This window comes from Nostoc sp. UIC 10630 (assembly GCF_010747425.1).
Lineage (GTDB): Bacteria > Cyanobacteriota > Cyanobacteriia > Cyanobacteriales > Nostocaceae > Nostoc.
On the sequence record NZ_JAAGOG010000047.1, the window covers coordinates 1 to 44,905 of the forward strand.

At 40.7% G+C, this 44,905-nt stretch carries 39 protein-coding genes and 1 pseudogene; 20 read left to right on the top strand and 20 right to left on the bottom strand.

What is annotated here, in order from left to right; translation table 11 throughout:
• Positions 1 to 340 (bottom strand): annotated as a pseudogene (locus G1O98_RS13815) (hypothetical protein); the annotation flags it as partial.
• Positions 341 to 990: 650 nt separating this feature from the next.
• On the opposite strand from G1O98_RS13815, the gene G1O98_RS13820 reads away from it, so the two are divergent.
• Together G1O98_RS13820 and G1O98_RS13825 are read left to right on the top strand one after the other, a co-directional pair.
• Positions 991 to 2,217 carry a succinate--CoA ligase subunit beta gene (locus tag G1O98_RS13820; RefSeq protein WP_163929332.1) on the top strand — a complete coding sequence of 409 codons (1,227 nt, stop codon included), beginning with the start codon at positions 991 to 993 and terminating at the stop codon, positions 2,215 to 2,217.
• Between the two features lie 171 nt (positions 2,218 to 2,388).
• The gene (locus G1O98_RS13825) at positions 2,389 to 3,276 is read left to right on the top strand and encodes a CoA-binding protein (protein ID WP_163929333.1); all 888 of its coding nucleotides are present in this window, start codon (positions 2,389 to 2,391) and stop codon (positions 3,274 to 3,276) included.
• Here the strand turns inward: G1O98_RS13825 and G1O98_RS13830 are convergent.
• Complete coding sequence (locus G1O98_RS13830) at positions 3,269 to 4,555, bottom strand: phosphotransferase (protein WP_163929334.1); 1,287 nt, start codon at positions 4,553 to 4,555, stop codon at positions 3,269 to 3,271. The two genes, G1O98_RS13825 and G1O98_RS13830, sit on opposite strands and share 8 nt — an antisense overlap.
• A gap of 672 nt (positions 4,556 to 5,227) precedes the next feature.
• Between G1O98_RS13830 and G1O98_RS13835 the strand changes: the two genes are divergently transcribed.
• From G1O98_RS13835 to G1O98_RS13850, 4 genes are all read left to right on the top strand, one after another.
• Complete coding sequence (locus tag G1O98_RS13835) at positions 5,228 to 6,868, top strand: adenylate/guanylate cyclase domain-containing protein (RefSeq protein WP_163929335.1); 1,641 nt, start codon at positions 5,228 to 5,230, stop codon at positions 6,866 to 6,868.
• A 297-nt stretch (positions 6,869 to 7,165) separates the two neighbouring features.
• Complete coding sequence (locus tag G1O98_RS13840; RefSeq protein WP_163929336.1) at positions 7,166 to 8,533, top strand: NAD-dependent succinate-semialdehyde dehydrogenase; 1,368 nt, start codon at positions 7,166 to 7,168, stop codon at positions 8,531 to 8,533.
• A gap of 100 nt (positions 8,534 to 8,633) precedes the next feature.
• Positions 8,634 to 10,277, top strand: a complete 1,644-nt coding sequence (locus tag G1O98_RS13845; RefSeq protein ID WP_163929363.1) for an acetolactate synthase large subunit — start codon at positions 8,634 to 8,636, stop codon at positions 10,275 to 10,277.
• A 360-nt stretch (positions 10,278 to 10,637) separates the two neighbouring features.
• Entirely contained in the window at positions 10,638 to 11,198 is a 561-nt protein-coding gene (locus G1O98_RS13850; RefSeq protein ID WP_163929337.1) for a hypothetical protein, read from the top strand.
• On the opposite strand, the gene G1O98_RS13855 is transcribed toward G1O98_RS13850, so the two are convergent.
• Both G1O98_RS13855 and G1O98_RS13860 read right to left on the bottom strand, forming a co-directional pair.
• Complete coding sequence (locus G1O98_RS13855; RefSeq protein WP_175586667.1) at positions 11,195 to 11,728, bottom strand: hypothetical protein; 534 nt, start codon at positions 11,726 to 11,728, stop codon at positions 11,195 to 11,197. The two genes, G1O98_RS13850 and G1O98_RS13855, sit on opposite strands and share 4 nt — an antisense overlap.
• 61 nt (positions 11,729 to 11,789) lie before the next feature.
• Entirely contained in the window at positions 11,790 to 12,401 is a 612-nt protein-coding gene (locus G1O98_RS13860) for a VTT domain-containing protein (RefSeq protein WP_163929338.1), read from the bottom strand.
• A gap of 150 nt (positions 12,402 to 12,551) precedes the next feature.
• Between G1O98_RS13860 and G1O98_RS13865 the strand changes: the two genes are divergently transcribed.
• From G1O98_RS13865 to G1O98_RS13875, 3 genes are read left to right on the top strand one after another with little or no spacing between them, the layout of a single operon-like run.
• Positions 12,552 to 13,334 (top strand): ABC transporter permease, encoded by a 783-nt coding sequence (locus G1O98_RS13865; protein ID WP_163929339.1) that lies wholly within the window; start codon positions 12,552 to 12,554, stop codon positions 13,332 to 13,334.
• A 6-nt stretch (positions 13,335 to 13,340) separates the two neighbouring features.
• Entirely contained in the window at positions 13,341 to 14,654 is a 1,314-nt protein-coding gene (locus G1O98_RS13870) for a cytochrome P450 (protein ID WP_163929340.1), read from the top strand.
• An 8-nt stretch (positions 14,655 to 14,662) separates the two neighbouring features.
• Positions 14,663 to 15,391: a hypothetical protein gene (locus tag G1O98_RS13875; protein ID WP_163929341.1), complete on the top strand. Its 729-nt coding sequence runs from the start codon at positions 14,663 to 14,665 to the stop codon at positions 15,389 to 15,391.
• Here the strand turns inward: G1O98_RS13875 and urtE are convergent.
• From urtE to G1O98_RS40700, 3 genes are all read right to left on the bottom strand, one after another.
• The gene (urtE, locus tag G1O98_RS13880) at positions 15,354 to 16,052 is read right to left on the bottom strand and encodes an urea ABC transporter ATP-binding subunit UrtE (protein WP_163929342.1); all 699 of its coding nucleotides are present in this window, start codon (positions 16,050 to 16,052) and stop codon (positions 15,354 to 15,356) included. The genes G1O98_RS13875 and urtE overlap by 38 nt on opposite strands.
• Before the next feature lie 31 nt (positions 16,053 to 16,083).
• Positions 16,084 to 16,698, bottom strand: coding sequence for a Uma2 family endonuclease (locus G1O98_RS13885; protein WP_163929343.1), 615 nt, complete (start codon positions 16,696 to 16,698; stop codon positions 16,084 to 16,086).
• Between the two features lie 84 nt (positions 16,699 to 16,782).
• Positions 16,783 to 16,914, bottom strand: coding sequence for a hypothetical protein (locus G1O98_RS40700; RefSeq protein WP_275941776.1), 132 nt, complete (start codon positions 16,912 to 16,914; stop codon positions 16,783 to 16,785).
• Positions 16,915 to 17,178: 264 nt separating this feature from the next.
• On the opposite strand from G1O98_RS40700, the gene G1O98_RS13895 reads away from it, so the two are divergent.
• Both G1O98_RS13895 and G1O98_RS13900 read left to right on the top strand, forming a co-directional pair.
• A complete protein-coding gene (locus G1O98_RS13895; protein WP_163929344.1) occupies positions 17,179 to 17,574 on the top strand; it encodes a hypothetical protein in 396 nt (131 codons plus the stop codon).
• 33 nt (positions 17,575 to 17,607) lie between these two features.
• Positions 17,608 to 17,796 (top strand): hypothetical protein, encoded by a 189-nt coding sequence (locus G1O98_RS13900; protein WP_345940551.1) that lies wholly within the window; start codon positions 17,608 to 17,610, stop codon positions 17,794 to 17,796.
• 130 nt (positions 17,797 to 17,926) lie between these two features.
• On the opposite strand, the gene urtD is transcribed toward G1O98_RS13900, so the two are convergent.
• The 6 genes from urtD to G1O98_RS13930 all read right to left on the bottom strand — a co-directional run bounded on the left by urtD (position 17,927) and on the right by G1O98_RS13930 (position 25,029).
• Entirely contained in the window at positions 17,927 to 18,673 is a 747-nt protein-coding gene (gene urtD, locus G1O98_RS13905; protein ID WP_163929346.1) for an urea ABC transporter ATP-binding protein UrtD, read from the bottom strand.
• Complete coding sequence (urtC, locus tag G1O98_RS13910) at positions 18,648 to 19,766, bottom strand: urea ABC transporter permease subunit UrtC (protein WP_163929347.1); 1,119 nt, start codon at positions 19,764 to 19,766, stop codon at positions 18,648 to 18,650. The genes urtD and urtC overlap by 26 nt, the downstream gene beginning before the upstream one ends.
• Positions 19,767 to 19,796: 30 nt before the next feature.
• The gene (urtB, locus tag G1O98_RS13915) at positions 19,797 to 20,957 is read right to left on the bottom strand and encodes an urea ABC transporter permease subunit UrtB (protein ID WP_163929348.1); all 1,161 of its coding nucleotides are present in this window, start codon (positions 20,955 to 20,957) and stop codon (positions 19,797 to 19,799) included.
• Positions 20,958 to 21,331: 374 nt separating this feature from the next.
• The gene (gene urtA, locus G1O98_RS13920) at positions 21,332 to 22,645 is read right to left on the bottom strand and encodes an urea ABC transporter substrate-binding protein (protein ID WP_163929349.1); all 1,314 of its coding nucleotides are present in this window, start codon (positions 22,643 to 22,645) and stop codon (positions 21,332 to 21,334) included.
• A 422-nt stretch (positions 22,646 to 23,067) separates the two neighbouring features.
• The gene (locus G1O98_RS13925; RefSeq protein ID WP_163929350.1) at positions 23,068 to 24,738 is read right to left on the bottom strand and encodes a sodium:solute symporter family protein; all 1,671 of its coding nucleotides are present in this window, start codon (positions 24,736 to 24,738) and stop codon (positions 23,068 to 23,070) included.
• Positions 24,739 to 24,747: 9 nt separating this feature from the next.
• Entirely contained in the window at positions 24,748 to 25,029 is a 282-nt protein-coding gene (locus G1O98_RS13930; protein ID WP_114083898.1) for a DUF4212 domain-containing protein, read from the bottom strand.
• Between the two features lie 949 nt (positions 25,030 to 25,978).
• Here G1O98_RS13930 and G1O98_RS13935 point away from each other — a divergent pair.
• Positions 25,979 to 26,578, top strand: a complete 600-nt coding sequence (locus G1O98_RS13935; RefSeq protein WP_163929351.1) for a site-2 protease family protein — start codon at positions 25,979 to 25,981, stop codon at positions 26,576 to 26,578.
• A gap of 191 nt (positions 26,579 to 26,769) precedes the next feature.
• Here the strand turns inward: G1O98_RS13935 and G1O98_RS13940 are convergent, their stop codons facing one another.
• The 4 genes from G1O98_RS13940 to G1O98_RS13955 all read right to left on the bottom strand — a co-directional run bounded on the left by G1O98_RS13940 (position 26,770) and on the right by G1O98_RS13955 (position 32,499).
• Positions 26,770 to 28,176: a hypothetical protein gene (locus G1O98_RS13940; protein WP_243458435.1), complete on the bottom strand. Its 1,407-nt coding sequence runs from the start codon at positions 28,174 to 28,176 to the stop codon at positions 26,770 to 26,772.
• A gap of 571 nt (positions 28,177 to 28,747) precedes the next feature.
• Complete coding sequence (locus tag G1O98_RS13945; RefSeq protein ID WP_163929352.1) at positions 28,748 to 30,418, bottom strand: phosphatidylglycerol lysyltransferase domain-containing protein; 1,671 nt, start codon at positions 30,416 to 30,418, stop codon at positions 28,748 to 28,750.
• A 69-nt stretch (positions 30,419 to 30,487) separates the two neighbouring features.
• The gene (locus G1O98_RS13950) at positions 30,488 to 31,396 is read right to left on the bottom strand and encodes an alpha/beta hydrolase-fold protein (protein WP_163929353.1); all 909 of its coding nucleotides are present in this window, start codon (positions 31,394 to 31,396) and stop codon (positions 30,488 to 30,490) included.
• Between the two features lie 137 nt (positions 31,397 to 31,533).
• Positions 31,534 to 32,499: an alpha/beta hydrolase-fold protein gene (locus G1O98_RS13955; RefSeq protein ID WP_163929354.1), complete on the bottom strand. Its 966-nt coding sequence runs from the start codon at positions 32,497 to 32,499 to the stop codon at positions 31,534 to 31,536.
• 137 nt (positions 32,500 to 32,636) lie between these two features.
• Between G1O98_RS13955 and G1O98_RS13960 the strand changes: the two genes are divergently transcribed.
• The 5 genes from G1O98_RS13960 to G1O98_RS40705 all read left to right on the top strand — a co-directional run bounded on the left by G1O98_RS13960 (position 32,637) and on the right by G1O98_RS40705 (position 37,996).
• Positions 32,637 to 33,590, top strand: a complete 954-nt coding sequence (locus G1O98_RS13960) for a lysylphosphatidylglycerol synthase domain-containing protein (protein ID WP_163929355.1) — start codon at positions 32,637 to 32,639, stop codon at positions 33,588 to 33,590.
• 427 nt (positions 33,591 to 34,017) lie between these two features.
• Entirely contained in the window at positions 34,018 to 34,407 is a 390-nt protein-coding gene (locus tag G1O98_RS13965; protein WP_163929356.1) for an agenet domain-containing protein, read from the top strand.
• Positions 34,408 to 34,735: 328 nt separating this feature from the next.
• Entirely contained in the window at positions 34,736 to 35,113 is a 378-nt protein-coding gene (locus tag G1O98_RS13970; RefSeq protein WP_163929357.1) for a hypothetical protein, read from the top strand.
• A 66-nt stretch (positions 35,114 to 35,179) separates the two neighbouring features.
• On the top strand, positions 35,180 to 37,510 hold the full coding sequence (gene fxsT, locus G1O98_RS13975) for an FxSxx-COOH system tetratricopeptide repeat protein (RefSeq protein WP_163929367.1): 2,331 nt from the start codon (positions 35,180 to 35,182) through the stop codon (positions 37,508 to 37,510).
• A 360-nt stretch (positions 37,511 to 37,870) separates the two neighbouring features.
• Positions 37,871 to 37,996: a hypothetical protein gene (locus G1O98_RS40705; RefSeq protein ID WP_275941777.1), complete on the top strand. Its 126-nt coding sequence runs from the start codon at positions 37,871 to 37,873 to the stop codon at positions 37,994 to 37,996.
• A gap of 17 nt (positions 37,997 to 38,013) precedes the next feature.
• Here G1O98_RS40705 and G1O98_RS13980 read toward each other — a convergent pair whose 3' ends face one another.
• Positions 38,014 to 38,403 carry a type II toxin-antitoxin system VapC family toxin gene (locus G1O98_RS13980; protein WP_163929358.1) on the bottom strand — a complete coding sequence of 130 codons (390 nt, stop codon included), beginning with the start codon at positions 38,401 to 38,403 and terminating at the stop codon, positions 38,014 to 38,016.
• On the bottom strand, positions 38,390 to 38,635 hold the full coding sequence (locus G1O98_RS13985; RefSeq protein ID WP_114083907.1) for an AbrB/MazE/SpoVT family DNA-binding domain-containing protein: 246 nt from the start codon (positions 38,633 to 38,635) through the stop codon (positions 38,390 to 38,392). Before G1O98_RS13985 ends, G1O98_RS13980 begins: the two co-directional genes overlap by 14 nt.
• 97 nt (positions 38,636 to 38,732) lie before the next feature.
• On the opposite strand from G1O98_RS13985, the gene G1O98_RS13990 reads away from it, so the two are divergent.
• Together G1O98_RS13990 and G1O98_RS13995 are read left to right on the top strand one after the other, a co-directional pair.
• Positions 38,733 to 39,302, top strand: a complete 570-nt coding sequence (locus tag G1O98_RS13990; protein WP_163929359.1) for a Uma2 family endonuclease — start codon at positions 38,733 to 38,735, stop codon at positions 39,300 to 39,302.
• Between the two features lie 122 nt (positions 39,303 to 39,424).
• Complete coding sequence (locus G1O98_RS13995; RefSeq protein ID WP_163929360.1) at positions 39,425 to 41,257, top strand: aspartate kinase; 1,833 nt, start codon at positions 39,425 to 39,427, stop codon at positions 41,255 to 41,257.
• Between the two features lie 28 nt (positions 41,258 to 41,285).
• On the opposite strand, the gene G1O98_RS14000 is transcribed toward G1O98_RS13995, so the two are convergent.
• On the bottom strand, positions 41,286 to 42,158 hold the full coding sequence (locus G1O98_RS14000; RefSeq protein WP_163929361.1) for a hypothetical protein: 873 nt from the start codon (positions 42,156 to 42,158) through the stop codon (positions 41,286 to 41,288).
• Between the two features lie 377 nt (positions 42,159 to 42,535).
• Between G1O98_RS14000 and G1O98_RS14005 the strand changes: the two genes are divergently transcribed.
• Positions 42,536 to 44,593 (top strand): serine/threonine-protein kinase, encoded by a 2,058-nt coding sequence (locus G1O98_RS14005; RefSeq protein WP_163929362.1) that lies wholly within the window; start codon positions 42,536 to 42,538, stop codon positions 44,591 to 44,593.
• Positions 44,594 to 44,905 lie beyond the last annotated feature (312 nt).

A 44,905-nucleotide genomic window follows, 5' to 3' on the forward strand; every position in this document is an offset into this window, starting at 1 on the left:
CCCCTGCTCCCCCTACTTCCTCATCTCCCCATCCCCTCGTCTGCTTCAGGGGTAGAAAACATTTGGCATAAGGGAGTTGTTCACCAGAAACTCTGAGGAAACATTGCACTCGCTGCTCTCTGTGGGGTGCTAGAGACTGAAGTACTTCCTCGATGACTGCAAAGATTATCTGAGCGTCAGCTATTACATCTGATTCATGTTGCGTTAAAATCATTAACCCGTCTTTATTGACGGCACACTTAACCTCGAAGACTTCAGCCGATGAGACTTCTACAAGCAATTGTTCCTGCAAAGTCTTGGCTAAAAGCTGTAAATCTTCGTGCTGGACTGCTACTTTCATAGAGCTTTCCCGCTTAACTTCTATATTGTTTTGATTATTTTTAAGAGGATGAAATGAACTTTTTAGTTTTGTTGAATGCAAATGCACAGTTTAACCAACCACAGCCTGAAAATCTGAACGACCAACTTTCTAACACAAATTCTGACTTTTCACCAAAAATTAAAAAAAGCAATTATTGTTCGCGGCGCTACATTTTCACGCTACTAGATGCAAAATTAAATGATCTGTCTTCAGATATAAATTACAAATAAAAAATGGGAATAATAGGATTTTTGAGTGTTTTCACTGCATTATTTTGCGACAGTTAAATTTAAAGTAGCTACTACTCTGTACAATTTTCATTGCAGAGCAGTTGTGAAAATTTTATCCAAAGGTTAAGGAAACAGTTCTAGGTCAGAGGGTTTTGACAGAAATGCTAGTTATCTTCTATGCTGGGAAACTTACTGAGGAAATTAATTACATGTTGTGGCTCTAGCACAAACAGGTTAGCTATCAAAATTAATGTGCCTCATTTGCTGGGTTCGATAAAATTGATACGTGAAAAAGAAATTTTTATAGCTGCCAAAAGCTTAATTTTTAAATAAAAGTGCTGCAAAATATTAAAACAGCATTCACTAAAAGCTTGGAAAGTGTCAATACAAGGTGTATCAATGGATTTATTAGAGTATCAAGTTAAAGAATGGTTTGGGAAGATAGGCATTCCGGTCTTGCCCTCCCAACGGATTGACCATCCTACAGATTTGAAACGTTTAAAAATTCGCTTTCCGATTGTACTGAAATCTCAAGTACATGGAGCAGAGCGGGCAAAAGCGGGTGGAGTCAGGTTTGCCGAAACGACAATTGATGCGATCGCAGCTGCTCAAAATATTTTTAGTCTACCAATATGGGGCGAATTGCCAGAAGTGGTGCTGGCAGAATCCCAATACGACGCGAACCAAGAATTTTATCTAGCGGTAGTTTTAGATACTGCTGTCTGCCGACCAGTACTTTTAGGTTGTAAAGAAGCAGACATCGATTGGGAATCTGCTGGGGAAAAAATGCACCATGTTGTCGTGGAACAGGAATTTTCGCCATTTTATGCCCGAAGACTAGCTTTGAAAATGGGTTTACAAGGGACGCTGATGCAGTCGGTAAGCAGCGTTTTGGAGAAGATGTACCATTTATTTGTGCAAAAAGACCTGGATTTAGTCGAAATAAATCCCTTGGCAGTCAGTGCTAATGGTCAAGTTATGGCTCTCAATGGTAAAGTCAGGATCAATGAACGGGCAATCAAGCGTCATCCAGACCTGGCTGAGATGGCTGCAAAAATTATCAGCCGTCATACCAGTACTGAAATTAATGGTATTTTAGGTGACTGGGATGGCGTAAAAATGCACGGTAAAATCGGTATTTTAGGTAATGGGACTGGTTCAGTAATGGCAACTTTGGATTTAGTCGCCAATGCTGGTGGCAATCCAGGTGTTTGTTTAAATCTACGTCATGCTTTCCTCACAGATACGACACCAACTACCTTCCGCGATCGCCTAGAGACAGGTCTGAAAATCCTGGAAGCTGACAAAAGCATTCAAGTAATACTAATAAACTTTCTGGGTAGCATTCCTCAAACAGAGGAAGTGGTTGAAGTTATAGCCAGAGTTGTACAGCAAGACAACAGCGAACTTGAATCACAAGTTGTACGTTCTAATGGTAGTAAAAGTCGTCAAGTACAGAATTTTACACCCTTAGTTATCCGTCTTGCTGGTTCTGAATTTAATGCTGCTAGAAAATATCTAGCAACACTAAAAACCCACAGCGATGCGCTACTTGTGGTAGAAAATTTAGATGAGGCTGTAGCGGCAGCAGTCCGTCTTGCTAAACCAACTGCTAATAAAAAGTAGTGACTATGATTTTGTTCCAAATCAAACATTATTAATTTTTACCACGTAAATATATTGTTGGGAATTGAGAATTGGGAATTGGGCATTGGGAATTGGGCATTAGTTATTCTCCCCCTGCTCCCTTACTTAGTGGCTTAACTCACTGGGTTGTCAAACTTACGGTAATTTTTTATGAACCTAACGCCAGAAAGTAAAGTATTAATTCAAGGCTTTTGTGAATTTATATCAGGCACTCATGTTGCTCAAATGCAAGCTTATGGTACGAATTTGGTAGCAGGTGTCAATCCGGGATGTGGCGGACAGGAACTGCATGGACTGCCAGTATTTGACTTAGTAGAGGAGGTAATAGAACAATTTGGGGTAATTGACACAACAATTATCTGTGTAGATCCTTACGACGTGCTAGATGCTGCATTAGAAGCGATCGCATCTCATATTAGCCAGATCATTATTATCACTGCTGGCGTGCCACCTTTGGATATGGTGCAATTACTCCGCAAAGCCGAAGCATGTGAAACTTTGGTAATCGGGCCTAACAGTCCGGGGATCATTGTGCCGGGAAAAATTCTTTTAGGCACTCAACCTAGTGAGTTTTATACTCCTGGGGCAGTGGGAATCGTTAGTCGTAGCAGCACTCTCACCTACGAAGTTGCTTACGAATTAACAAAAGCAGGTTTGGGACAGTCGATTAGTGTCAGTATTGGTAGTGATGCGATCGTTGGTTCCTCCTTTCTCCAATGGTTGCAAATTCTAGATGAGGATGAAACTACAGAGGCGATCGTTTTAGTCGGTCAACCAGGTGGTGGTAGTGAAGAAGCAGCAGCTCGGTATATTGCTGAGGCAATTGATAAACCAGTAATTGCCTACATTGCAGGTAGACAAGCGCCACCAGGAAAAAGTTGGCGGCAAACTGGGACTTTAGCAACGGTTATCGGACGCGATCCTAACTTTGGGACAGCCCAAAGTAAATTAGCCGCTTTAAAAGAAGCAGAAGTTCCAGTAGCTGAACGCCCTTCTCAGATTCCAGAATTATTGAGAAAGGAAATTAAAATCAATTAATTACAAAAAGCGAAGGAAGCAATAATCTGGCTTCGTCTGCCAGTTTTAATCCATGAGTAATAGCGATCGCTCTTGATGTGATAATCTCGTCAAAAGTTCGCCCAAAGCGTTGCTCTAGCCAACTGCGACGAGATTCATTTTGCACTAGCTTTAACAGCCTCCCTGCGATTAGACCAAAATGAAGTGCCGCTAAAGCAGCATAAGTAAAGCGCACAAAACGTTCATCCCCATTCCACCCAGCAGAACGCAACCCCGTTAAGTAACCCTCAAGTACAAGTTTTTCCAAGGGTATCAGTGATGAACCATCGACGAACAATAAGAAAACGCTGTCCAGCACCAAATTTATGATGTCTTCTCCCAAGACACCATAGCCAACAAAAGACCAATCGATGAGAACAGTCTGGTCATTGCCATCTGCGTTACGTCGAGAAAACAAGTTGTTAGGCGTAATATCAAAGTGGCAGAGTGTATGGGGTGCTTTGTCCACAGCGTCGAGAAGGATATGGCGATCGCTCCACAAGTCCATCACGCGATCGCCGATATCTGGGGAAAATATCTCTTTTATTAGTGGGTGCTGCCATACAGTGGGTTCTTGCAACGCTTCTAAAGCTGTACTATCGATATTAGATACCCATGCTCGATGCCAGTCACGACTTAGCCAAGGCTCAGAAGGCAATGATTGCGCCATTACATAGCTTCCTTGTAAATAGCCAAGGTGACGAGCCGCTACACCAAAGCGCTCCATAGTCCAAGTGCTGCCAGGACTACCCTGAATATCCTCCAGCCACAGCCAGACGACATTAGGAGACGGTTCTGTAACCGCGAAACAACGGGGGGCTACTAAGTCGTTAGTCAGATTATCGAGCATTCCTGATGTATATATCAACGCCTCACGCTGCCAGTAATTCCAGTGTGTGGGGTCTTGAGAGGAATTGAAAATAGAGCCAGCATTTTCTGGTTGTAGGTGCAAAATCTTTAGAATTACCGACCAAGATAATTCTTCGCTGCCATTGTTAGCAATACCAGTAATGCGCTGCAAACCGGCTGTAACGTTATTAATAATATGGTGAGCGATCGCTTCGGCGTGCCATTCGCCCAGAGTGGCGATTTTACTGTCGAGTATACGACGGATAACAGTCGTTAATGTCACTTCATCAATTAGCGGATGCGTGAAAGGTGAATTCATTGGATCAATGCTTTCTAAAATTTCATCGACTACTTGATGAGGATTTACGCAAACAATAGCCAAAACTCTGATTTTCAGGTATGGGCAATTCATAAATTGTCCCTACAGCGTTTAGTGTAAGTCCACCTTTCATCATCACCAAAAGTTTCCAAAAACCATACAAACACCAAACTTAAAATTAAGATAAGTACAATTGCAGATATGTGTTTGCGTTTGGGCATGACAGTCTCTTAGGGGTAAAACAATGACTCTTGCTAGACTCTTGTGTAGAGGATTGAGGTGCGGCATTGCGAAATTCCCTTTTCGTCACATTATATTTAGTCCACATGGGCACTAATGAATGAGTAGCATTTGATTAGGGCGATGGTTGCTTGCGATCGCGAAAAATGTGGTTAAAGATGGTGCTTTTGAGTAGCGATTGAGTAGTATGATTGAAACCCAAGCCTGAAAGTACTGTCTAGCTAGGGGAGAAGCACATTAGTTTAGAATTACCGCCCAATAAAATCAATCGCTCATAGGGGAAATCCTTTTGACGCTAGCCTCTGCGTTGTAGCAACTAGCACGACACGGAGAAACGAGAGTTTGACAGATATTTTGCGGAAGTCCTACAAACCTCCAGCAAAATAGCCTAATTCAATGTAATATCTCTCACATACAGTTGTCGGAATGCAGTTAACAGTGTCATAAAGAAAAGGCGAAGGTTAACCTATAGGGTAGAACTTACCTGAGAGTTGCTTGCACCTCTAGCTTTGATGGATCACACTCATGACTGAACTCACGCTACGCCTAAAAGAGGGAGATACGGAGACAACGATCGCAGTCGATCAAGGTATATTCACAATTGGTCGTTTGCCGGAATGTAACTTGTACTTACCTTTTGCTGGAGTCTCCCGCAACCATGCTCGCCTGGTGAAAACAGCAGACGGTGTGTGGACTATTGAGGATCTGGGCAGCAAAAACGGGACGCAAGTCAATAAATATCTGATTAACTGTCCCCAAGAGTTGCATCATGGTGATATCGTTTGGTTGGGCAATGTTAGCCTGGTAATAATGCTCACAAGCGCTGTTCGTCAATCGATACCTGAGTATCAGGCAAGTTCGGAAAATAATGAGCAGAGAACAATTCTGCACAATGTCGAACAATTACAACAGCAATGGATTGCAGCTGATAGTAAAGATGGCAATATCAGCAATAAGGATAAAACCATTGCCCGTCTCAAAGACTTAGTGGACATAGCGAAAAATCTCTGTGCAGCGGCATCTATAGAAGAAATTTTTTCTCAAGTGCAGCAAGTAGTTTTCCGTTACCTTGATAGTATCGATCGCTTGGCACTATTAATTGATGTTAATGGTTGCGGTCAATTAGAGTTAGTGAACGCTGCTACAAGAAATATTTCCCAACAAAAACATCTACCCTCAGATGGAAGTTGGATCAGTCGGAGTATCTGTCAAAAGGTATTTGACGAAAAAGTTGTGATTCAAACCGCCGATACCCATCAAGATGAAAGGTTTGCTAGTGAACAGAGTATTTTAGTCAAAGGCATTCGTAGCGCGATGGCAGTGCCTTTATGGGATGAAAATAAAGTTGTAGGCGTACTCTATGCCGATGCCAATCTTTCTTCTTACCATTGGGCAAATGAAGGCGAGGAAGAACTCAGCTTTTTTTCGGCTTTAGCAAACCTTGTAGCTTCGAGTGTGCAGCGTTGGCTATTGGTAGAGAAACTCAAAACTGAAGAGATGATTCGTCACCGATTAGAACGCTATCATTCTCCAGCAGTTGTGCAGCAGTTGATTTCTGTAGGCGGATTACCGGGTGGCCGTTTAGCACCAGCCGAGAGCGAAATCAGTATCTTATTTGCAGATTTAGTAGGTTTTACAGCAATTTCTGAACGGTTAACACCAACTGCGATCGCTCAACTATTAAATAATTTATTTGAAGAAATGCTAAAAGAAGTGTTTACTTGCGGCGGCACTTTAGATAAATATATTGGCGATTGTATTATGGCATTTTTTGGCGCTCCAGAACCGCAAGCAGATCACGCCAATCGCGCTGTTACTGCTGCCAAAGGAATGCTCACTCGTCTCGAACATTTAAATGCCAATGGTTTTTGGCACGAACCCCTGCAATTACGGATTGCGATCAATAGCGGTAAGGCTGTTGTGGGAGATGTCGGTAGTTCCCAAAGGGTAGATTATACGGCATTAGGCGCGACGATTAATCTTGCTGCTCGGATGGAAGCAGTTTGTCCCCCTAGTGAATGCGTGATTAGTGAAGCTACTCATAAAATGCTTTCACTGCCTGAAGACTTCCAAGAAATGGGAGACTATCGTTTCAAAGGTATTGATCGATTAGTTAAGGTTTATCAGACAAATTTGCAGCAAGTGCCAACAATTGTTGGCTATTAGTCATTAGTCACTTGTACTGAGCATAGTCGTAAAGCCTGCGGCATAGCTACGCTTAGGGCACAGCCTCTCTAAGAGTTGTATTGGTGATGGATATGGGCATGGTGTATTGGAATGACAAATTTATCAACATAAATACATAGTTTAGTTGTATATTTTGTTTCAAAAATAATTGCAAAATTGTAATATTAAGCGACTAATTTTTGCTTAAAAGACTAAAATTTGGGTGTAGCTTCCAGAATTGATCTGTGTAACACTAGGAAGCCTACCTGAAGCTATTTTTTAACGGGAGGTCAGGTAATGGCGATCGCTACCATCAATCCCGCCACTGGGGAGACGCTCAAAACTTTTGAGGCGCTCAATGATACAGAAATTGTTGCTAAACTCGATTTGGCAAATCAGACTTTTGAAAAGTATCGTCAGACTGATTTTTCTGAACGATCGCAATGGCTAGAAAAGGCTGCTGATATTTTAGAGCAAGACAAAGCAGAATTTGCTAAGTTAATGACTCTAGAAATGGGTAAGCCATTTAAAGCTGCGATCGCAGAAGTCGAAAAATGCGCCGTCGTCTGTCGCTACTATGCCGAACATGCCCCTAGTTTTTTAGCTGATGTCAGTGTAAAAACTGATGCCAGCCAGAGTTTTGTACGTTATCAACCAATGGGTGCAATTCTCGCGGTGATGCCGTGGAATTTCCCCTTTTGGCAAGTGTTCCGCTTTGCTGCACCAGCACTAATGGCGGGAAATGTCGGTTTACTCAAACACGCTTCCAACGTGCCGCAGTGCGCCTTGGCAATTGAAGATATTATCCGACGTGCGGGTTTTCCTGAAGGTGCGTTTCAAACTCTATTAATAGGCGCTGCCAAAGTCGCCGATTTAATGGCTGATGACCGCGTAAAAGCTGCCACCTTGACAGGAAGCGAACCAGCAGGCATATCCCTCGCTGTCGCCGCCGGCAAACAAATCAAAAAAACAGTTTTGGAATTGGGAGGAAGCGATCCATTTATTGTGTTAGAAAGTGCTGACTTAGAGACAGCAGTTGTCACAGCTACTACAGCACGGATGTTGAATAACGGGCAATCATGTATTGCAGCGAAACGTTTTATTGTCGCAGAAGCGATCGCAGATCAATTTGAAAAATTGCTTTTAGAAAAATTCGAGGCGCTAAAAGTAGGCGATCCTATGGAACCGGATACCGATTTAGGCCCACTGGCAACACCTGGTATTCTCCAGGATTTAGATCAACAAGTGCAAGCTGCTACCAAAAGTGGTGGAAAAGTCCTCACCGGCGGACATCCTTTATCAGATCGTCCAGGGAACTTTTATCCGCCAACGATTATCATAGATATCCCGCCTGACACACCAATTGCAAAAGAAGAATTCTTTGGCCCAGTAGCCTTGTTATTCCGGGTTCCTGATATCGATGCTGCCATTAAACTCGCTAATGACAGTCCCTTTGGATTAGGTGCAAGCGCTTGGACAACGAATGACCAAGAATGCGATCGCTTAGTTGCAGAAATAGAAGCAGGTGCCGTATTTATCAACAGTATGGTCAAATCCGATCCTCGGTTGCCTTTTGGTGGTACTAAGCGTTCTGGATATGGCAGAGAATTGAGTATCCAAGGTATACATGAGTTTGTCAATGTGAAAACCGTGTGGGTTAACTGATTAGTCATTAGTCATTAGTCATTGGTCAAAGGACAAATGACTAATGACTAATGACAAAGAACAAAAGTCTTATTCGTTAATAGAGTTGTCGGGAAATAAAATGAATACAGCAGAATTATTGGTGCAGTGCTTAGAAAATGAAGGAGTGCAATATATTTTTGGACTCCCTGGCGAAGAAAACCTGCACGTTTTGGAAGCGCTAAAACATTCTTCGATTAAATTTATTACAACTCGTCATGAACAAGGTGCAGCATTCATGGCCGATGTCTACGGACGCTTAACAGGAAAAGCTGGGGTATGTCTTTCTACTCTTGGTCCAGGGGCAACCAATTTGATGACTGGGGTAGCAGATGCTAACCTTGATGGTGCGCCTTTAGTGGCAATTACTGGTCAAGTGGGAACAGATAGAATGCACATTGAATCCCATCAATATTTAGATTTGGTGGCAATGTTTGCACCTGTTACCAAGTGGAATAAGCAGATTGTACGACCGAGTATTACACCAGAAGTCGTGCGGAAAGCATTTAAGCGATCGCAATCTGAAAAACCCGGTGCAGTTCACATCGATTTACCAGAAAATATTGCCGCCATGCCCGTCGAAGGCAAACCTTTGCGTAAGGATAATAGCGAAAAAACTTATGCATCTTTTGCTAGCATTCGGGCAGCAGCAGCCGCAATTTGCCAAGCAGTTAACCCATTAATCTTAGTCGGAAATGGAGCAATTCGCGCTCAAGCAAGTGATGCCGTAACCCAATTTGCCACATTGCTGAATATACCTGTTGCCAATACTTTCATGGGTAAAGGTGTGATTCCCTACACACATCAATTGGCTTTGTGGTCAGTCGGATTACAGCAAAGAGACTTCATTACCTGCGGTTTTGATAACACAGATTTAGTAATTGCGATCGGCTATGATTTGATTGAGTTTTCTCCCAAAAAATGGAATCGGAATGGTGAAATTCCGATTGTGCATATTGGGGTAAGTCCGGCGGAAATTGATAGTAGTTATATTCCTAACGCCGAAGTCGTGGGAGATATTTCAGATTCCCTCTATGAAATTTTAAAATTAGCAGACAGACAAGGTAAACCCGATCCTTTTGCTATCAGCTTAAGGTCAGATATTCGGGCTGATTATGAACAGTATGCCCATGATGACGGATTTCCAATTAAGCCGCAAAAATTAATTTATGATTTACGGCAAGTGATGGGCCCAGATGATATCGTTATCTCTGATGTTGGCGCACATAAGATGTGGATGGCCCGTCATTATCATTGCCATAGTCCCAATACTTGTATTATTTCCAATGGTTTTGCGGCTATGGGTATTGCCATTCCTGGCGCTTTAGCAGCAAAACTCGTTCATCCTAAGCGCAAAGTCGTTGCTGTAACAGGTGATGGCGGCTTCATGATGAATTCTCAAGAATTAGAAACAGCCTTACGCGTAGGTACACCTTTTGTCACCATAATTTTCAATGATGGTGGCTATGGGTTAATTGAGTGGAAGCAAGAAAATCAATTTGGCAAAGGAAACTCATCTTTTGTGCATTTTAGCAATCCTGATTTTGTGAAATACGCTGAAAGCATGGGTTTAAAAGGCTACCGAGTTGAATCAGCTTTAGATTTGATTCCCACTCTGAAAGAAGCCCTCGCTCAAGATGTACCCGCCGTGATAGATTGTCCCGTAGATTATCGGGAGAATCACCGCTTTAGCCAAAAAGCCGGCGAGTTGAGTTGTGCGGTGTAAAAAGTTACGACTTAGGAGTTAAGAGTTATAACTGAGGAGTTAGGAATTACAGCAGTTTTTCTTTACATGAAGTACAAAAGTAAGGGTTTTGAGGCAGAAGGTAGAAACTCTTTATATCCGAATTTTGAGTGCTGCATTTTGTACCTCATACCAATTTTTTATGAAGCTGCATAGAATTCGATCCCCCCTAGCCCCCCTTAATAAGGGGGGAACCAGAAAAACATCTACCAAAGTCCCCCTTAAAAAGGGGGATTTAAGGGGATCAAGATATGTGCAACTTCACATTAAATTGTTATCACTTACTTGCAATCTGCTGTATTTATTCCTAACTCCTTTTTTAGACGAAATAGGTTTTCAAAGATGATTTCAAGCATCAGCTATATCAGTGTTGTATGTGGCGTATTTGTATTAGTCAGCGTTAGCAGCTTTCACAAATCAGCTATAGCTACTATAAATAACCAGTCCCAACTAATAGCGCAAAGCCAGGGTAAAACCCAGGTACACTCAGTTTTTAAATCTATTTTGCCTAAATTAAAGCAAAAGACTCAGATTCGGATTCTGTTGCCAAAGTTTATTCCTGAATCAGATGGGGAAAATCGAATTTACGCAATTATAGAAGCTGCTACACAAAAAAACTACGAGATTTTACTCGGTTTCAGTCCTGATTGTAGTGGTGGAACTGCTTGTCGTCTGGGTGTGATTTCTGCTGAAGCAGTAACCCGCAAAACCCCACGCCTGAATGGTAAAGCTGTATCCTTAGCTAAGGGTATTACTGGCTATTTTGTAGATTTCACTTGTGGTGCTAATTGCTCAGATGCTACCTTGACTTGGAGACAACAGGGTGTGCAATATGTTGTTGGGTTAAAAGCAGGCGATCGCACTTCTTTGATAAAAATGGCTAATTCTGCGATTAATCCCTAACTAAGGTCAGAGTTTGATTCTACTTCCCAGCGAAACAGCCGTGGCAATTGAGACACATCTATAACGTAGTTAACAATCCACAACACCAATTCAAAAATCAATAAATATCGTACCCATACCAACTCACTTTTAGAATCCAAAAGTGTTAAACCTTCATATAGCTGCCAGAAGCGGTAAGGCAAGTATATATAAGGAACCATTACCCACACTACATTTTGCAACTGCCTGAGTGTTACTATCTCAGAGATAATTTGCAACCCTAAGATAATAAAATACCAACCAAGCACAGTCAACACAGTGCGATCGCCCCACCATACACCCCACAATAGCATCACTACTAAGGGCAGCAATCCTCCTAGCAGTTGCACTGAGCCAAACCAGATTTTATACCAACCGGGAAATGGCAAAGGTAGAGTATAGGGCTTTGTGTGTTTCCACCCCCAGTTCACAACCACAATAAAAAGTGTGGCAATTGCAAAAAAGAGAAGATTTTCTATTAATAGATAGAGATTAATATTTAAGTAATTCATCTCGCTTCGTTCCAAATTCAAAATTAACTCATTCCAATCTCCATAAATTACGAAAAATATTTTAACTTTTATTTGCTCTATTTTCTTGTATTACATGAATCATTGATGGTACTAAAGAAATAACTATAATTAATCCAATAATTGGTAATAAATATTTATCTACTTGTTCAGGTGGCAGAGATTTTCCTAAGAAAAATCCTAACAGGGTAATGCCAAATGTCCAAAGAAAGCCACCAATTAAGTTGTAAGACATAAATGTTCGGTAATGCATCGCACCAAGTCCAGCCACAATCGGCGCAAAAGTGCGAATTATCGGTGTAAACCTGGCCAAAACTAGTGTCTTTTTGCCATGTTTTTCATAAAAATCCTGGGTTTTTACCAAGTGTTTTTTATGAAACAACCATGAATCTTCTTTCTGAAATAATTTTCTGCCAAATTTATGTCCTGTAGCGTAGCCAACATTATCACCAAGGACTGCACAAACAAAAGCACCAAAAATCAGAACCCAAATGTTAAACCCTGATTTTGGAAGAGATGCGAGGAATCCAGCAGTAAATAGCAAACTATCTCCTGGCAGAAAAAAACCAATTAGCAAGCCAGATTCAGCAAAGATAATTGCCCATACCCCAAAGTAGCCAATTTTTGTAATTAGGTCTGGTAAATTTAAATGCATTAGAATTTTTTAGTTTTCAACAATAGATCCACAACATCTTAACGTTTAGCAATTTTGCTGAATAAAAAGTAATATTAAATTTACGTAAAGTTCTTGTGTAATCTTGGAAATTTTAGTGACAGATGGCACATTTTGGGTTAGAGGTGCAAGATGCAAAGATATTTGAAAGTACTAAGACTATTTTGGGGTGCTGCGATCGCATCTGAGTTAGAGTATCGGGTTAATTTTTTCGTCGCTACCCTCACCAGCTTGGGAAATCTTGCGGGTAGCCTCTTTGGATTATTCTTGTTTTACCGCACTGGTTATACTTTTAGTGGCTGGTCATGGGAAGCAGCTTTAGTCGTTTTAGGAATTTTTACTTTACTACAAGGATTTTCTGCGACTTTTCTAGCGTCTAACTTGAACCGCATTGTCCGTCATGTTCAAGAAGGCACTTTGGACTTTATATTATTAAAACCTATCCGCAGCCAGTTTTGGCTTTCGACTCATACCCTTTCCCCTTGGGGACTGCCGGATCTAATTTTTGGTAGTATTATCATTGGCTATGCAGGTAAACGCCTTGGTGTAGGGATAAACGGCTATCTACTTGGTGTGCTGCCATTATTATTCAGCTTTGTGATTTTATACAGCCTGTGGTTTATGCTGGGTTCAATGAGTATCTGGTTTGTCAAAATATACAACGTTACTGAAGTGTTGCGTGGTTTATTGGAAGCTGGACGATATCCCATTGCAGCATATCCCACTGCTTACCGTTTTTTCTTCACCTTTGTGATGCCAGTAGCTTTTTTAACCACTGTACCAGCCCAAGCGCTGTTGGGTCGGAGTGAAATTAGCTGGTTGATAGGTGCAGCAATATTAGCAGTAGTGCTGTTTTTTGTTTCTACTTGGTTTTGGCGGTTTGCGTTGCGGTTTTATACTAGTGCTTCGAGTTAGAGAGATATGAAAACTAATCAAATTCCTCCTGGAAGCTTTGGTTTGCCTGTCTTAGGTGAAACACTCTCCTTCGTTTTCGACCGCGATTTTGCCAAAAAGCGCTATCGCCAGTATGGGCCCATCTTCAAAACCCATCTTCTTGGCAGACCGACTGTGGTAATGGCAGGACGGGAGGCATTAGAGTTCGTTTTGTCAAGCCATATCGAGAATTTTTCTTGGCGCGAGGGATGGCCTGATAATTTCAAGACATTACTCGGTGAATCACTTTTTCTGCAAGATGGAGAGGAACACCGCAGAAACCGCCGCTTGATGATGCCGGCATTACATGGCCCAGCATTGGCGAATTATTTCTCCACAATGGAAGATATTACGCGCGGCTATCTCCAAAAGTGGGAGAAAAAACAGGAGTTTACTTGGTTCCAAGAGTTTAAACAGCTGACATTTGATATTGCCAGTCAATTATTGTTGGGTACGCGTCCTGGGCCGGAATGTGTACGCCTTAGTCAGTTATTTACAACCTTAACGAATGGGCTGTTTGCTATTAATCCGTTGCCATTACCATTTACTACATTTGGTAAAGCTATAGCCGCACGTAATGAAATTTTAGAGCATCTCACTCAAGTTGTCAGAGAACGTCAGCAAAACCCAACTCAAGATACCATCAGCCTGTTAATCAAAGCTAAGGATGAAGACGGTAACAGCCTAAGTGAAAAAGAAATCATTGCCCAAGCGGTGCTGTTACTCTTCGCTGGACATGAAACTACTACTTCGATGCTGACTTGGTTATGTACAGAGTTAGCCCGTCATCCAGAAGTACTTGAAAAAGCAAGAGTTGAACAATTGCAACTTGCAAGTAAAGGTGATTTAGATTTAGAACAACTGGGGAAAATGACCTATTTAGAGCAGGTTTTGTGGGAAGTTGAAAGATTGCATCAACCTGTCGGCGGTGGGTTTCGTGGTGTGATTAAAGACTTTGAATTGAATGGTTACTACGTACCTACTGGTTGGCAGTTATACTACTCAATTGGAGTTACTCACCAAATTGAAGAAATATATTCTGAGCCAGAACTCTTTGACCCAGACCGTTTTAGTCCTCAACGGCAAGAACACAAAAAATATCCTTTTAGTTTAGTTGGTTTTGGCGGTGGCCCACGCATTTGTATTGGCATAGCTTTTGCCAAAATGGAAATGAAGATAGTTGCTGCTCATCTTCTACGTAGTTATCATTGGGAGATATTACCCAATCAAAGTTTAGAAGTAGTTGCTATTCCCACTAATCGCCCTAAAGATGGGTTGCAGGTTAGATTCCAACCTCGGTGAAATGTTTTATGGCATCTCAAATAGACATAAACTTGCCTAACGGAGTTTTGCAACGCTTACAAAATGTGAAAGATTTTGTGGGCGGAAGCGTTAACTCTCTAAGTAACTCAGCACAACAAGTTAGGGAGTCTTTGAATACAACAACTGATAAAGCAATTGATACAGTTACCACAAGTCTAGAGGAAACTTGGCAAACAGCGGAGCAATTTAAGAGTACAACATCGGGAGCAGTAAAAGGTGCGATCGCGTCCTCTGCAAGTGATTGGCTGACACAACACCCGATATTTTTTCGATTAGTTCAAGTACTAGGTTGGGCGACTAATCACCCAATTATCAGTATAGTCATTTTCCTGTTTGCACTTGCTTTGGTCTGGAGCATTATCAAAGCAATTGTCCGCTTGATTGAAACAGCTAGTTGGTCAGTACTCCAAGTTCCGTTAAAATTGCTTCAGGCTTTGATTAAAGTTAGTTTTTTATCCTTAACTAAAGTCGGCAGTTTTGCTGTTCAACAATTTACGGCTACTAAAACAACTGATAATCTGCCACCTTTGTTACCTGAAAATTTTCAACCAAATAAAAAACAACGATTAGTAGAAATTTCTCATCGCTTAGAAGCAATTCAAAAGGAACAGCATGAGCTTTTACAAGAAGCAACAGACTTGATTGCTTCTGACACAATTGATATAGACATCTCCCAAATTAAACAGCTAAGAAGCGTTGAATCACATCTTGGCTAAGTTCGGCTGTGGAACCGGAGGCGACAATACCACCTTTTTGCATAGCGTAATAATAATCAGCTTGACGGACAAAGTGTAAATGTTGCTCTACTAATAAAACCGAAATGCCTGTGGTTTCGACGATGCGACGGACTGCGGCTTCAATTTCGAGGATGATTGAGGGTTGAATACCTTCAGTAGGTTCATCCAAGACGAGTAATTGAGGTTCTCCCATTAAAGCACGTGCGATCGCTAATTGTTGCTGCTGTCCCCCACTCAAATCACCACCCATCCGCGAAAGCATGGTTTTTAACACCGGGAATAAGCTAAAAACTTCTTCTGGAATTTCCGCTTTTTTTACTGGTTTGCGTTTGGCTTCCAACCCCAGCAGCAGATTTTCTTTGACTGTTAATCGGGGGATAATTTCTCTTCCTTGCGGGACATAACCAATCCCCAATTTTGCTCTTTGGTCTGGGGATTTGGAGTTGATTAATTCTTCAGCTAAGTTAATTGTGCCACTGCGGGGTTTGAGTAAACCCATGATGCTTTTGAGCAGGGTTGTTTTACCCACACCATTGCGTCCAATTAGGCAAACCATTTGTCCAGATGGTACGCTTAAATCTACATTGCGGAGAATGTGGCTTTCGCCGTAGTAAACGTTGAGGTTAGAGATTTTTAGCATAATAAAATTCAGTTTTTATTCAAACCGAAACTTACAAAGCAGAATCAAAAATTTGTTGTGCTGTCAAGTTGAGTTGGGGGAATAAAGGCGATGCAATAAAATTATTTCCTCTAAACACAGTCATTTGATAATCTCCGTCAACTAATTCGCAAATTGTAATGGTTTTTTGTTTAGGATTACCAGTAAATCTTTTGCCACCGATCGCAGCATAGTCTACAATCCAATACTCAGGAATCCCCATCTCTTCATAATCCCTGAACTTGTCATAGTAGTCGTCTCGCCAGTTAGTGCTAACAATTTCAACAGCTAATGGGATAGATGCAGCTTGAATAACGGTCGATTGCTTACTCCACAGAGGTTCATTCACAAGATTGGCATGATTTAATAGCAAAATGTCAGGAGAATAGGTTGAGTTATTACTCTGAATTTTGACAAAGGCAGTTTTGGGGATACGAAACGGAAGCCCCATTTGCAAGAACTGGAGGGTTATCTGTGCCGCCAAAAATCCAACAACATTTTCGTGTTCACCAGTTGGGGGTGGCATTTCTACAATGACTCCTTTATGTAGTTCATATCGCTCCCCGTTTGAGGGGTACCACTCGATAAATTGTTCAAAGGTTACTAACTTGGGTAGGGTTTGAGTCATAGTTACCACCTCCAGATATATTTGACTTTACCATCGCTGCCCCTGGATTGTGCTGCAAGATAAGAGATATACCAGTAAGCTTTATTAGAATACTAAAGCCACTTCTCTCAAGTCTGTAGCAACTACTCCCAAGTCTGTAGCAACTACTCCCAAGTCTGTAGCAATTACTCCCAAGTCTGTAGCAATTACTCCCAAGTCTGTAGCAATTACTCCCAAGTCTGTAACGACTACTCCCTAGTCTGTAGCGACTACTCCCTAGTCTGTAGCGACTACTCCCTAGTCTGTAGCGGTTACTCCCAACCCTGTAGCGACTACTCTCGTGTTTTATACCTTTTGCCTATTGGTTTTGTCTAATTATATACCGAGATATTACTGGCATCAGTTAAAAATTTTACGATCGAAAATTGCGATTTATGCTGAACCGGAATCGCGTTTAATTGAGGCAAACTAGCTCTAGAAGTATCTTAAAAGAGCAAATTTATGTCTCGTCAAAAACGTACATCCCGCGTTTTAGAAAAAGCTGAGTTAAGAGCATCTGGGATGAAATCGATTGTTCCCAGCATTAAATTTGAAGAAGATTATACTTTAGAAAAACTGATTGAGTCAATCGAACAGTTACGTAACAAAATTGATGTTCATAATAGCGCTCTGGCTATAGTTGACTCTTCTTTAACTGAAGTTGAAGAGATGGAAAAAAACTTGAGTCAGCTTTCTGAGAAACTGTTAATGGTGGTTGCTATCAAGTACGGCAAAGACAGCGCTGAATATGAAATGGCGGGAGGTGTTCGCAATAGCGTTCGCCTTCGCAAAATGAGATCGAGCCGCTTAAAAAATATTGCAGAGCAAGCATCAGATAAAAATGGGACACCTGCATAAAAAACGAGGTAATTTGATATTTAACATAGGGAAATATTAGAGTATTGGATTGTTGACCCACAGATGCAACAAATTACGATTTGCCAGTGGGTGGAGAAACAGTATGAGGATAAGGTATTTACAGGTGCTACTTGCATAGAACCAGTGGTAATTGTTGACTGGGTGCTAACAGTAGAGCAGGTGTTTAATAGCGCAAATCGACCAGAATTACCAAGTAAATAGAAAGTACATTAGCGCAGCTTAATGAAGTTATCGCGTTTTCAATACCGTTCGGTTAAGACTTTTTGATGAAAATTATAAATCACAAAGATGCGATAAATCGCCGTCTCTTGCCTGAACTGAACCGCGTTTTTCATTCTTCCTGTTTTCCTAAATACACCTCAATCACACGTGAGTCATTTTGCACTTCCTCAAAATTCCCTTCGCACAGCACCGAACCTTCATGTAGTACTGTTACTTTCTTAGCAATTTGACGCACAAATTCCATATCATGTTCAATTACTAAAATTGAATGACTTTGTGCTAATGCTAAAAGTAATTCACCAATGTTATAGGTTTCTTCATCTGTTAAACCAGCAACTGGTTCATCAACGAGTAATAAATCAGGTGACTGTGCTACTAACATCCCAATTTCTAAACGTTGCTTTTCTCCGTGAGAAAGTAAACCTGCGCTAATATCAGCTTTTGCAGTTAAACCGATGGTTTCTAACAATCCTTTAATATTATTCTTTTCCACAGCATTAGAATGTTCAAACAAAGTAGAAAAGACATTTTTCTTTTTGTTAATGGTAATTTCTAAATTTTCACGGGGCGTTAAATTTAAGTAAATTCGAGGTGTTTGGAACTTGCGCCCAATTCCCAATCGCGCAATTTTATATTCAGGTAAAAAACGCAGGTTTCTTCCTTTAAATAAAACTCGCCCAATAGTTGGTTGCACTTTCCCCGTAATCACATCCAGAAACGTTGTCTTTCCCGCACCATTGGGGCCAATTACTACTCGTAATTCACCCACATCCATACTAAAGTTAAGCTGGTTTAAAGCCTTAAAACCATCAAAACTAACAGTTACGTTTTCAGTTTCCAATATTTTCGCGTTCATGTTGCACTTCAGGGTCTTCTTCCAAGGTGGGATATGTAGAAATTTCTTGACGACGGTTGAAAAGAGCAATATTCTGGCTACGCAACCATCCCACGATACCGTCAGGAAGCACTGTGACGACTATCAAAAATAATGCGCCTTGGAAAAATAGCCAGATTTCAGCAAATTGTTCACTTAAAAAAGTGCGGGCATAATTGACTAACAAAGTTCCGACAATTGCGCCAATTAAAGTAGCGCGTCCGCCTACCGCTACCCAAATCACCATTTCAATGGAAAAGGCAATATCCATTGCTCTGGGTGAGACTGAACCACTTTGAATAGTGTAAAATGCTCCTGCTATACCTGCGATCGCACCAGAAACTGCAAACACCAACACCTTAAAATCTGTAGGGTCATAGCCAGAAAATCTTACCCGACTTTCATCATCACGAATCGCTATTAACAATCTCCCAAAGCGTCCAGTTGTCAACCAGCGACAAATCCCGTAGGTGATTGCGAGAAACACTACCGTCAGCGTGTAGAAAACAAACTGCGTTTTGGCATCGCTCACCGTTGCTCCAAACAAGGTTGTAAAATCTATCAGTCCGTTCGTACCGTTGAAAAATTGTTGTTGACCGTTAAAGAAGTTGAAAAATACAATAGTTCCGGCTTGGGTCAAGATAGAGAAATAAACACCTTTCAAGCGATTACGGAAAACCAAATATCCCAACAATCCCGCCAATAACCCTGGAATTAGTACCACCAAAGCTATTGTCAAAGGAAATGAATAAAAAGGTTGCCAAAACGCGGGAAGTTCCGTAACTCCATAAAGCCCCATAAAATCAGGCAATTCTCCAGTCGGGACTTGGAGTTTTAGGTACATTGCGATCGCATATCCACCCAAACCAAAGAAGATACCATGTCCCAAACTTAATAAACCAGTATACCCCCAAATCAAATCGATACCCAAAGCCACGATCGCCAGTGACAAAAATCGCCCCAACAAATTCAAGCGAAACTCCGAAAGCACCAGTGGCATAACAATTATAAGGAAGAGTGCGATCGCAACCACCATTCCCACCTCAATTAATAATCCTCCTCCCCTCTTCCTCATTCTCTGCGTCCTCTGCGTCTCTGCGGTTCGTTAAACATCAACAGTACGTCCCTTCTGCGGAAAAATCCCCCCAGGCTTCCACTGTAAAAACACAATAATCAGCGCAAATACCAACACCTTAGCCATACTCGTCGTTGCAAAAAAGCTAAACAAATCAGCCAAAGGCTTAACAGGACTCAACAACAAAGCCAAAGTCCCAGAACCAATTAAAAAATTAGCCGTCCCAATACCCAACGCCGCCACAATCGTCCCGGCTAAATTGCCTACACCCCCAACAACAACAACCATAAAAGTATCAATAATATAGTTTTGTCCCGTATTTGGCCCTACAGAACCGAGTAAACTAATCGCACATCCAGCCACACCAGCTAAACCAGAACCCAATGCAAAAGTAATTGCATCCACCTTTTGAGTTGGGATACCCAAACAAGCACTCATACTCCGGTTTTGCGTCACAGCCCGAATTCTTAAACCCCAGCTAGAACGCTGTAAAAATAAATAAATTCCCGACACACAGATTATTGTTAAAGCAATGATAAATAACCTAGCAAAGGGAAATTGCACACCACCCAAAGATATCCCTGCTTGTAACCAAGTAGGTGCTGTTACGTCCACATTTTGAGCGCCAAACCAAGGTTGAGTTACTGCTAGCTGATAAGTTTGACTTAATAAATTACCTGTTGTGATTGTCACTCCCAGCGATAGTAAAAATATTACCGCTACAATCCAGTTACGAACTCTTCCCAAATCAGTGCGAGAATTTAGAATCCATAAACCTCCAAAAAATAACAGAGAAAATAAGCCTATGCCAATTATCAATACCCAATTCACGCTGCGAACAAACTGTTGAAAAATCAAACTTACTCCCCAAGTTGCCAACAGAGTTTCTAATGGTCTTCCATAGAGATAACGAATCACGCCTTTTTCTAGAACTAATCCCACAGCAGCCGTGAAAATAAAAGCGATAATCAAAGCCAAAAATATATAGACTTCAAACCATACTCCACCTAATTGCTTACAGACATTTTGTACAACAAATGTTGTATAAGCCCCAAACATCATCAACTCACCATGTGCCATATTAATGACACCCATCAATCCAAAAATAATGGCCAATCCCAATGCAGCAATCAATAAAACAGCGCCAATGCTAATGCCATTAAATACAGCTTCTAAAAATCCTGCTAACACTTTTTTTCCTATATATTAACTTCTTGTTATTAGAGTTACTATAGGGTGTCTCAGTCGCACATTTCTATGTTATTTGTAATGAAAAAATGACATGAGCGCTTAACACACCGCTATCTAAGATGTGCGTTAGGCTAAGAGGATGTTTGAAAGGTTTTCTTCTCGGTAACAAAACATTCTAAATCCCCCTAAATCCCCCTTAAAAAGGGGGACTTTGATTCCGGTTCCCCCCTTTTTAAGGGGGGCTAGGGGGGATCAGTTAGTGCCTAAAATCACAGTCAACCACTTTTCAAACAACCTCTAAAGCCATAACACAGCCTGCGATTTCTGAGAATTCGTAATTGGTAATTAATTACCAATTACGAATTACGAATTATTTAAACTTTCTTGTACTTACCACCCTTCGCTGGGTCAGTCCAATCACAAGCAAACCCTTTAGTCTCTTTTACAAATTGATTCCAAGGAACTGGCTCAACTTGTGCAGGAGTAGCATAGACAATATCAAACAAACCATCTTGCCTAACTTGACCAATCCGCACAATTTTGGAGATGTGATGATTGGCATCCATTGTCACTTTACCTTCAGGCGCATCTAGAGTTTGCCCATAAGCCGCAGTCCGCACTTTCTCTAAATCAGTAGTTTTAGCTTTTTCTACTGCTTGCTTCCACAAATAAACTGCAATATATGCTGCTTCCATTGGATCATTTGTCACGCGATCTTCACCATATTCTTTCTTGAAAGCGGCAACAAACTTTTTGTTAGCAGGTGTGTCTACTGTTTGGAAATAGTTCCAAGCTGCGTAATGACCTTTGAGATACTCCACACCAATTGCTTTGACTTCTTCTTCGGCAATACTGACAGACATAGAGGGATATTTATCTGGTGTCAATCCAGCTCCTTTTAATTGCTTGAAGAAAGCGACATTACTATCACCATTCAGGGTGTTATAAATCACCCCACCATTTGGCAAATTTTGTTTGATTTTCGTAATGATAGGTGTAACTTCTGTATTGCCAAGAGGTAAATAATCTTCACCAACTGTTTTTCCGCCTAAAGCTTCTAATTGAGCTTTAATAATTGTGTTAGCAGTGCGGGGAAAAACGTAGTCAGAGCCAACTAAAAAGAATTCTTTACCCTTATTTTTTAACAACCAATCAACAGATGGTTCAATTTGTTGATTTGGTGCTGCACCAGTGTAGAAAATATTTTTAGAACACTCTTGCCCTTCATACTGTACAGGATACCAGAGCATGTGATTTTTGCTTTCGAATACTGGCTTGACATTCTTACGGCTAGCAGAAGTCCAACAACCAAAAACTACAGCAACTTTATCTTGATCGATTAGCTTAGTTGCCTTTTCTCTAAAAGTATCCCAGTTAGAAGCACCATCTTCGGTAATTGCTTCAATTTGTTTACCTAAGACACCACCAGCAGCATTAATTTCTTTGATTGCTAATTTTTCAGCATCAACAACGCTTTTTTCACTGATAGACATCGTACCACTCAGAGAGTGCAAAATACCTACTTTGATGGTGTTACCAGCAGTAGCAGCAGCTGGTGAAGCAGTAGGAGGTGCGACTGTCTCTGTAGCGCTTGGGGGATTATTCGCACAAGCTTTTAGAAAAAAGCTGCTTCCGAAAGTTAGAGAACCGTAGATCAAAAACTTACGTCTGTTAAATTGTCTTCTCATAATCTTTATGAATTTTCCTCTTGATGAATCAACTAACTTAATAGAAAGCTGACAATATCAAACTTTAAAGTGTGATGATAGTGCGATAGTTTACTAGTAAAAAGTTATCTCGGATACCAAATGTCTGATTTTTGTTACAAAAAAATAACTTTACAATATCAATATTTGTTAAGCTTAATATTATTGTCAGCAATAAAAAAATAGCTGGATAATAATCTCATCTTTACTTGAGGGCTTTGCCAAAGGTGGTATTAATCACCAAAGGATTGCTAAAACTGGAGAATAAATGAACGTTCTCAAATCCTGGGATAGTGAGATTCTCATGAAATGGGCAGGGGGGGGAAGAAAAAGCTTATCCCAAGCGTATTTAGAGATAAGGGAGTGAAAAAGAAATACCCCATTCCCCATACCCACCCAATCTCTTATTCTTCAACCAATGATTCTTCAATCAATGGGCTGCGGAGGTCTTCTACCATTGCTTGAATTTCTGCTGGAGGTGGTGGTGTTAGGCGTGAAACTACTAGGGTGACAGCAAAGTTAATTAGCATACCCAAAGTACCAATTCCTTCGGGAGAAACCCCAAAAAACCAGGGTTGCATACCCCCAAACTTAACGCCGACAATGTAGATTATCGTAAACAATAAACCCGTCAACATCCCAGCGATCGCACCTTCAGAGTTAGTGCGCTTGTCGAAAATCCCCAAAAAAATCACCGGGAAGAAACTAGCAGCAGCTAAACCGAAGGCAAAAGCTACCACCTGACTCACAAATCCTGGTGGATTCACGCCAAAATAACCAGCAAGGACGAGGGAAAAACCTACCATGATCCGCCCGACAAACACCCGTTTTTGTTCTGAGGCTGATGAATCTACGATCCGGTAGTAGATATCGTGGGCGATGGAACTGGAAATTACCAGCAATAAACCTGATGCTGTAGACAAAGCAGCAGCCAAACCGCCAGCCGCTACCAAGCCAATCACCCACGGAGGGAGGTTAGCTACCTCCGGGGTGGAAAGTACGATGATATCTGGGTCGATCTTTATTTCATTAGTCTCCTTATTTGGAGTTAACTGGAAACGCCCATCCTTATTTATGTCATCAAAACCCAAAAGTTTAGTTTTTTCCCACTTCGTCGCCCAGTCTAGCTGCTGCACTTCTGCAACTGTATGATTGTGCAGGGAATCGATTAGGTTGTAGCGGGCAAACATGGAAAGGGCTGGAGCCGTTGTATAAAGAATGGCAATAAATAGCAATGCCCAACCAGCAGAAAAACGGGCTGCACGCACACTTTTTACTGTGTAAAAACGGACGATGATATGGGGTAAGCCAGCCGTGCCTACCATCAAAGCAATGGTGGTAAACAGCACATCTAGCATCGACTTGTTCACAAATGGCTCAGTATATTGCTTAAAACCCAGGTCAACCTGAATTTGATTAAGTTTTTCTCCAATATCACTGAAGGTAAATGCTAGCTGAGGAATAGGATTACCAGTGAGAAACCAGGCGATCGCGATCGCTGGAATCAGGTAAGCAAAAATCAACACACAGTACTGTGCTACTTGCGTCCAGGTAATACCTTTCATCCCCCCCAACACAGAGAAAAAGCCGACGATCACCATACCGATGATTACACCTGTATTGATATCGACTTGTAGGAAGCGGCTAAAAACAATGCCCACGCCCCGCATTTGTCCAGCAACATAGGTGAGGGAGATGAAAATGGCTGCAACTACTGCCACTAAACGGGCGATATTAGAGTAGTAGCGATCGCCTACGAAATCTGGCACTGTATACTTCCCAAATTTCCGTAGGTAGGGAGCCAGTAATAATGCTAGCAGTACATAGCCGCCAGTCCACCCCATTAAATAAATAGAACCGTCGTAACCCAAAAAAGAAATCAGCCCCGCCATTGAAATAAAGGAGGCTGCTGACATCCAGTCGGCCGCGGTAGCCGCACCATTAGCAATTGAAGGTATCCCTTGACCTGCTATAAAAAAGTCTTTACTATTTTCGACTCGTGATTGCCAACCAATATAAATGTAGGCGACGAAAGAAAGTCCAACTAATACAATAGTCCAAATTTCAACAGACACGGTTTTTCCTCACTTCCTAATATTGTATTTATGGTCTTGCTTGCTAAGATTGTATTTGCGGTCTAGCTTATCCATTTGGAAGGCATAAATGAAAATCAAGGCCACAAATACCAGGATTGACCCTTGTTGAGCCATCCAAAAGCCAAAGGGTACGCCAAAAAACCGTATTGCATTCAAAGGTTGAACCAACAAAATACTAAAAACTAGGGAAACCAATGCCCAGACAATTAAAAGATTACGAATTAAAGCAGTATTAGCACGCCAATAAGAACGGCGCTGATCTTCATCCATTGTTTTTCATCATCATTGCGTTGGTGCATCAAAATAATACCAATAAGCCGTTAATATCCTGTCTAATGACTGTATTAATTTTTAAATTATTTAGTAAATAACATTTAAGTTGCTCGTAATAAATTTAACTAAGTAATAATCGGCTGAGAATTAACCTATAGTCAGTTATGAACAAATGTTGCTTAATAAAGCTGAAACATCCAATAAATAATTAATGCTACTAGAATTTTCTATACAACATCTTCAATTTAAAATACGTATTATTTGCTAGAATTTTTTCACACTTAAATGCTATCAATTAAGTTTTTGAAGCTATACAAGCTATTGGCGATCTCAAAAGTGAGTAAAGTTAATTTTAAAAATATACGAACAACTACTATAGGCTATTACGGAGTATATTTAATACTATTAAAACAGCGAGTTTGTTATTACACACATGGGCCATTACCAAAATATAGCTAGTAAATTATTATACAAATACTGTCTTACTGAGCTTTATGACGCATTGCAGCCAGTATAGATGAGAACTTCTATCATCATGGTTAGAAAAGGCTGATTTCAAGCAACTGATTTGCTTTATTCTCAACAACCAGTTTGAAAAGTTTTAGGCGAATAGAATGATGCCTCCGGCACCCAAGGGCGAACGCTACTACACAAACGAATGCGAGTACGTCTCTAAAAGTTGTCCACCTGCGAGGACTAAGAGAAAATCAATGTTTTTAACCCACGGAGGTGGGTTTTGCCTGTGTAGCCGCGACTTACAGTCGCCCGGTGAGTAATAAATTAGACTTTTCAAACAACCTCTTATACCGCGCAAAAATAACTTACCTAATTTATTTGCGAGCAACCTTGATTCTCAAGGTTTGCAGTTTTTAAATTGGATAACTTTTTCGTGCATATCTTCAGAAAGTGCGGATTTCAGCTTTAACCATACCACAAGCCAAAATATATGTTTATCCAAACACTCATCACAGAGCCGATTCATTTTTTCAGAATCGTTGTAATTGTCATATTCTCCATTACTTTGCATGAACTTGCTCACGGCTGGGCTGCGATGAGTCAGGGAGATAACACTCCCCAACAAACTGGTCATCTGACGCTTAATCCTGTAGTTCACATGGGTAAAGAATCAATCATCTTTCTTTGCCTCATGGGTATAGCTTGGGGACAAATGCCCGTCAACCCCTCTAAGTTTCGTTCTGGTAAGCTAGGCAATATTTTGGTATCCGCAGCAGGCCCATTGTCGAATCTGGCATTAGGTATTCTATTTACTGTGTTGCTCAAACTTTTTAATCTTTCAGGACTTTTGAGTGTCGAATTTTTTTACTTAGCGGCTCGGATCAATTTGACCTTATTTCTGTTTAATCTGCTGCCAATTCCACCACTGGATGGCTTTCATATTTTCAGTGAGATTTTTCCTCAGCTAAAGCCACTGCAATATACTCAATTCGGAATCTTTGGCATGATGCTTCTGTTCATAATCCCAGGTTTGGGGAGAGGAATTGGTGGCATTGCTGATTTATTTATCCGGTCAGCATTGAGCATGTAGACAGCAACTTTTTAGGCAACACTATTGTAATGAGTCCTTCGTCTGCAAGTCCAATTTCTTGATACGTCCAAACTCTAGCTGTATTTTGGGAAACCCATAATTATAATTGCTATAGCAATCCAAAAGTGCATAAACAAGATCCCCGGCTTCTCTAAGAAGTCGGGGATCTTTGGGTTATTGGTATATGCAATCTAATTGTCTATACCGACAGAAATAAGTTTGCTGTAATATTCAGTCTTGACATAGATGCTGATAATACTATTACCAACTGCAAAAAAAGTGCCTTCTTGCTCATTTTTAGAAAATTGTAGATTTGGATATTTAGCAGCAGCTTCTTCAGCAGTCATGGGTTTTGCTTTTATTTCATCTGGCAATAGACCAGTACAACCAATGTAAAATACCAAAGGGGAAATCTTATCTTGGTAGATATTTTCTACATATTTCTCTAGCTTGGTATTCGCTGCGCTCAAAGCTGCAACCATTTCTTCTTTGCTGATTTGCTTACCAGTTTGTTTCTCTTGAAATAACTGCGCCAAAATATCAGCACCAACTTTCTTCAGAATATCTATAACTATGCCATTTTGATCAAGCCCAAGAAAATCATCGAAAATTGGTTTCATAAACTCGTCAACTTTCGTAATCTTAGTACGTGATGACAGTAACCTGTGCCTAACAGCGAGATTTTCATTAAATACCATCTCAAAATTCGGCTTAATGATAATTTCTCCAGTTTCTTTATCATAAAGACGATACATTCTATTCAGAAACTTGTTAGCAGAAGGGAACTTACTCAAGTTCAGAATATCTTGACTGCCGATATCGATTTTATAGCTCAATCTGGAATCAAGAGTACCATTAACTAAAGCTTCGTGGATATTGGTGTATTCATTAGTTGTAGGGAAATTGATGTAAGTATTCTTGGACAAATAGTGTTTTTTAAACTCATCTAACTGCGGCGCTATAAATACATCTGACTCTTTTTTCAAGTAAGCGGAAATAATACTAGTAAGTACTTTAATTTCTGCGAGTTGATTGAATAGCCCATCAATATTACTGTAAGAGCTATTAGAAGCTACAAGCGGCAAGTTATCTAGCTGGATGGTATATTCAGCATGGAAGTCAAAATTTTCTGCATCTAATACACCCTTTTCTTTGAGCCAATCAAAAGCTTTTTTACTACTAATTTTGACTTGTAAAGACTTTATATTGATTTTACCGTCACTTACAATCGTGTAGTTATTAAAGCTATTGAGGTCATTTACCAGCAAACCTGCTACCTCAAGAGTAGGGGTTTTATCTTCAGATTTGGTAAGTTTGACTTTACGCTTGATAAGCATATTGATAGTAGCGGTATTGCGGTTAAATTGAAACTCGCCCATACCAATATACTCAGCATTATCTATATATTCTGTTTGCAACCAAGGTTGTAATAGTTCCCCTTTTTCATCTCTCACACCTTTAAGGCGCTTGATACCTGTTCTTTGATAATTTTCTTGCAGGTGCTTGATATTAATGATGATATTGTTGCGATATTCTGCAAAAAATTTGATGAGTTCTGGCAGAGAAATTTGATTATTTCTCATATTTCCACCTTCCATCTAAAGGTCAATAAGTCTGTTAAAGCCACGGTTTCTAATAAGTTCTTCCAACCGTGAAAACTTGAAGGACAAACACAAAATAAATTGATGCCAAATAGAGACAAGGAGATTTTGCCCCTCATTCAAGATAAGGGAAATTTTGGCCTCAGTGTACTAATTACTATGGGGATTCAGTTATGACAAACTTTGGACATTTCCTGTCAGACTTAGCGTTACATACTCACCGGATATTCATAAGAAGGGGAAGGGGGAAAGGTAAAAACCTCGCCCGCAAGTGGCGCGAAATAATCCAAATTTTATGAGGAAGGTAAAACCTCGCCCGCAAGTGGCGCGACAATCATCATCTCTTTCCCCTTTTATGCTTTTATAGTACAATTGTATCACAAAAATGTCAATTTGTGCAGACGAGTCAATCGTAGATATCGCCCTAGAATAGACATCTTGCAAAAGTAACAAATGGTAAGATGTCGGGGAAAGGGTAAGGGGAAATTTCATCCCTTTCCCCCTTCCCCTTTCCCCACTTCTGCAAGAAGTCGAATGAGGTGTTGGGTTAATGCCAGAATAGATGCCTTTAGGCTCCGGGTTTGAAATAATCAAAAAGGCGATCGCCTGAATCTGCGCGAATCAATGCTACAACTACATCTGGTAAGGCAGCTAAACTGGGGTAAACCAAATAACGCGGTTCCCAACTGGGGCGGAACTTATCTTTGTAGGCGTGTAGCCCCTTGAAGTTGTAGAAGCGATTCAAATGCTTGTAAAGATAGTGCAAGACTCTCTCTAAACGGCGTGCTTCTGGGTTGTCTCCAACTCCCGCAAGGGCAGAAAGACCGAAATTAAAGCTGTCGTAACCACACTCTTTAAAATGCTGAAGCAGAGAAATAAGTAGAAAGTCCATCGTCCCATTCTCAAGAGATGAGCGATGTCGCATCATGTCAATAGTTGCTTCGTTGAGTTGGTACTCCCGGAGAATGTTGGCAAAGGCGCTGATGTTACCTTCGGGAGTATGCACCACAGCAATCTCGCACTCTCGCAGATAAACTTCGTCAAACCAGCCCAAAGAAAATTGTTTTTCTGAACCTTGTACCATCTTTAGCCATTCATCACTCACAGGTTTAAGGAGGTGCAACAAACCATCAGTAATAGGTGGTTGGTAAAACTCGATTTGGTATCCCAGTTTAGTTAAACGATTGATTGATGGTCTAAAGTTTTTACCGGCTTTACCTTGTAATGTAAAACTTTTCAGGTCAACGATCGCTTCTTCTCCAATCTTGAGTACCTTAAATCCCAATGACTTGTAAAGCTCAACATCATCAGGCAAAGTTTGGTAAAAGCCTGGATACCAGTCATTGCGCTGGCAAAACTGCCAGAAAGCAACAATTGTCTCTTGGCGGTCTTCAATGGGGCCGATGGGATCTCCTAATGCGATCGCACCCCTGCCTTTGGGAACATAAGCTATTACACTATTACCAGTAGGGCTAAAATAATAACTCTTGTCATTTAAGAGTGCGATCGCTGCTAAAGAAGAACGTCCATATTGCTCGACAATTTCTTTAGCTCTTTGGCGCTCTTTTGATGTTGCTAGATTACGCCAAAATACAGGTTGCAATAACATTACTATTGCATACGTAATAGTAACTGCGGCAATAATATAGATAGAATTAGCAAAAAATTCCCCAAATCGGCTCTTTGGTTGCAGTCCCCAATTATCCTCAGTGAAGAACATCGCTAAAGTCTGAAGTACAGCTTCACGCCAATTAAAATTTTCTGAAAATTTGCCGTCTAATAAATAAAATCCAATAGTTCCGTATGCCAGGGTAAATAGTAAAGCACCTATCAGCACTCTAACTCCCCGTGCTATTGAAGGACGATCTGATTGTGCCGTAAAAAAATGGCGCATCAAGATTAATTGCACCAGTAAAACTCCAGAGAGGAGACTTTCTTCATAGTCCAATCCCTTGAGTAAATGGCTGAAGATGGAAATTACTAGTAAAGCAATGGTTAGTAACCAGGCAATTCTTTTTCTGCGTAATAAATTAGTAGCAAGTGCGAGTAAAACAAACCCAGTCAACGCTGCAAATATATGACCCGTGGCACGAATTTCAAATGGCAAAAATTCCTTTAACCAGTGATTCCGCCCATACAAGTTAGGTGTCACTGCTGACAACAAATTTACTACTCCCACTAAACCAGTAAGGAAAGCTGCACTCCAAAGTCCAATCTGAGTTTTTAAATTATTAGTCATTTGTTATTAGTCATTTGTCATTTGTCATTTGTCATTAGTTTTGGTGTTAAAACTCTTAACTCTTAACTCCTAACTTTTAACTCCTAACTTTTGAAATTGTTCCCCTACATACGAGAGCGAATCTTTAAGGTGTTTGTGAAAGTAGTTCCAGCCTATATCAGCACCAGATAAGCCATGACCTCCTGGAAACGCATAAAATACGTGATCAATGCCTAATTTATTTAAGGTTTCGTGGAAGGCTTTGGTAGAAGCCAATAAATTAGTATCATTCAAACCTGCATCCAAGTAAATATGCAATCGCTTCCTATCTTGAAGCGGTAGCTGTTGCACAATTTGTTGAGGACTATTTTGTGAACCGCTATTATCGGTAAAATAACCGCTATGGCTAAACAAAATGTGGAAGTTGTTAAGATAGCGTAACCCTATATTAAATGCCCCCCATCCCCCAGAAGACAGACCTCCCAGAGCCCAAAACTGGGGTTCTTCTAAAGTGCGGTAGCGAGACTTGATGACTTGCACTAACTCAGAACCAATTAAAGTCCCTATTTTGCCATTCGGCCCATCAAAGTAATCAGGATCGTAGAAAGGACTGGAACCACGATTATCATTACCATCAGGTGTAATCACAATTGATCGCGGTAATTTTCCATTTTGATAAAGTTGATGAAGTACATCTAAGACTGCATACTTATCAGCATAAGCACGAGCATCATCATGACCACCGTGCAATAAGAATATCACCGGGTAGCGCTTTTGCTGATTTTTATCATAATCAGGCGGCAAAATCACGCCATAGTTGCGGACTGCACCCATCGCTTGAGAGTTAAAGGTTGCTAATTGAAACTTTAGTCCAGTCTTTGCAACTTTTTGGGGTGGGTCTAATTGCGGCGCACCTAAGATAAATACATAATAATAACTAGCAGTAGTGAGAAGTGCGATCGCTCCTAGTAAACTAATTAACAATTTAGAAATTTTCATATTTTTTTAGGGTTAGGAAAATCACCTCCGTTAGAACTTACTATAGTGAATCTGCTTAAGAATGGCAGTAGAGTTTTCCACAGTGATATTTAAATATCAACGGATTTACAAAATAGTATTATTTATCCTGGCGATCGCTAAGGATTTTTATTATTAATACCAACATTATGAGCCATACTTTCCATTTCAGCAGATTTAAATTGTTCGCCCACAAATGTTAAAGAATCGGCTAAATGTTCCCGCCAGTATTGCCAAGTGTGGCTGCCAGGAAATTGACGAAATAAATTATAGATTTTTAGGTTATTTAGTACTTGAGAGAAATTTTTAGCTTCATCGATTTCTTCAATATCTGCTTTGCCTGAATCTAAGTAAATTCGCAATCTTTTCTTAGCTGGTGTGGGAATACTTTTGATATAAATTATCGGGCTATTTGTTGGGCCACTTTTATCTTTAAAATAACCACTATGACTAAATAAAATTGAGAAATGATTTACATTATGTAACCCTACATTCATTGCACCCCAAGCACCAGAAGATAAACCACCTATTGCCCAAAAATCTGGATTAGTTAGTGTCCGATAACGGCTTTGCACGACTTTTACTAACTCATCACCCACGGCTGTGGAGACTTTACCGTTAGGGCCATCAATATATTCGGGGTCTCGGTAGGGACTAGAGCCACGTTTGTCGTTGCCATCTGGTGTGATAATAATGCTAGGTGGGAGCTTACCTGTAGTATAAAGTTGTTCCACTGTCTTGAGAGCTTCTCCCTTATTCTGAATAAACCAATCACTGGGATTACCATGTCCGCCGTGGAGGAGAAAGATTACAGGATATCTTTGTTTTGGGTTTTGTTCATAGCCAGGGGGTAAAGAAACGCCATAAGTGCGATTTGCACCCATTAATTGACTATCGTAGGTTGCAATTTTGTAGGTTAAGTGAGTAGCTGAGTCGCCAGTATTAGACTTTGTTGAAAGAACAGAAGGAGTTGTTTTTAAATCCTGTTGTAGAGGTGGTTTTGCTACGACATTTTGGGATAAATTACAGCTAACTAGGGTTAATACTGAAACTAGCAAGATAATTTTTGATTGTTTGTAGTTCATCTTTGCAGGTTATTGGACAGTCTGTGCTGGCAACCATTAAGTTTACGGAAGTAAGTTGTCAATGTTGTGTCAACAGGATGGAAACTTTGCGACTTGTTGTAAGTTAAAAGTCAAGATTTAGGATAAGTTTCTTCACGATGCTTAAAAAACTGCAACTGAATTTCAGCACACTGTTTGGCTTGTCGCTGCTGGTGCTTTCCCTGTGGGCGATCGCTAACGAACTGCATGAGTATAATTATCGTGACATCCTCAACTCTCTAACTGCTATCCCCAAAAGCCGCTTAAGCTGGGCAATTTGGCTGACGGTCTTGGGCTATCTAGTGATGATTGGGTATGATATTTTGGGTTTTAGTTATATTAATCGTTCCCTAAACTGGAACAAGATTGCTTTAACCAGCTTTATTAGCTCTGCGTTTAGTAATACTATAGGTTTTGCTTTGCTGACTGGCAGTGCTATCCGTTATCGATTTTATGCTACTTGGGGAGTGCCAGCAGTTGCGATCGCTCAAGTAATTGCTTTCGCCAATTTTACTTTTTGGTTGGGGATGTTTGCCGTTGCAGGTTGCTTATTCCTCATCAACCCCCTCAAAATTCCTACTCAATTACATTTACCTTTTGCAACTGTGCGTCCCATCGGCGTGATTTTTCTCCTATTGGTTGCTAGTTATTTGCTAGGAAGTATTTTTATTAAACAACCTTTAATAATTCGTGGACAAGAATTTCGATTTCCTTCTTTTAAGATATCTCTTATTCAGATAGCAATTTCTGGTCTTGATTGGATTTTGGCAGCAGCAATTCTTTATGCGGTGCTTCCCACTAATATATCTTTGTCTTATCTGGATTTTTTGGGTATCTATTTGCTAGCGATGTTTGCAGGTGTTGTTAGTAATGTCCCTGGTGGTTTAGGTGTATTTGAAACTATAATTTTGCTGATTCTATCATCTCAAGTTTCGGCTGCGGCAATTTTGGGGTCAATGTTAGCTTATCGGGGAATCTATTATTTCTTACCTTTGCTAGTAGCATCGGGTTTGTTAGGAATTTATGAAATTAGATTGAGAACCCGGAATTTAAAAAATATGAATAAACTGTAAAATTAAATTTCAGTATGAATACTAATAATCAGATCGCTGACTTCTTAAAGAAGTCGGGTATCTGAGCTTTTCGACTAAGAAGTTGTTTGAAAAGTGTTTCGCTGTGAGCTTAGGCACTTTTAGATCCCCCCTAACCCCCCTTAAAAAGGGGGGAACCGGAATCAAAGTCCCCCTTAAAAAGGGGGATTTAGGGGGATCTAGAACGTTTTATCACCGATAAAAAGACTTTTCAAACATCCTCAAGTGAAATTTATAAAATCTCTTAATTTGAAACACGATATCTTCATAACTAGCGGCAAAAATTCATAATTTTTGCTGAGGCGATCGCTAATTTGATTCCATCACAATAGTAACAGTTAGTGGAAATTTTAATTAGATTTCCATAAATCACAATCAAAATTTCGTTTTACTGTTTGAGGATAGAATCATGAAAAATAAAGTATTGTTTGGTGCCATATTCATGGCAACTTGGGTAGGCACATTGATTCCCAGTGCTTTTGCTGCTTCACCCTGTTCTGTAGGACAAAAGGCTGAAGTTGTTTGGAAGGAAAAATGGTATTCAGCAACGGTACTTAAGGTTAATGATGATAATTGCTATATTACTTATGAAGGTTATGATAGTTCCTGGAATGAATGGGTTGGTGCTGAACGCTTCCGAGCATCATTTGAAGTTGGAGATGCAGTGAGAATTTTGTGGAAGAGAAAATGGTATAAAGGGCAGGTTTTAGAAGTTAGTAACGATCTTTATAAAATTACTTATGATGGCTATGATAGCTCTTGGGATGAGTGGGTTGAACCTTCGAGAGTAAGCAGATAGAGTATATTTCACTATTTATAAATTTAAAGGGACGATTTCACTTGTTGGAGTCGTCCCTTTAATTTAAAAGGGCGGTTAGAAACCGCAGCTACACGAGGCTTTACCCACCTCCGTGGGTTTCAAACCCTTAATTTTTCCTTAGTCCGCGGAGGCAGACTTTGTTTGTGTAGCCGCATAAAGCCTTCGGCATAGCTTCGCTTAACGCGTAGCGTGCCGGAGGCTCTATTCCATTCGCTTGGCTCTAAGTTGACTATTTGCTCTGCATTACGTGTTTAGAGGCTGTTAAACTGTAAACCATAAGTAAAATTTCGTATACTTTGGCAAACTTATGGAGCCAGTATCGCGGACAGCAGCTGCGATCGCAACCTTGGTAATCATCAAAGCCTTTGAAAAAACTGGGGAAATCATCGGCGAAAAGGCTTGGAACGAAGGCGAAAAGTTGTTAGTTCTGCTGAAACGCAAGGAACCTAGCACGGCGAAGGTTATCGAACAGGCTAAAACACAACCTTTAGATTATGGTCAAGCTTATCTCATTGGGCAGCAGGTAGAGGAAGCAGCAAAGAAAGATCCTGAAATTGCTCAAGCGGTAGAAGCTGTAGCCAATGAAGCACAACCTCAATTAACGAACACTATTATTGAAAATTGGCAGGGGATAAATATTAAAGGTGGAACTAATACCATTTCTGGTAATACCTTTAACTTCTGACTAAAGTCGCCCCGAGGGGAATCGATAGTTTCTACTGAAATACCGCAAAATTTGCCCTTAAGTGGGGTGGTGGAATTTGTTGGACGTGAAGAAGAATTGCAAAATCTTCACCAACTTTTGCAGGATAATAAACAAGTTGCGATCGCTGCTGTTGCCGGGATGGGTGGAGTTGGTAAAACAGAACTCGCCCTGCAATATGCCATCCAGCACCGCGAAACATACAACGGTGGGCTTTGCTGGTTGCTGGCAAAAACTGGGGATGTGGGCATTCAAATTGTGCAGTTTGCCAGAACGCAGCTGGATTTAAACCCGCCAGAAGATTTTGATTTACTCGCGCAAGTGCAATATTGCTGGCGGCGTTGGCGTGAAGGTGATGTGCTGCTAGTGCTGGATGATGTCAGCGACTACGAGGAAGTTAAGCCTTACTTACAGTCGCTACCTTCTCGGTTTAAAGTGTTGATGACTACGCGCCAGAAGTTGGGACGCATTGCACAGTTATCTTTGGATGTGCTGCAACCAGAGGCGGCGCTGGAGTTATTAAGGTCTTTACTCAAAGAAACACCAAGGCGAATTGAAAAAGAATTAGCTTTAGCAAATCAGTTGTGTGAGTGGCTGGGATATTTACCTTTGGGTGTGGAATTAGTGGGGCGCTATCTGGCGCGGAAACAGGATTTATCTTTAGCAGAAATGTTGCGGCGGTTGGAGAAGAAGCGACTGGATGAGCGTTCTCTCTCTAAATCTAAGTCGGAAGCCGACATGACAGCACAACGAGGTGTGTTAGCAGCTTTTGAGTTGAGTTGGCAAGAATTAGAGGATGACGATAAGCAATTGGGTTGTTTCTTGAGTTTATTTGCCGCCGCACCCATCTCTTGGAAGTTGATGGAACAGTGTTTATTAGATAAAGATGCCGAAGATTTAGAAGAAATTAGAGATGATAAGCTGCTAAATCTGCATTTACTCCAGCGCAAAGGTGAGGGAATTTATCAATTACATCCACTGCTGAGAGAGTTTTTCCAATATAAGCTTACAGGTTTAGATAAGGGGGAGGAATTAAAGCGATCGTTTTGCCGGGTAATGGTAGCAGTCGCCAAAGAGATTCCTGACGATCCCACTCTTGAGCAAATCAACGATGTCAACCCTGCCATAGCTCATATAGCTGAGGTAGCGAAGAATCTGATTCAATACGTCAGCGATGATGATTTAATTTGGGCATTCGTCGGCAACGCTCGATTTTACGAAGGTCAGGGATTGTATGACCAAGCAGCACCTTGGCGTGAGGAGTGTCTAGAAATCACCAAAAAACGCTTGGGAGAAGAACATCTAGATGTCGCCACTATCCTCAACGACCTAGCGGTACTCTACCGCGACCAAGGAAGATACAGCGAAGCCGAACTCCTTCACCTGCAAGCTTTAGAACTCACGCGACGCCTGCTGGGTGATGAACATCTTGATGTTGCATTCAGCCTCAACAACCTGGCAGAAATTTACCACAGTCAAGGAAGATACAACGAAGCCGAACCCCTACATCTGCAATCTTTGAAACTAAGGCAACGGCTTCTGGGTAATGAACATCCGAATGTTGCCACTAGCTTCAACAACCTGGCTTTACTCTATGAATCTCAAGGAAGATACAGCGAAGCCGAACCCCTTCACCTGCAAGCTTTAGAACTTAGGCGACGCCTGCTGGGTGATGAACATATATTAGTTGCAATTAGCTTAAACAACCTGGCAAATGTCTACGAATCCCAAGGAAAATACAGCGAAGCCGAACCCCTACATGTGCAATCTTTGAAACTAAGGCAACGGCTGTTAGGTGATAAACATCCATTAGTTGCCACTAGCTTTAACAATTTGGCAAAACTCTACCAATCCCAGCAAAAATACAGCGAAGCCGAACCCTTATATCTGCAAGCTTTGGCACTATGGCAACGTTTGTTGGGAGAGGAACATCCTAAAGTTTCCATTAGCCTCAACAATTTGGCAAATCTCTATTACTATCAACAGAGATACAGCGAAGCTGAATCACTGTTCTTCCAAGTTTTGAAACTCAGGCGAAGTCTGTTTGGAGAAGAACATCCATTAGTTGCCAACAGCCTCAACAACCTAGCAGTACTCTACGAATCCCAAGAAAAATATAGCGAAGCCGAACCCCTGCATCTGCAAGCTTTAGAAGTCAGGCAACGGCTGCTGGGTGATGAACATCCTAATGTTGCCATAAGTCTCAACAATCTAGCAAAACTCTACTACTTACAAGAACGTTATACCGAAGCTGAACCATTGTATTTGCAAGCATTGGAGATTCTTGAGAAACGACTAGGGGTGAATCATTCTGATACTATAAAATGTAGTGAAAACCTGGCAAATCTCCGCGATCGCCTCCCCCAAAATCCAGAATAAGCTAGTTTTGTGCAAAGCGTACCGTGAGAAAACTGAAAAGCGCGATCGCCTAAACTAAAATTCATATTGAACTAAGTAAAAATGCCATTCAACTTACTCAAAATAAGCTTTTACTTGCTCAAAATAAGCTTTTACTTACTCAAACCCCAGTTTGCTTACTCATTTCGGTGTTTTACGCAAGCAAAAGGAGCTTTTACTTATTCAAACTCCAGTTTGCTTACTCATTTTGGTGTTTTCCGCAAGCAAAATGAGCTTTTGCTTTCTCAAACCCCAGTTTGCTTACTCATTTTGGTGTTTTCCGCAAGCAAAATAAGCTTTTACTTTCTTAAACCCCAGTTTGCTTTCTCATTTGAGTAATTCATGCATTTATTTTGGTATATCATTAAGCCGAAAGCTGGCGATGCTCTAAAAAAGAAGTGTAAATTTACAGGCGATCGCATTTATGTGATTGTAAATGATGGAGAGCGTAGGCGTAGCCCGTCGTAGACATCGCTATATAACCACTACTCAAATAAATCAAATCCCTTTTCACTTCTCAACTTTCTGTCAAATGTCACAGTTGAACTACAACCATAATCTTGAGCAATCGCCCCAATTAAATAATCAGAAAAATCTGCACTTCCCTGCTTAAATCTTTGTAATGCTTGATAAACTAAAGAGCGATTTTCTAGCTCAAATACCGAACATTGCACCATTAATTCTATAGTGTTACTAATTTCTTCCCTACTAAATTGATAAGTATTACTCCGTAAAACCCAAACCAATTCACAAAGAACTATATTAGCAACAAAACATTGCTCTCCCCCTTCGATAATTTCAGCAGCTTGCTCCCACTGCTTTTCATCATCTTTTGTCAAGTACCGCACTAAAATATTTGTATCAAGTCCAATCACTTGAGCCTTCTTTAATTGCAGTTTCCATTTCTTCTAAAGTTGCGCTTTTCATTCCCGGACGGTGTAAAATCCCTGATAAACTTTTGATAGAGATATTCAGGGGAATTAATTTAACTATTCCATTTTCATCAATGACAAAATCAACCTTACTACCTGTATCAAGGTTAAGATAATCCCTAATTTCTTTAGGAATAGTTACTTGCCCTTTAGTGGTGATGGTAGCACTAGCCATTATCCACGTTCCTTACATAAGTTCCTTACTTGATTATAAAGTCTACTGCACCTAACGCATCGCCACAAGTAAATCGACACAATAAAACCTTTAAAATATGATTGTCTCGCCCCAACAAAACTACCTCACTGCTGAAGAATACCTCCAAATGGAGGAACAGAGCAATATCAAGCATGAATATATAGACGGCTACATCTATGCAATGGCTGGAGCGCTTGATCCACACGTTACCATTGCAGGAAACCTGTTTGCTCTCCTCCGTAATCATATGCGCGGTTCTGGTTGTCGTGTTTACATCGCTGACATGAAAGCCCGAATTGAATCTCTGAATCGCTTTTATTATCCCGATGTGATGGTTACTTGCGATCAACGAGATCAAGAAACGCCAGGTTATAAAAGATTTCCCTGTTTAATTGTCGAAGTTTTATCTAATTCTACCGAAGCCTTTGACCGGGGCGACAAATTTGCCGATTATCAAACACTGGAAAGTCTGCAAGAGTATGTTTTAATTAATACCAAACGTCAGCGAGTTGAGTGTTTTCGACGCAATGAGCAAGGATTGTGGGTTTTACAATCTTATACAGCAGAACATCTATCATTTCGACTCAACAGCGTGGATTTTGAGGAAACAATGGCCTCACTTTACGAAGATGTGGTTTTTGAATAATCAACTGATGATTGGGTATGCTACACAATTTTTAGTAAACTAAATATCTATTAATATCTTCAAGGCTTCCTAACCCGGCGGAGGCGTTGAGCAAAACAGACACAATTGATTGCATAAAAGTTATGGCGCTCATAGTTCAGAAATACGGTGGTACATCTGTCGGTTCAGTGGAACGCATTCAAGCTGTCGCACAGCGTGTTTATAAAACTGTCCAAGCTGGAAACTCTCTGGTAGTAGTGGTTTCAGCAATGGGCAAAACCACCGATGGACTCGTCAAACTAGCTAATGAAATTTCTTCCAATCCTAACCGCCGGGAAATGGATATGCTGCTTTCCACAGGCGAACAAGTCACCATCGCCTTACTCAGCATGGCTTTGCAGGAACTCGGACAACCAGCAATTTCTATGACTGGCGCTCAGGTAGGAATTGTTACCGAAGCTGAACACAGCCGCGCTCGGATTTTGCATATTGACACTACTCGCCTCTGTCGCCACATAAATGCAGGTAAAGTTGTTGTTGTAGCAGGATTCCAAGGCACATCCAGCGCCGGAGAAATGGAAATTACAACTTTGGGGCGCGGTGGTTCTGACACTTCGGCGGTGGCGATCGCAGCCGCATTACGAGCTAACTTTTGTGAAATTTATACAGATGTTCCAGGGATTCTAACTACAGACCCCCGCTTAGTAGCCGAAGCCCAATTGATGGATGACATCACCTGCGATGAAATGTTGGAACTAGCTAGCTTGGGCGCAAAAGTTCTGCATCCCCGTGCTGTAGAAATTGCTCGTAACTATGGTGTTCCCCTGGTAGTTAGGTCTAGCTGGACGGATCAACCAGGTACTTGGGTGACATCAGCCAAACCCCAAGGGCGATCGCTAATCAATCTAGAAATTGCCCGTCCGGTGGATGCTGTAGAATTTGACACTGACCAAGCAAAGGTGGCTTTGTTGCGCGTACCCGATAAACCAGGTGTAGCAGCCAGGTTATTTGGCGAAATTTCCCGACAAAAAGTAGATGTAGATTTGATTATTCAGTCTATTCATGAAGGTAACAGTAATGACATTGCTTTTACTGTCACCACCCCAATTTTAAAACGGGCAGAAGCAGTAGCCGCAGCGATCGCCCCAGCACTGAGAAATCCATCTAATCCCAAGTCTGACGAAGCCGAGGTAATGCTAGAACATAACATTGCCAAAGTCAGCATCGCTGGCGCAGGAATGATTGGCCGTCCCGGTGTGGCTGCAAAAATGTTCGCCACCTTAGCCGAAGCTGGCGTGAATATTCAAATGATTTCCACCAGCGAAGTGAAAGTAAGTTGCGTAGTCGATGCCACCGAATGCGATCGTGCCGTCTTAGCACTTCGTACCGCCTTTGAAATAGAGGGAGGGGAGCAGAGGAGCAGGGGAGCAGGGGAGAGTGCATGTATAGATTCCCCCCTGCCCAATTGTCCTCCCGTTCGCGGTGTTGCTTTAGATTTGAATCAAGCGCGTCTTGCGATTCGCCAATTACCAGATCGTCCAGGGATGGCGGCGAAGTTATTTGGATTATTAGCGCAACATAATATCAGCGTTGACATGATTATTCAATCTCAGCGCTGTCGGGTGATTGATGGTGTTCCTAGGAGAGATATTGCCTTTACAGTCTCGCGGATAGACGGGGAAAATGCCAAAAAAATGCTTACTCAAGTAGCGGCAGAGTTAGGATGGGGTGAAGTTGTTTTAGATAGTGCGATCGCTAAAGTGAGTATTGTCGGTGCAGGGATGGTGGGACAACCAGGTGTTGCTGCCAAAATGTTTGAAGCGCTAGCCCAACACCAAATTAATATTCAAATGATTGCCACTTCAGAAATAAAAATTAGTTGTGTCGTAGCACAAGAGCAAGGTGTTAAAGCTTTGCAAGCCATTCATGCCGCTTTTGGACTAGCTGGTAGTGAGAAAGTTGTTGTGCCAGCGTAGAACTAAAGTTTGAATTTTAAATTGCTGATTATCTATCTTTGAAATGCCATTTTTCCATCATGGCTATCATTTCTGAAAGCCGACGTTCACCACACCAAACTAAATCAAGTTTTTTGAGTTGTTCAAGACTGATACCACCCTCTTCTTCAGCAATGCGGTGATATTCTTTATCTCCCATTGCTGCTAATAAATGCCCAAAAATAATCATTTCATCGAACTGAGGATTTGTCTCTGGATCATTCAAAATTGCCATTGCTCGTTCTTGCGACAGTCCTTGGAGAGCATTGACAATAAATCGTGTGGGAAAGTCCGCATCCTGAAGTTGAGGATGACGCGATACTAATCCAGCCAACAGCACTCCTAGATAAGCAGCCGCTTGAGAATTACTCAGTAACTCTATTTGTTGAATGGCAATCTCAGTCAAATTGGTAAAAAATGCACAACCTAACTGCTGTTCGATGGTGGTAACGGGATCTAAAACTAGCGAGGATTCTAACTGTGCCTCAAATGCTGCCTGATGCTCCTGGGGCACTTCGCTGATTAAGACTTGCTTGGCGCGATCGCCTATAATAATACTGCGATCGTGGCCAGAGCTGAAGTCTTTGCCCGGTTCCAAACCTTTACTCACTAAAATTTTAAAGACGTTACTTTGAGCTTTTCCCTCCATCTGTTCATATTGGGCTTGTCCAAGAAAAATTTGACAAAACCAACTGTGGCTGTCAGCATCGCATTCAACCATTACCTCATTAACAATCAAATCAGTTAACTTTTCCGCTCTCAAAATCCTTTGTAACTCTACAACTAAGCTATTAATCGCAGCGATGTCGCGGTCATTGAGCGCCTTGAGAAATTGACGCTTCGCAGTAGCTACCAAGGCTTTTTTTCGCCCAAATACGTTCATTTTCGATTTCTTATCTGGGGTTATACATAATTCAAACTGCTATTTTTTTACCCTATTTGAGGATTATCTGTCATGAGTGGCATTGCTGGATAATCCCAATCAAAATATCCCCCCCTATGGATTAACTTTTTTTTCCAAGCCTCGTTGAACTCACAAATTTTACTTAAATCTGGTAATATATAACCGTACTAAATCAATAACATTCTTTTAATAAAAAAAAATATTACTAGCAATATGCAGCATTAGCTAGTAATTAATACTTTTACCTGCCACAATGGCATTGATTTGTTTTGACTAAATATTTTTTCAAAAAAAATAGTTACCAGTAATAACACGTAAGCTATAATCAAACAATTTATAAGACTATATTTATATTGATGCCTATTCATTTACTAGATGGACGTTACCGAATACTAAAAGTTCTGAATGATGGGGAAAAGGCAAAAACCTATCTAGTTGAAGATGCGAGTCTTCCTGAGAGCCAATTTGTAGTTAAGCAGTTACGTAGTCTTAGCGCCAATTCTCAAGCTTTAACTATCCTGCCTCGCTTGTTTGCCAGTAAAGCAGAAACTTTAGAAAAACTAGGGCAGGAACACGACCAAATTCAGAAGCTAATTGCTTATTTTGAAGAAAACGAAGAATTCTATATAGTCCAAGAATTCATCCCTGGTAATTCTTTTACTGAAGAAATTATCCAGGGACAAACTCTGAGGGAAGACCAAATAATTTATCTTTTATCAGAGATATTAGAAATTTTGGTGATTGTACATAGCTTAGGTGTTATTCACCGGAATATTAAACCAGCAAATATTATTCGCAGAGAGTCAGATAAAAAATTAGTGTTGGTTGATTTTAGTAATTTTAATGAAGCCATCACTAATAATGCTGAAAATCTCGAATATATGCCTATAGAACAAGTTAACGGCAACGTTAAATATAACAGTGATATATATGCTTTAGGTATGGTTGCGATCGCAGCAATTTTAGGTTTACCCGCAAACGAAATATCTAATTTGCAAAATCAAAAAAATCGCCTGACTGGTGAAATACTTTGGTATAACAAAAATATAAAAATTAGCAAAAAGCTAGTAAAAATTATTAATAAAATGGTGCGTTTGGACTATCGGAAGCGCTACCAGTATGCAACCGAAGTTTTAGATGATCTGAAAAAGTTAACAGATGTTGAAGTTCCACAAAAACAGTCTGCTAAAAAATTATTAATAGTTCTGGCTGGGATAGCTGGCTTAATCATACTTGGTGTAGGAGTGCGGTTTTTAAATTCGCCAAAACCTATCAGTAATGCTCAAAAAGAATTATATCAAGAAGGGCTAGATAAATATGATGCAGGAAATTATGAAGGAGCAGTTAAAGATTTCAATCACGTTATTGAATTAGATCCGAAGAATGCTTTAGCTTATAATAAGCGAGGCGATGCTTATTATCGATTAGGAGACTATGAGCAAGCCCAAGCAGATTCTAGTCAGGCCATTTTACTCAATCCTCAAGATGGTAATGCCTATTTTGATCGAGGATTTGCTTTTTCGGAATTAGGCAAATACAAAGAAGCGATCGCAGACTATACCCAAGCGATTAAGTTAAATTCTGAAGATGCTTATGCTTACTATGGCAGGGGATTAGCCCGTGTTCAACTGAAAGATAATAAAGGGGCAATTGGAGATTTTAGTAAAGCGATCGCCCTCAAACCTCAGTATACCGAAGCCTATTTACAGCGAGGGATTATCCGCCGTCGCCTCAGACTCAAGCAAGGGGCAATCGAAGATTTTGATACAGTAATTAAAATTAATCCTAGTGATGCCAAAGCTTATTATCAGAGGGCTTTAACTCAATCTATTAATAAGCAAAAGTATGCAGCCCTTAAAGATTACACAGATGCAATCAACATTAATCCCAAATATATAGAAGCATATCTCAATCGAGGTGATGTTTTCAGCGATCTGGGAAATAAAGTCGAAGCCACTGAAGATTACAATACTATTTTACAGATTGATCCTAAATTTATTGCTGCTTATATTCACAGAGGTATTCACCGCTTTTCTTTTGGAGATTATAAAGGCGCTATTGAAGATTACAGTGAAGCTCTGAAACTAGATCCTAATAATATAGCAGCTTACAACAATCGTGGTAACGCTTATCTTGAACTGGGAAATAAAAAAGCTGCCAATCAAGATTATTCACAAGCGATCGCAATTAATGCTAACAATGCCTTAGCCTACTATAATCGAGGTGTGATTCGCACCAAGCAGAAAAATAAACAGGGAGCGATCGCAGATTTCAAAAAAGCTGCAAAACTATTTCAACAGCAAGGCGAAAAAGATAGTTATCAAGATGCACAGAAAGAAATTGCAATTCTGCAAAATAATTCAGCACCAGCGAAAACTTCTCGTCCTAAATCTGGGAAAACGGAAAAAAACTGAGCTATGACTCAATACCGTCATCCTATGTTATGACGATCCATCTTATACTATTAGCCCAATATGCCCCAATTCGCTTGAGTTTACTTTACTCTCCGTAAAAATTAGGAAATTAGAGCAAGCTTTTTAAGGTGAGTTGGGGGGAGCTTCCGAGGTAAAATATCACTGTAATATGTCTACTTAACATCAGAAATCGCAGACTTTGACCTTTTACAGCAGATTGCGCTCTAATCGAATACACGTAGAGACGTAGCACTGCTACGTCTCTACAAGGTTTTGGGTTTTATATATGTACTTCATTTACCTGAAATGTGC

Excerpts from the sequence above, each read along its gene's own strand:
- urtD (WP_163929346.1), bottom strand. The coding sequence starts at position 18,673 with ATGAACGCGAAAATATTGGAAACTGAAAACGTAACTGTTAGTTTTGAT.
- G1O98_RS13955 (WP_163929354.1), bottom strand. The coding sequence starts at position 32,499 with ATGAACTACAAACAATCAAAAATTATCTTGCTAGTTTCAGTATTAACC.
- G1O98_RS13885 (WP_163929343.1), bottom strand. The coding sequence starts at position 16,698 with ATGACTCAAACCCTACCCAAGTTAGTAACCTTTGAACAATTTATCGAG.
- G1O98_RS40705 (WP_275941777.1), top strand. The coding sequence starts at position 37,871 with ATGCATTTATTTTGGTATATCATTAAGCCGAAAGCTGGCGATGCTCTA.
- G1O98_RS13865 (WP_163929339.1), top strand. The coding sequence starts at position 12,552 with ATGCAAAGATATTTGAAAGTACTAAGACTATTTTGGGGTGCTGCGATC.
- G1O98_RS13825 (WP_163929333.1), top strand. The coding sequence starts at position 2,389 with ATGAACCTAACGCCAGAAAGTAAAGTATTAATTCAAGGCTTTTGTGAA.
- G1O98_RS13830 (WP_163929334.1), bottom strand. The coding sequence starts at position 4,555 with ATGAATTGCCCATACCTGAAAATCAGAGTTTTGGCTATTGTTTGCGTA.
- urtA (WP_163929349.1), bottom strand. The coding sequence starts at position 22,645 with ATGAGAAGACAATTTAACAGACGTAAGTTTTTGATCTACGGTTCTCTA.
- G1O98_RS13995 (WP_163929360.1), top strand. The coding sequence starts at position 39,425 with ATGGCGCTCATAGTTCAGAAATACGGTGGTACATCTGTCGGTTCAGTG.
- G1O98_RS13895 (WP_163929344.1), top strand. The coding sequence starts at position 17,179 with ATGTCTCGTCAAAAACGTACATCCCGCGTTTTAGAAAAAGCTGAGTTA.
- G1O98_RS14000 (WP_163929361.1), bottom strand. The coding sequence starts at position 42,158 with ATGAACGTATTTGGGCGAAAAAAAGCCTTGGTAGCTACTGCGAAGCGT.
- G1O98_RS13985 (WP_114083907.1), bottom strand. The coding sequence starts at position 38,635 with ATGGCTAGTGCTACCATCACCACTAAAGGGCAAGTAACTATTCCTAAA.
- G1O98_RS13835 (WP_163929335.1), top strand. The coding sequence starts at position 5,228 with ATGACTGAACTCACGCTACGCCTAAAAGAGGGAGATACGGAGACAACG.
- G1O98_RS13855 (WP_175586667.1), bottom strand. The coding sequence starts at position 11,728 with ATGAATTACTTAAATATTAATCTCTATCTATTAATAGAAAATCTTCTC.
- G1O98_RS13850 (WP_163929337.1), top strand. The coding sequence starts at position 10,638 with ATGATTTCAAGCATCAGCTATATCAGTGTTGTATGTGGCGTATTTGTA.
- G1O98_RS13965 (WP_163929356.1), top strand. The coding sequence starts at position 34,018 with ATGAAAAATAAAGTATTGTTTGGTGCCATATTCATGGCAACTTGGGTA.
- G1O98_RS13930 (WP_114083898.1), bottom strand. The coding sequence starts at position 25,029 with ATGGATGAAGATCAGCGCCGTTCTTATTGGCGTGCTAATACTGCTTTA.
- urtE (WP_163929342.1), bottom strand. The coding sequence starts at position 16,052 with ATGCTAAAAATCTCTAACCTCAACGTTTACTACGGCGAAAGCCACATT.
- G1O98_RS13820 (WP_163929332.1), top strand. The coding sequence starts at position 991 with ATGGATTTATTAGAGTATCAAGTTAAAGAATGGTTTGGGAAGATAGGC.
- G1O98_RS13875 (WP_163929341.1), top strand. The coding sequence starts at position 14,663 with ATGGCATCTCAAATAGACATAAACTTGCCTAACGGAGTTTTGCAACGC.
- urtC (WP_163929347.1), bottom strand. The coding sequence starts at position 19,766 with ATGAGGAAGAGGGGAGGAGGATTATTAATTGAGGTGGGAATGGTGGTT.
- G1O98_RS14005 (WP_163929362.1), top strand. The coding sequence starts at position 42,536 with ATGCCTATTCATTTACTAGATGGACGTTACCGAATACTAAAAGTTCTG.
- G1O98_RS13940 (WP_243458435.1), bottom strand. The coding sequence starts at position 28,176 with ATGGAAGGTGGAAATATGAGAAATAATCAAATTTCTCTGCCAGAACTC.
- G1O98_RS13990 (WP_163929359.1), top strand. The coding sequence starts at position 38,733 with ATGATTGTCTCGCCCCAACAAAACTACCTCACTGCTGAAGAATACCTC.
- G1O98_RS13950 (WP_163929353.1), bottom strand. The coding sequence starts at position 31,396 with ATGAAAATTTCTAAATTGTTAATTAGTTTACTAGGAGCGATCGCACTT.
- G1O98_RS13860 (WP_163929338.1), bottom strand. The coding sequence starts at position 12,401 with ATGCATTTAAATTTACCAGACCTAATTACAAAAATTGGCTACTTTGGG.
- G1O98_RS13870 (WP_163929340.1), top strand. The coding sequence starts at position 13,341 with ATGAAAACTAATCAAATTCCTCCTGGAAGCTTTGGTTTGCCTGTCTTA.
- G1O98_RS13935 (WP_163929351.1), top strand. The coding sequence starts at position 25,979 with ATGTTTATCCAAACACTCATCACAGAGCCGATTCATTTTTTCAGAATC.
- G1O98_RS13945 (WP_163929352.1), bottom strand. The coding sequence starts at position 30,418 with ATGACTAATAATTTAAAAACTCAGATTGGACTTTGGAGTGCAGCTTTC.
- G1O98_RS13845 (WP_163929363.1), top strand. The coding sequence starts at position 8,634 with ATGAATACAGCAGAATTATTGGTGCAGTGCTTAGAAAATGAAGGAGTG.
- G1O98_RS13840 (WP_163929336.1), top strand. The coding sequence starts at position 7,166 with ATGGCGATCGCTACCATCAATCCCGCCACTGGGGAGACGCTCAAAACT.
- G1O98_RS13970 (WP_163929357.1), top strand. The coding sequence starts at position 34,736 with ATGGAGCCAGTATCGCGGACAGCAGCTGCGATCGCAACCTTGGTAATC.
- G1O98_RS13960 (WP_163929355.1), top strand. The coding sequence starts at position 32,637 with ATGCTTAAAAAACTGCAACTGAATTTCAGCACACTGTTTGGCTTGTCG.